Source organism: Patescibacteria group bacterium, from assembly GCA_040753135.1.
In the GTDB taxonomy this organism is placed as follows: Bacteria; Patescibacteriota; Minisyncoccia; order UBA6257; family Brennerbacteraceae; genus JBFMGR01.
Genome location: JBFMGR010000005.1, coordinates 1 through 53,732, shown reverse-complemented (window position 1 = coordinate 53,732; position 53,732 = coordinate 1). Strand labels below are relative to the sequence as shown.

Below are 53,732 nucleotides of genomic sequence, written 5' to 3'. Positions count from 1 at the left end.
GTTTTCCTGGCCTACGTTGTAGGCGAGGGAAAACTTGGGGGTTGGGCACCGAATACGGCAACGGCACCTTAGCCACAAAAACCCCCGCTCTTAGCGGGGGCGTTTTCTTTTATTTAACCACCATGCAATTAAAACCCCTCTGCCAGCTGGCAGAGGGGTTTTAATTTGTAAAAATGTTATGACATCGCAAGTTCAAAGGGTTTGCGATGTCGCGCATACTTATCTTGGCAAAACAACCAAAACTTGTTTAACTTTATCCCAATCATCCTGCTGGCTGAATTCCAACGCTGATTGCCAAGCTTTTAACTGGGATTCAAAAGCTGGGCGATTATCCTCATCTGCTTGGGCTAATTTCTGTTCAAACTCATTTATTTTGCGCTGATAAACATCAACCAAAAAAATCTTTTTCAGTTCCAGAATCGCTTCGTCAAGCACTTCCTCTAAATTCGGCAACCTGGTTTTATAAAAATCAATTACCTGTTCAGGGGTAATCTCTGGCTGTTCGGCTAATTTTTTCAGTTCGTCTGCATCTTCATCTTTAAAATAAGGGTTAAGTTTTTCTGCCACATAGCCCGACAAAGCCCGGGTAAAACCAATTACCACTTTGGCTTGCTCTGTTTCTGGCCAACTTTCTCCGGCAAGCAATTCAATTAAATCGTATTTAGCTAAATCTTGTTTCATAAATTTTTATACTTTATTTTATTTAAGGGGTTGGTATGGCGCTAATAAATTCGCTTTTGTCCGGAAAGCCCAAACCAAGCGGGTGGCCAAGAATCTTTTGGGCCCAGCCCGGATAGCCAACATACCGGACTAAAGTCAGCTGGTCTTGATGGCTTAAATTTGCCAAAGCGCCGGCATCCGGAGAAAAATCGCCAGTCGCGGCATCAACCCCGATTTTTTTCAAGATCTCGCCAATTTTACTGACTTCAGAAAGATTATCCAGATATCCGCCTTTAGCAAGACCGGCTAAATATCGCCAATATTCATGGTTGCCTGTATTAGCAGAAAAAAATTTATCTAAAACTGCTTCGCCATGAAAATCACTCCACAAATGATCTGCGCTTAAACCAGTTACTCTTTCAAAAACATGGCCAAAAGAATCACCGCCCGGGTTAACTGTTTCAGCAACAGGAACAGGCGGAATGCCTGGCCCGCTTGGAACCGGTCCGCTACTGGGAGGAGTTGAGGCTGGTCCGGCAGAAGAAATATTAGAAATCACTTCTTTTATTGAACCAATAATCGTGGCACCAACAAAAGCTTTAGCCGCGCCCAAACCAGCCATGGCGCTTATTTGCCAGCCGTACTTATTCTTTTCTTTTTGCTCAATTTCTTTAACCACTTCCTCTAAAAATTCAGCGGCATTATCTTGTCCAAGATTATATCCAGCTGACCTAAAAATTGTATCTGCGATCTCGCTCATTTTTAATGCCCTGGCATTCCAGTCTGTTCTTTCGTCTTCATGAAGATAACCGCCTGATTGCTGAACTGTATTTACCGCAGTGACATACCAAAGGGCTTCGGCAATATAATGTCTTAATTCTTCCGGGTTAGCTCTCAATCTTTGCATCACTGCGGTTGGCACAGCAGTATCAGCCCAATGTTCTAATTCCTGAATTTTTTTTGACCGACCTTCTAAGCCAATAATTTTTTTCATTGTCTGCCTTTCTAAACCGCGAGCAAAATATCTGAAAGCGGTTTTTATTCCACCCCAAATACCTTTTTCTTTTTCAACATGAGAATACCTTGCCCAAAGATTAAAAGAGTTTTCCCCTGCCATTCTTCTAATACCTGAACCGGCTAAAGAACCAAGTCCAACCGAAGCCGCGCCAATAATCGGACCAGACAACCCAGCCAAGCCCATTGCTGTGGAAAAAGTCATTCCGCCGCCAACTGCGCCGGCAATCGGCAGCACTCCGCCCCGGATCCTGCCTCGGCCGTCCTCTAGACTGTATTTATTAATAAGCTGTTCCAAGGCGCCGGCAACAGCAGAATCTTCAGGTTCAGCTGATTCAGCCTCTGGCTCTGGCGCTTGCTCTGATTCAACCGGCTGCTCTTCTGCAGCTTCTTCTGCTGGGGCTTCAGCCTCTTCACGGGGCTGTTGGCCTGATTCAAACGCTTGACCAACTCTTTGTTCTGCTTGCGGTAAACCACCAGCGCCATAGATATTACCGATATTAAAATCTCTTCCTGCTATTATATTTGAAATATTTGGTACAGGCGGATAACCAGCTGGAACCTGCGGCTGATAATCGACTGACAAAATTCTATCCATTAAGCCCCTGTAAACCAAATGAGCCAGCGAGGGATCATAATTGCCTCCATAAGCTGCTGACATTCTTGACCAAACCATATCAGGTAAACGCCAGATTAACGCGCCCCTATCCATAGTGGCAAAGCTGTATCCAGGCATTGCCAAACGACTGATTAAATAATCTGTGTTAATTAAATAATTAACCCAAAAATCAACAAAAGCGCGCGTCTCAACATTAGAACGCAATGTTTCTTTCTCTCGCAACGCTTTGTTTTCTTCTTGAAGTTTTTGGTTTTCTCGCTTTAACTCTTCAAGTTCTTGCTTTAATTGTTCGTTCTGCTTTTTTAATTCTTCAAGAGTCTGTATAAGAGTCTGCATCTGCTCAAGTTGGAGTACTGCCTCAATTTCCGGCCGTTTCTCCCCTTCAGGAAGTTCGCCCTTTTCTAACCTTCTTAATTTCTCGCCAGGTCCTTCTTTATTAATTGACTCCTTGTTTTTACCAAAAGATTTTGCCATAAATTATTGATTTAAATCTTTATTTTTTTATTTCGTTAATTTTCGCCTGAATTGCTTGTAAAGCTTGTTCTTGAATCTGATCAACAGCAATCAATTTTTGCTCAAGCTCTTGTTTATCCAGATCTTGGAGCCGGCTGACTGTTTTGCCAATCTCATTGGCGGCTTGATCATAAAGATTAGCCAGATTATTCTGATATTCAGCGTATTGCTCCAAAATATCAGCCAAGCTGTTAAGCAGTTGGGGGGTAATTTCTTGAGTATCGTTAATAATTTCCAAGACCATCTGCTCAAATTTGCTCTCCAGTTGAAGGTTTTTAATAAACTCAATAAGCTCTTGTTTGTTCATAATAATTAGATTTAATTTCAATCCCCAGCTGTTTCCAAGCTAACAGCTTGTTGCCTTAATTGAGTACCAGCGCCAAAAAGGCCGCCATCTGCCCTAACTGCTTGCTTTTTATGTCCCTCGGCTCGGGAACGCAGATCAACTACTTTTTCCCAAGCCTCCACATACTGCTCATAAGCTTTAACTGCTTCGCGCTCTTTTCGTTCAGCTAAGAATTCTTGGAGGCCAGCAATCGTTTGTTCAGATAGGTTTTTAACTGAACTCTGAATATCCTGAACCGCAAAACCCGGCAACTCAATTGCAGTGGTTGCCGCAATATCCAAAACTCCGACCGCATTTTCAACAACTCGCCTGGCCTTTTCAGTTTGGTCATCAACCCAATCTCGGCTCATTGCCGCATATTTATCCAGCTGCTCTTCTGCTTTTTCAGCGGCAAACCCGGGCAGTTCACGAACTGTGGTTTGAACAATTTTAAAAATATCTTCCAGATTATTATTTAAAGGCACTAAATGTTCCTGATCAAATGCCCTAAATTTCTCTTTGGCGCCCTCAACAACAGCTCTTTTTTTTATGTAAAAATCCTCGCCAAGGCTAAACATCTTATCAATAACAGCGTCTTGAGCTTTTTCAAGCTCTGCTGAAATCGCTTCTCGTAATACAACTCTTGTCTCGCGGCTTGTTAGCCCCAAACTGACTTCGCCGACTGTGCGCATTGCTGAACCGATTTTTTTAGCGTCTTGCCAAACTTTGTTAAATAAAGCTTTTGTTCTGTCTATACCAGCGGTTTTCATTTCTCTGCCTTTTTCTCGAGCTGTTTGCAAAGCTTCGCTTATTGTGGGTTTTTGTTCTGGTTTAAAATCAAGCATATTTTTATAAGATTTAATTATACTATAATTATACCATAAAAAGTTAAATTGTTCAAGGTGTTTTAGGCAAATCTTTTCTTAACAATTTTAGCACAAATCAAATCTGTAAAACAATAACTGTTGATAAATTATCATCCTTTACCCGATTCAGAGACGCCAAAATCAGACGGGTCTATTACTTGTTTATTTCTTGATTCAAATATATTTTTACCTTACTATTTATAGTTTTAGTAATCTCCTGCCAACTCACTGGCTTTATCAACTTTGGCATTGCCGTTGTTCCCGCGTCTTTAAAATAAGTCAAAGCTTTTAAAAGATGGGCTTCATTATAATTTAAACTGGCGAATTTCTTCCGGACAAACCCCAACAGCTCAGCCAAAGAGTAGTCTTCCAAAAGAAAATAAAGGTCAATAAAGTCCTTGTAAGAACCCCTTCTTGAAACCGCCTCAATCTTCATTGCCGCAATGTCCGGAATTCCGGCAAGATAGACATTTTTCTGAAATAGTTTTGTCGGCGCAATCAAGCGATAAGGATATTCAAAAAAACTCACCCTTACTCCGTTTAGGGCGCCATTAAAAGTATTTTCTGATTCGCTGTCTATTTCCAGTTCCCCAAGTTTTTCTAGTTTTTGGCGAAAAGACGCGGAAAGAGAAAATTTTGGGGCAAACCAGTCTAAATCTACAGAAAAGCGATGGCCAAGATAAAGCGCCAAAGCAGTCCCGCCAGCCAGATAAAAATCTTTAGCGATCCCGGATGCGGCTAAGATCTTTAGAACGCTTTGGGTATTTTTAGTGAGGGTCTCTTGATACATTTTAAATATTTTGCCGGCAGATTAAGAATCATTGCCCAAAAATTAACGCTCCGGTCATCAGCAAAGATGTGTTTTTGGGCCGCCTTTTTCACTCTTATCAAACCGTAAAAATTTTTTACCGCCTGCCACTCTCTTAAATTGCCAAAATCTAAAACCCGGCCAATAATAAAATCAGCGTTTTTTTCAAAATCAAGTTTAGCTGAATCAACATCCCAAAACAAACTCGGGCGTAGATTTTTGATTAAATCGCTTTTATTCGGCATTAAAGAATGATAACACAAAAAATATTAAATTATTTTTTGCCCGGTTCAGAGACGCCAAAATCAGACAGGTCAATCACCTCTTTACCCTGAACTTCGGTTTTTGGCACTGTTGGCGGCTTGGGAATCTCTACCGGCTTTTCTTCGGTTTTCGCCTGAATTTCCCGGGATAAATCTTGAGCAGGCTTGGACGCTTCAAACTTAACTGATTTTATTTCCGGCTCAGTTTTAACCGGCTCGGCTGGCGGCTCGGCTGTTTGCCTGGGAACAAAGTTTTTTAGCGCTTCAAAGCTGATTCTGGCGCTTTCCTGAAAGACCTTTGGTTTGGGCGATTCAGCCGAAGGTTCAATTTTTTCAGCTTGTCCAGCTTGAGGCGCAGTGATAATAATTTCTTCAGTTTTTGGCAATGCTTCTGTTCCCTGTTTAGCTTGCAATTCTGTCTCGGCTAAAACTGGCTCTGATTTTAAAGCCTGGCCGGCGCTTTGTTGAGCTGAAGCGGTTTCTGGCCCTGTTGTTGGTTGTAAATCATCTGTTGTTTGTTGAGTTTCTACCGGCCGGGGCGTTAATTTAACCAATTGCTTATAAACAATTCCGGCTTGATTCAAATAAACATCATAAGGCGACCAAAGTTTATCTTCCAGTTCTTGCAAAAACTGGAAAAAATATTTTTCCGGCACTAACTGGGCTAACTCGTCAGCAAACTCTTGATTAGAAATCAATCTAGTCAGGTATAGCGCCAAAAGCATCATTAACTCTGAAAAATATTCAAAATCAAAATCATACCGGGCTAAAATTGTTTCCATCAAGCTGCCGCCAATCTCGCCGTCAAGAATGTCTTTCAGAGCTGGATCAAGTTCAGCGATTTTCTTAATCACCTCTTGGCTGGAAAATTTTTCTAAAAAATCTGAAATAGGCATAATTTCAAGTTTTATTTTTTATTTTGTTTCTTTAGCTTTCTTTTTCTTCTCTGCGGCGGCAGTTCTAACCTGTTCGTGCAACCCTCTCGCCTTCTTGGCTTGTTCTATATATGTTTTAGCTTTTTCTCTATCTTTAGTTCTTTCTTGAGAAGCTCTCTTGGTTAATTCACGCACCTGTTGTTCTAAAACCCAAAGCGTTTCGCCGTCTTTGCCCAAATACTCTGCCATTGCTTGGCTGTCAGCCGCAGCTTGAGAAACATAATCCAACATCGCCGCGGATTTTTCTGTATCGTCAGCTGTTCGCCGCATCAAATCTTTCATTTTGCCGGCGCTTAAAGCCATTCCCTGTTTGGAAACCATTGACAAAGCTTCTTTAAGGGTTTCGGTTTTTAGCTTGGAAATCTCCTCTGATGACATACCGCTGACAAACTTGGCAATCTCTTTTTCTTCTTTCAAAAGCATTGGGTTGATTTTATAAACATCGTCAGCGCTGATTTCCGCTCCGTATGATTTACCCATAGCAATCAAATCGCCGATTGCTTTTTCAGGATCTTTGCTGCTGCTTACTTTCTGTTCAATCACCTGGGCCAATGCCTTTTTATCATTTTTTGCCAAAAAGCTAAACATTGCTCCAAACTCGTCTGGCCTTAGACCTTTCATCCCCGAAGTCAGCATAGCGTCTTTGGCTTTATTAATAATCGCTTCTTTTTCAGATTCAGTTCTGGCTCTGTCGTGCATTCTTTGATATAAACTAATCTGTTTTTGGGCTTTTTGTTTGACCAGCTCATCGCCTTTAGCAGAAAGATTGCTCAACCCGTGACTGACTGCAGACAAACCCGGTACATTAGCAAAAGCCCTCTGAATGCTTCGGCCAGCTTTAGAATCAGCTGCCCATTTACCAAACCGGGTCGCCCCTTGGCCAATAACTTTGCCTGGATATTTCAAACCGGTCTGGCCGGCCCACTTCCCAGCACCAGCAACCGCCTTATCAACAAAGCCCGGTGCCCAAGCAGAGCTCTCGTGAGCAAACTTATATCCTTTATAAAGAATAATCAGGGCGGCAATCACCCCCAAAGTCCTGCCCAACATATTCATTACCACGCCAACTTCAGCTTCTGGTTGGGCGGCGTAAAAATCATTCATATTGCCAAGAATCAAAAAAGTAAACCAAATTACTCCAGCCATAATTGGGCCAAAAGCGATCCACTTAACAAAATCATTCGTCCACTTATTAAAAAGTCCGCCCAGTTTGCCGCTGATACCCGGGATATTCAGACCGCCAAAAACCGTGTCACTGGCAATTGCTAATGGCACAGTCATCATTAAAACCCATAAAGCAACAACCCGGGCGAGCAAAGAAACAATCATTGCCGCCAAAATCATTACCAAGAACACGCTTAACAAAATTACTACTAGTAAAACGCTTAAGTTACCTGCTAAACTTTGGCTGGCATCGCCATAATCTGCTGCTAAACCAGAAAAAACCTCGGAAAACTGGTCCATAGTAGCAATCAAACGGGTGGCGTAATCAACTCCAGCGCCGCCAGCGGCGCCGGTTTCCGGCAAGGTAGCAAAATTTAAAAACCCGATGGTCAAAAAATTAGCGATACCGACTGCGTAAGAGGCAAAAACCAAAGAAAAATTAATCAGCAAAGCAGTGGCAACATACTTGGTTAAGTTTTTTAAATCGCCATAGCTTTCAATTCCCAAAATAAACCGATTGGCCAGAACTACCAAACCAATTGCCAGCAAGCCGTTGGCAATCTGTAAAGAAACATAAAACCCGGCCTGGACTGCCGGCGAAGTGGCATACTGAAAAGTGTCCGGACTCAAAAGAAAAGCCACAATCACAATTTCTTGAGTGACAATAAAACCTAAAATATCGCCAATAATCTCAAGCAAACGAGAGAAAATTCCTTCTAAACTAAGGTTGGTAATTTTTTCAAAGGTTTCAACCGCTTTTTCAACCAGATCCGTTGTTCCCTGGGATGCCATTAAGGCCGCGGCGCTGGCATAGCCAGCCAAACAAAGCGCCGCCCGGCCTTTCCAACCGCCATTGCCGCATTTTTCCTGAATTTCCTGCCAAGGAGTTTTTTCCTGCTCTGAAATTCCCCAAGTGGGGTTAGGTTCATCATTAGCCCAAACAACCCGATTAAAAATTATTGGCTGAAAAACGAAAAGGCCGACCAAAACGCCAACTAATGCTTTTTTAAGAAAATAGTTCATTCAAACTTAAACAAATTCAAAAACTCGTAAGAAATTTTCTTGGCTGACTCAAAAAGTCCGATTTTCCTTGGAGCAAAAACAGCACTGGTGGTTGCCTGGCAGATGTAGCCTCTGGCTTGACAGGCTAATTGCTGGTCAGCCGGAGCAGAATCATAACAATAAGCATTATAACCATCGCCATCTTTGTCGCCAATATCAACGCACCATTCAGTTATGGCATTTGAGCCCAAGGGGGTGCAGTCGTTATTCAAATCATCGTTTGGCGTGCCAACGCAGGTATAAACCGGTTCGTCCGGGTCATTATTAATCAACGGACTCTTGCATCTTTGGGAGTCACACAGATAGCGCTCGAATCCTAAAACTTCCAGATCAATGCTGGCAGTACAGTTATTGCCGCCGGCAGATTCTTTCAGTTCAGCTAAAATATTAATTTTGGTTGTGCCTCGCTGATTCGGACTGGAAACAACTTCAGTTAAGAATATTTCCGAAGAAGTGGCTCCGGTTGGCCGAAGCAAAGACGGGCTAGTAGTGGCAAAACTGCTGTTTGGCAAACTTATAATTATCTGCTCCAAATCAGAAACTAAACCGTCCAGGCCATTACTTAAACCAACATAAACTTTAAAATTAACTTTTCTCTGCTCGTCCAGCCCCATCACGATATCCGGATCGTAATTAGAAATCTCACAAAAAGAAACTGGCTCTTCTGGTTTGGGCTGAAATCCACCAGAAGGAGTGTAGCGGAAAAATCCCGGGCCGCCGCTAAAACTATTTAACAAATCCCGGTACCCGGGCCAGCCGCCATGGACTAAGCCGGTATAGGGATCCCTGCTTGGTAAAAGCTCATTAGCTATATCCTGGTTATAGTCTACCGTGTTAACAAAAACATCCAAAGATGCTTCGGTTAAAGTTTGAAGCAAGTGTTGAATGTCTCCGGATAAAGCATTGATCTCCATTTTGCCGCAGGATTTCTCTCCAGTCTGCTTGTTAGTTACTTCACTGGCACAGCGATATTTGCCAAAATAGCCGCCGCCAGACCGAAGCTCTTCCATTAAGCCAGATTCAGCCCGGTTAAACTCGCCCCCTAAATATTGCTGGGTTGACAAAACCAACCTTGCAGTTGACATCGGCCGGGTCAAGCGCCGGTTTAAAGCCAAAAATCCAGTGCCTGGCTCAACCCAGGTGCCGCCGATCGTGTCATAAAAAAACACTCCAGCTCGAAACTGCTCTGGCGCTTCTTGATAACGGTTAGCGCTATTAATTGTATTTTTGATTAAAAATTTTCTGGTAATTGCATCAATAAAATCAAGTCCCTCAAAAGCTTCAGCTATGCTCATCTTAACTGCCTTACTTCCACCAACAACAATATCAGCCCAGTTGTCAACCGCAATCCGACAAATTGATTCTTTAATATTATCAACCACGGCTGGGTCGCCGCCTTCTTCTTCCGGCTCGCCAACACCAGCGATCTTGGCATAGGTCGGACAATCAGTAGTAAATTCAGTCATTAAATCCTTCTTGACCGCATCATCAAGATTTTCAATCTGCGTCTGTTTGTCCTTTTCTTGCGTAGATAAACGAGTAAAGTAAGCGCAGATTGGATCCTGCGGATAACATCTAACAGTCAAGGGGTCGTCATGGGCGTTATAAACATAAACGCCAAAACCCGGACTTTTATCTGACCCCTCGCCGCCCGGGGACCAAACCCGAACGCTAAACTCTGGTTTACTAGGATTAGCGGTATAAACAGAAACAGCGTTGTCTTCTCCGCCAGAAGCCATGGTTGGTTTTTCAATATTTACTCCTATTGGGCCTTTGATACTTACCGTACAATTACAGGTTGTCTGGGCTTGAGCGGTTTTTTTCCAAGAAACAAAAAGTTTGGCTAAAACAAAGATATAAACAATAATCAAAATCAGCCAAAACGCTTTTTTAAGAAATCTTTCGTCTAATTTGAGCTTCATGGTTTATTGCCTTATCTTAAAATACTCTGCTTGTTTGACTTCAAAATCATTTTTAAAAGCATAAAACCGGTAAGCCAAATCATCGTAATTGCCATAAACTAACTTTGCTCGATAAGGATCATCATCAACCAGCAAAAATCCCAAAGCGGTGTACTGCATCTCTGAATAAAGATTCAACAAGCCAAGGTGATAAATTTTCCAAGATTGGGGCACTGGCACCTGGACAAAGCCATCTAGGGCCAGCTGGGTTTGGTTAATAAACTCGATTAATTTCTTTCTTGCTTCAGTATCATTCTGAGTTTCGGCCTGATAGGAAAGAGTTGCCAGGTCTTCTCCGTCAAACTGCATCAGATGTTCTTCAAATATCTTTTTTAAAGATAAGAGATAATTATCAGTTGCCTGCTGTGAATCTGGCACTAAGCTTAAATCGGTTTCTTGATAGATTTTTAATTCCTGATTTGCCCGGGCAGTAATTAAAAGATTGCCGGCGGTTCTTATTTTCAAACGATCTAAATCAGTTAGGGTAGAGGTAGAAACCGTCTCCGGCCCCTCTGGATTTTTTACCATTAAATAATTAAGTACGGTTTTAGACAGCATCAAAGTCATATTTTCACCAAAGATTTTTTCCGCGTCCAGCTCAATCACTGGCTCGGTAAACAAGCCGTCTTGCTGATATTTGCCTGTGCCAGTTTTGTTTTCTAAATCAAAGCTTAAGCTCCAGCCGGAAGAAAAAGAAAGCAAAGATAAAAATAAAGCCGCTGCTAAAATCAAAGCGCTTGCTTTCAAGACCTTAAGTAAAACCGATTTCATTAAAATAATTATACCCTGAAATTAATTTTCAACAATAATAATTTTAACAAAAACAAGCAGCTTTTTAAATCCTTTTAATCAATCAAGGACTTAAAAAGCTCAAGCCAGGTTTCTGGCGTTAACTCTCCTGCCCGCCTCGTTGGCTCTAAACCCAGCTGAAGAAATTTTTGCCCGATTAAATCTTTGTCTTTTCCCAACTTGTTTGCCAGAACCGAAATTAAATATTTTCTTGGCTGGGAAAAACCCAGTTTAATAAACTGCTTTAATTCCGGATGCTGGCGGAAAAGATTTTTTTGATAAGGAGTTATCTCAATTAAGCAAGAATCAACTTTGGGTTTTGGAAAAAATTCGGCTCTAGAAATAGAAAATAAAATTTTTATCTCTGCCAATAACTGGTTAATTGTTCCTAAAACAGACAGCTTGGACGGCCGGGCAGTTAATTTTTCCCCAACCTGTTTCTGAACGGTCAAAACAATTTTTTCCGGCCTGGGCCATTTTTCCAAAACCAGCTCTAAAATTTTCCCAGTTAAATAATAAGGGATATTGCCGATGATTTTGTATTGATTGGCTTTAACATATTTTTCCGGCTCAAACTTTAAAACATCGCCGCAAATAAGCTGAAAGTTTTCTTGGTCAGCAAATTTTTGTTCAAGCAGATAACAAAGGTTGGCGTCTTTTTCAACCGCGATTATTTTGACTCGGGCTTTCAAAAGCTCTTGAGTCAAGCTGCCCGAACCAGAGCCGATCTCTATCACCGTCTCGCCGGAGCGGAAATCTCCTGCAAAAACAATTTTTCTCAAGATCCGCTTGTTTTTTAAAAAATGCTGGCCTAAAGATTTTCTTGTTTTCATTGTCAGTCCAGATAAATCAATTCATCAAAACCATTGTTTGCCTCTAATCCGGTTTGGTCAACATAATTAATCTGATCTCCCGGCAGATCTTCCAAGAATTGGGAGGGTTGGTTGTTTTGATAATCGCCCCGGACAAATCTGATTTTTGCCCAGCTTAAATAAAGTTCTTTTTTAGATCTGGTCATGCCAACATAAAAGAGCCGGCGCTCTTCTTCCAAATCTTCCTGGTTATACAAAGACCGTTCATGCGGCAACAACCCTTGCTCCAAACCAACAATAAAAACCAGAGAAAACTCTAAGCCCTTAGCAGAATGCAGAGTCATTAAAGTGATTTTTTCCGCTTCGGCTTCATAGCTGTCAGCTTCTTGCAAAAGCCGAATGTTTTCTAAAAACATTTCCAGGCCTTTTGGCGGAGTTTCCAAATCAAAGTTTTTCGCCGCATTTATAAACTCCAAAACATTTTCCCAGCGCTCTTCTGAATTGTCCAGGTTCAAAATATAATTTTCATAGCCGATTTTTTTCAGCAATGTTTTTAAAACTGCAGATGGAGGCTGTTTTTTAGCTGATTGGCGAAGCTGATTTAAAAGACTGAAAAAATTATTTATTTCCGAGTGGTTTAAACTTTTGGGGTCAAAACCGGCTTGGCGCAGCTTAGCCAAGCTGACTTTGCCAATGCCTCTTTTGGGAACATTAATAATCCGTTCCAAAGCAACAAAATCTTTGGGATTAAGGATTGCTTGCAAATAGGAAATTAAGTCTTGAATTTCTTTTCTCTTGTAAAACTTAAACGCACCAATTAACTGGTAGGGCAGGCCTTGCTGCAAAAACACCTCTTCAAAGATGCGCGACTGAACATTGGTCCGGAATAAAATCGCCATCTCGGCCAACGAACAACCCTGGTTTAATTTTTCCAGCACTTTTTCCTTAACCCAAAGGGCTTCTTCCAACTCATCAGCAAACTTAGCCAAAAAAATCAGCTCGCCGTCTTGGTTTTCAGTAAAGAGCCTTTTTTCGGTCCGAAAAACATTCTTGGAGATTAGCTCTTGGCTGGCAGAAACAATGGTTTTGGTTGAACGATAGTTTTGTTCAAGAAAAAAGACCTTTGCCTTGGGCCAATCTTTCTCAAACCGCAGAACATTGCGAAAATCAGCGGCTCGGAACGAGTAAACCGATTGCCAATCGTCGCCAATCACACAAAGATTCTGGTGCTTCTGGGCAAGCAGTTTAATTAAAAGATATTGGGGCTTATTCGTGTCTTGGTATTCATCAACCAGAATCTGGTCCCATTTGCTTTGATATTTGCTTAAAATTTGAGGCTGGTTTTTAAACAGCTCAACCACTTTCAAAACCAAGTTGTCAAAATCAAAAGCGTTTCTCTGCTTTAAGAGTTTTTCATATTCTTCAAAACAAAGCTTTATCTTTTCCGGAATGTTTTCTGTTTCTTCCGGGTCTAAGAAATCGCCCCGATTTTTCAAAAAAGAAACTCTAGCCAAGATCTTGGCCGGCGAATCATTAAAACCGAGGTTTTTTAAAACCTGTTTCATTATCAGCAAGCTGTCAGTTTGGTCGTAAATAGAAAATCCCGAACTAAAACCCAAAAGCCGGGCTTGTTTTCTTAATATCTCAACCCCTAATTTATGAAAGGTCCCTAAAAAAGGCGGCCGGACCTGTTTGTCTTGGGACAAATCTAAAAGATTAAAAACTCTTTTTTTCATTTCCAGAGCGGCCTTGTTAGTAAAAGTCAAACCAAGAATTTTTTCCGGCTTAACGCCCCGACTAATCAAATAAGCAATCCGATGAGTCAGGGTTTTGGTTTTTCCCGAACCGGGCCCGGCGATAATCATCATCGGGCCGGACAGGTTTAAAACCGCGGCTCTTTGCTGGAGATTTAAAGACTCAAGAATCTTTTGTTCTGAACTAATCATTGATTTTCTAACTGTTTTATTTTATATTATAACTCTAACCAAGATGCAACAAGTTTTAGAAACAATTAAAAAACAAGTTGTCCCGGGTATCAACGATATCGTTGAGGGAGAACTCTTGAAAAAAGAGCGGCGAATGGCTTTTGTTGATTTGGGCGAGTTAGGCACCGGCATAATCTTAGGCCGGGAATTCTTGTCCTCGCAAGACAAAATCAAAAATCTCAATCCCGGAGATAAGGTTGCCGCTAAAATCATCGGTTTAGTTGATGAAAACGGATTTTGGGAACTCTCGCTTAATCAAGCGGATAAAGAAGCCGGCTGGAAAAAAGTCCAATCAGCCAAAAACAGCAAAGAAGATCTGGTTTTGCCGGTTTCGGGAGCCAATCAAGGCGGGCTGTTAATGCAGTATGAAGAGGTTGAGGGATTTTTGCCGGTATCACAACTTTCTATTGAACATTATCCAAGAGTTGAGGGCGGGGATAAAGCAAAAATTTTAGAAGAGCTTAAGTCTTTTGTTGGCAAAGAATTAAAAGTCAGGGTTTTGGATTTTAGCCCGGAAGAAGGAAAATTAATTTTTTCCGAAAAAGAAGCGGAGCAAGAGAGGCTCCAGAACTTAATTTCACGATACAAAATCAATGATATTGTTGAAGGCGAGATCACCGGCTTGGCTCCGTTCGGCGCTTTTATTAAGTTCGGCGAACCGACCCTGGAGGGCTTGATTCACATCTCTGAAATTGACCACAAATTAGTTGAAGATCCGGCTGAATATTTTCAGATCGGCGACAAAACCAAAGCCGAGATTATCAATATTGCCGATGACCGGGTTTTTCTTTCTCTAAAATCCCTTAAGCCGGACCCCTGGGAATCAATTGAAAAAAAATATTTAAAAGGAGAAACTTATCCGGGCAGGGTGGTTAAGTCAATCCAGCAAGGTGTTTTGGTTTCTTTAGATGAATATATCTACGGAATCTGCGAAACAGAAAAAGAGCTTAAGCCGGAAAAAACTTATCAATTTAAAATCAGCCAGATAAACAAAAAAGAAAAAAAGATTGATCTCGAGCTGACCGAATAACTCCGTTCAATCTTATTAGTATAATTAGTACTGATTAGTACATTGGTAAGAGGACATAGCAATGTAACAATGAGACAATGAAGCAATGAATCTACTACCGGGAAAATTAAAAAGCGCTTAAACTAAGCGCTTTTTAATTTCCAGCCCCAGCTGTTTTATTTAACCGCTTCTTTAAAGGCCTTGGCTGGCCTGAACTTCGGCACTCTGGTTGCCGAGATGTTAATTCTTTCTCCGGTCCGCGGGTTAATTCCTTTTCTTGCTCTGCGGTAAGCCAAAGAAAAAGAGCCAAATCCGGCAAGAGAGGCTTCGTTGCCAGACCTGACCGTGTTGATCAGATCGCCAAAAACAAAGTCAACGATCTCTCCGGCTTGCCTTTTGGATAAGCCAAACTGCTCCGCAACCTTGTCGGCCAGTTCTTTTTTGTTCATGTTTTTAAAAAAATTTAATTAAGACGACCAAGCCCAAAAAATAATAAAGCTGTCTAAATTATAAAGCGAAATTAAAAAGTTGTCCACCCCGTTAGAGATTCAGCGATAATCAGACGGAATAAGTTTTCAACCAAGGCGAAGCCGCGTTTGACGGGGCGAAGCCGACTATGGTCTTGGTATGATTGAATGAAGAATTAACCGACGCAAATCTCTAACGGGGCCCACCCGGCGCAGAACCCTACTAATTTATGAATTATTGCTAATAATCACCAATCAATCTTATTAGTATTATTAGTACAGATTAGTAAATTGGCAGGAGGACATAGCAATGAAACAATGAGACAATGAAGCAGTGAAACCCTGTTATTCGTTGATAAAGTATCATTATTCATAATTCATAGTTCCCATTTTATAATTCATAATTCATGATTCATGATTCATGATTCATTATTCAAACTAAGCTGATAAAGCTGATGTGGCAATGTAGCGATGAATTTCTACTACCGGGCATACTCAATTGCCCTGGTTTCACGAAACACGGCCACTTTAATCTCTCCGGGATATCTCAACTCTTTTTCAATTTTCTCTGCCACTTCTCTGGCTAATTTAGCCGCGTCATAATCATTAATTTCCTCCGGAGAAACAAAAACCCTTAATTCCCGACCAGCCTGAATCGCATAAGCTTTTTCTACACCTTTAAATTCCAAAGCGATTTTCTCCAGATCAGCCAAGCGCTTGACATAGCTCTCTAAAGACTCTTTTCTGGCGCCAGGTCGGGCCGCAGAGATGGCATCTCCAGTGTTAACCACATAGGCCTCAGGAATCGCTACTGGATAATCTTCATGGTGAGATCGCATCGCTAAAATTATCTGCTCGTCAAGTTTATATTTCCGCAAAATCTTAATCCCCAGCTCCAAATGATTGCCCTCAATTTCATGGTCAACTGCTTTACCAATATCATGCAAAAGCCCGGCTTTTTTGGCTATTTCAGAATTAAGCCCAAGTTCTTCAGCTAACATCTGGCAGAGATGAGCCACCTCAATCGAATGAACCAAAGCATTTTGACCATAACTGGTTCGGAAATGAAGCCGGCCCAAAAGATGGACAATCTCCGGAGGGAAATCAATAATTCCCAGCTCATAAACTGCTTGCTCGCCCGCTTCTTTGATTTTCTGGTTGACTTTTTTCTTGGCTGATTCAATCTTTTCTTCAATTCTGGCTGGCTGAATCCGGCCGTCCTGAATTAAATCTTCCAAAGCAATCTTGGCAATCTCGCGCCTGACCGGATCAAAACAAGAAAGCATAATTGAGTCCGGCGTATCATCAATTACCAACTCAACCCCGGTTAATTTTTCAAAATGGCGAATATTCCGACCCTCCTTGCCAATAATTTTTCCTTTAACGTCTTCATTGGGTAAAGAAACTATTGAAGTGGAAACCTCGCCAATATGGGATCGGGAATAACGTTGGACAACAGTGTTAACTAATTCATTAGCTTTTTTCTCCAGTTCTTCAGACCGCTCTTGTTCGAGTTTTTTTATCGTGTTGAAAAGATCGGCTTGATAAGCCCGCTCAACCTGTTCAATTAAGTTCTGCTTGGCTTGCTCTTTGCTCAAGCCGGCAATCTGTTCCAATTCTTTAATTTGCTTTTCTTGATGGGCTTCTAAATCTTGTTTTAAAGACTTCACCTTCTCAACCTGGGACAAAAGCTTTTCTTCTTTGGCGTCTAATTTTTTTGTCCGCTCATCTAAAAAAGCCTCTTTTGAAAGCAAACGTTCCTGGGTTTTTCTTAATTGCTTTTTCTCGTTTTTTATCTCCTCCTCGGTCTCGGCCATCAAACTGATAGCTTTGTTCTTTGCCTCTAGCAAGATCTGTTTGGCTTGCTCCTCGGCTTTAGAAATTCTCTCCCGGACAACTTTTTCCAGATTAGCTAATTTTTTCTGGACTAAATATTTTCTCAAAAAAAAGCCGGCGGTTCCGCCTAAAGCTAAACCGAAAACGCCGGCAATAAAAAAATTAATCGACATAAATTTGCCAGTTTTCTAACCTTGCCGGATTAAAAAGTTTAACTAAGCTTTTCCAAGCCGAATAAAACAGTTTTAAAAATTGGAAGATAAAGAATCACGAAAAAGAATTAATCTGGCTGGCAAAACCGAAACTGGGGCAGGGTCAGAAAAACTTAAAAATTAATTAATAATCAAAACCTTGATTATTATAAAACTAAAAAAAGGGGAAATCAACCCCAAAAATTATAATAATGAATTATGAATAAGGTTTTTCTAAAATCTATAATCTGAAGCTATTGGCAGATATTAGCAATAATTCGTAAATTAGTAGGGTTTTATTAGTAATTTAGAGTTGCCGCTTTTGGCCCAACCCCGCCCAACCAGATAGATTTTTGTCTAAAACTTAAATCTAAATCTTTTTTGCCACAATCACTATCCGATGCCGAGAAAGCTTAATCCCTTTGTCTGTTTTGTATTTTTCTGCGTAGGTTTTTAAGAATTTCTTGTCTTTTTCCGAATCGAAATCTTCAAATATCGGCACTCCTTGCAAAAATAAATCAAGATCTTCATAGCTTAGGTAATACTCATCGTGAAAATACTCCTGGCCAAAAACGATCTCAAAACCAATTCGGTTTAATGCTTCTCTATCTTCTCTTAACCTAGAAATTTTTTCCTGGCCAAAATTCTGGCCCCGGCCAAAAATTTTTTTAATCGCTTGGGCATCTTTCTCGCCAATGTTTATAGTCAAAAAATAACCATCTGGTTTTAATAATCTTTGAAGTTCAGAAAAAGGCGTTGGCCCGCGGCGGCTATAAGCCAAGTCAAAACTATTATCTGGATAGATCGTCCTGAAAGCGTTTTGTTTCTCAAAACTAACATTTTTTATTTTTTTTGATTTTGGAATTTTTTTGCTGCCTTTAACATACCCCGAGATAAATCTATGGCAACAATCTTCTGAAAATAAGGCGCAACTGAAAGGGTAAAACGCCCATCAGCGCAGCCCAGATCTAGGGCAACCGCATTTTTATTGCTTAACTCTAACAACTTTTCTTTAAAAACTTTTTCCGGATCTTTGTTCGGATAATCTGAAACATACCTGGCATCAGAATGGTAGTCGCCAAACTTTTTAGCAATTTTATCGTAAAAACTCATATAGCCAATTATAATCGTTTCTTAATCTTAATGCCAACAAGATTTGTTATAATTTAGCTAAGATGAAACTGCCAAGAGAAAATGTTAAATACCTGATTGTCCACCAGAGCGCTACGCCCAAAGCTGAAACCAGTTTTGAAAAAATAAAAAAATTCCATTTAAAACAGGGCATGGGCAATATTGCTTATCATTATTTTATTGAAGCTAATGGCAAACTGCGCAAGGGCAGGAATGAGTCCACTGCCGGCACTCATACTAAAGCCAGCCAGATGAATCTAAAAAGCTTGGGCGTCTGCTTGGCCGGGGATTTTAATTATGAAGACCCGAATTCAGAACAATTAGAAGCCTTAGCTAAAATCTTGGATTTTTTAGCTTCAAAATACCAGATTCCTAAAAACAATATTCTTGGCCATAATGAAGTAATTGGTTCAGTGACTGAATGCCCGGGTATAAGTTTAAATGAATGGATAGTTAAATACAGAGATTCTAAAGCATAAATATTATACTCACTTTTGTGAAACATTTTGACAAGATGTTTCACAAAACCATTCGGTTAAGCTTGTGAAACATGTTTCACAGAAAAATGTTTCACGTGAAACATCCTAATCTTGTGAAACAATTTGGATAAAATGTTTCACAAAGACTTAAAAATAGTGTTAATTATGCTTGTGAAACATGTTTCACGCGAAAATGTTTCACGTGAAACATCTATTTCCCAAAGATTTTAAGTTATAAAATGTTTCACGTGAAACAAAAGCCTGTGAAACATGTTTCACGGGCTTAAAATTATCGAAAATCTATGAAAATCGTTTACTCTAAAAAATTTACAGAGCTTTCCGACCCAGATCGTCCAGAGTCTGCTGAAAGAATTCTGGTTATTTATCAAGCACTAAAAAACCTGCCAAAAATCAAGTTCATTGAACCAAAACCAGCTTCTGAAAAAGATTTATTAATTGCTCACACAAAAGCCCAGATTCAAACAGTTAAAAATAACCGATTTTTTGACCCAGACACGCCAAATCTTGAAAATATTTATCCCTATGCTGTCTTATCAGCAGGAAGCGCAATTACAGCTTCAGAAATTGCCCTGAGGGGCGAACCAGCTTTTTCCTTAGCCCGGCCGCCCGGCCATCATGCAGGCAAAAACTCAATAGCTGGATTTTGTTATTTTAACAACCTGGCAATTGCCTCATTAAAATTAGCCCAAAAGAGGAATAAAGCCAGTATTCTTGATTTAGATGCTCATCATGGCAACGGCACTCAAGAAATTGTCCTAGATCAACCTAATATTTTATTTTGTTCAATTCATCAATCACCGCTTTATCCTGGCACTGGCTTAAAATCAATAAAAAACTGTTATAACTTTCCAATAACTCCCGGCTCGGACTTTTACATCTATAAACAAAAATTAGAAAAGGCGCTTGATTTAACCATAAAATTCAAACCAAAGATTATTGCCGTTTCTCTTGGTTTTGATACTTACAAAGCAGACCCCCTGGCTGACCTAAATCTTGATTTAAAAAACTATTTTGAAATCGGAAAGATGTTAGCTAGTTTAAACCTGCCAATGTTTTTTGTTTTAGAAGGCGGTTATTCAAACAAAATCGGAGAAGGCGCGAAAAATTTTTTCAAAGGATTTTTAGATATTGCTTAAAAAGTTGCAAAATAAGTTTTTAAAAACTATAATTATTTTAATGATTAATCTTGTTCAGGTTATCCAACAAGCCGGTATCTCTCCGGCTGAAACAATTGCTGATTTTGGCGCTGGTTCGGGATTTATTGCTATGGAGCTGGCTAAAGCAGTTGGCCCTAATGGCAAGGTCTACGCAATTGATATTTTAGAAGATCCGTTAGACGCGCTTGAATCCAGAGCCAAAACAGAAAAGTTTTTCCAGATAGAAACCATCAAGTCTGACTTAGAAAAAACCAATGGCTCAACTTTAGAACCAAACTCCTGCGATTGGGTTTTAGTGGCTAACCTCTTGTTCCAGATTGAAAACCCAGAAACAATCATTAAAGAAGCAAACAGAATCTTGAAGCCAGGCGGAAAAATCTTGGCGATTGAGTGGCTGCCGGAAAAACTAATCTCCCAACAAGGGCATTTTTTTCATCAGCCAGATGAGATAAAAAAAATCCTAACTGCAAACAACTTTATTCCGGTTAAAGAATTAAAACCAAGTCAAAGCCATTATGGCTTAATCTTTCAAAAACAAGCTTAATTATGGGTAATCTAAGCCGAAGGCAATTATTAATCATTGGCGGAATCGCCGGAGCAGCGCTGGTTCTGCTTTTAATTATTTTTGTTGGCTTAAAGCCAAGCAAAAGCGGCGCGGCTAAATTAATTATCTGGGGAACATTTGAAAATCCAGAGCTTTTTTCTGATTTAATCAAACCCTTTACCCAGCAAACCAAAGCTGAAATTACCTATGTGCCAAAGGACCCAAAAACTTATGAGCAGGAATTGATTAATGCTCTGGCAGCCGGCGCCGGACCGGATATTTTCTTTTTTGAAAACACCTGGCTGTTAAAACACTATAATAAAATTCAGCCGGCGCCAAAATCTCTTTTTACTGTCTCGGCAGTTGAGCAGAGTTATCCCCAAGTGGTTGTCAGAGATTTCACTTCAGCTGACAATGTTTACGCTATTCCGCTTTTTCTTGACAGTTTGGCTCTTTTTTACAACCAAGATTTGTTAGACCAAGCGGCAATTCCTTTCCCGCCGAAAACCCTGGAAGAGTTGGTTGAGATGGCGCCAAAATTAACCAAATTTAATGAACGAAGAGACATTCTGTATTCTGGCTTTGCTTTAGGCTCAGCCGCCAATGTCAGCCACGCGACTGACATCTTATCTTTATTAATGCTCCAAGCCGGCTCAAACATTATCAGCAACGACTTTACAATTACGCTTCATCAAACTAATGCCGGCGCCCAAGCTCTGAATTTTTACACCCAGTTCGCTAAATCAAAAAATCAAGTTTATTCTTGGGACGAAAAAATGGGTAACTCAATTGAAGAATTTGCCCGAGGCAAAGCGGCAATAGCAATTGGCTACGCTAGCGATATTCCGATTATCCGCTCAATTTCCCCTTATTTTAACTTCAAAATCGCTTTAATGCCCCAGCCTGAAACAAGCCAGTTAAGAAAAGATTATGCTTCTTATTACGGCTTGGCTGTTAATAAACAGTCAAGATACAAGCAAGCAGCTTGGGAGTTAATCTCTTTTTTGTCTCAAAACGAAACCGCAGAAAGTTTTGCCAGAAAAGTCAATCTGCCGCCAGCCAAGAGAATTCTTTTGGACAGATTTAAAAACCAGCCGATTATGGATATTTTTTCCCGACAAGCTTATACCGCCCTGTCTTGGCCCCAGGCTGACCCAATAATAATTGACCAGATATTTAAAAGCGCGATTTCCCAATCGCTTGCAGAAACCCAGCCGCTTGATATGATTATCTCAAGCGTTGCCAATCAATTAGACAAGCTTTACAAACAATTATGAAGTTAAAAGTTTTATTGGGCCTGGTTTTTTTTCTTGGCCAGATAAAGATTGCTTCTGCCGGCCTGGTTCAGTGTTTCGTTTCACCCGAGAACGCCTTGTGCGATTTTTGCTCTTTTCTAGCCACGATTCAAGCAGTAATTAACTTTATTATTGGCTTGGCTTTTATGGGCGCAGTGATTTTATTGGCCAAATACGGCTTTGATATGTTTTTCACCGGCGGAGATCCGGGAAAAGTCCAAGGGGCGATGAAAGGAATTTTAAAAGTAGTCGTGGGCATTATTATTGTTTTAGCTGCTTGGGCAATTGTTAATACAATTATCTGGTTTTTGGCCAGTCCGGGTTCGCCGCCGACTTTCTGGAACCAAATAAACTGTTAAAATTAATACCGACGATGGGCAGTAAATTATGATAAAATAAATAGAAAAATGAAAAAGTTATTAACTCTTTATTCGTTATTCATAATTCTTTATTCTGCTTTAATTACGCCGGCTTCTGCGATTACAATCCAAAATCCAATTAAATACGGCACCATCCCCGAAGTGATTGACGCGATTATCACTTTTTTAATGATTATCTCTTTCCCTCTGTTAACCGGAGCGGTAATTTACGGAGGTTTTATTGTTATTACCGCAGCCGGGGATCCGGCTAAGTTTAACAAGGGTTGGCAAACAATTGTCTATGCGGTTTTAGGCTTTGTCATTGTCCTTTTAGCCAAAGGAATTGTTATGGCGATTGGAAATTTCTTTCGCTAAACTAAATTAGGATAAAAGCTTAAAAAATCAAGGTTTGACAATTTGATGATTAATGTTATATTTACTTAAGTCCTTTCCGCCAATCTGGCGGAAATTTTAATTAACAATCCTGCTAATATACTAATTTGTACGAATAGATACTAATAATATCCCATTGATATTATTAGTAAATTCGCAGCCATTAGTAAATTAGTGGGAATTAGCAAATTATCAGGAGTATGTTTGATTTAAAAACCATTATCCAATCGATCCAGCAAATTGCTGAAGAAAGAGAGATTCCGGAAGCAAGAGTCAAAGAAATCATTGAAACCGCTTTGGCTCATGCTTATAAAAAAGAATACCGGAATAAAAGCGAGATTATCAAAGCTGATTTTAACCCGAAAACCGGCCTGGTTGAGTTTTTTCAAATCAAGCAGGTGGTTGACCCATCAATGCTTTTAGAAGAAGATGAAGAGCCAAAAGAAGATGAAAAAAAGATTCGGTTTAATGAAGACCGGCACATTCTGCTTGACCAGGCCCGAGAAATTAAACCGGAGATTTTCACCGGCGAAGAGCTTGAGTTCCCCTTAGAGGCAAAGTTAGAGTTCGGCCGAATTGCCGCCCAGACGGCCAAACAAGTAATTCTGCAAAAACTCCACGAAGCAGAAAAAGAAACCTTGTTTGATTTTTACAAAACTAAAGAAAATGAAATTGTCAGCGGGATTATCCAAAGAATTGATAAAGGCAATGTTTTTGTTGATTTGGGCAAAAACGTTGGGGTAATGTTCAGCGATGAAACTATCCCCGGGGAAAGATACCGGCCTGGCGAAAGATTAAAATTTTATGTTCTGTCAGTTGAACAAGGCAGCCGCGGGCTTTCAATCCTGCTTTCCCGATCCCATCCAAAATTCCTGGCTAAACTTTTTGCCAGCGAAGTGCCGGAAATCGCTGAAGGCATTGTTGAGATAAAATCAATCGCCCGGGAACCGGGTGAAAGAACCAAAATCGCGGTCAGCTCGAATAACGAATCAATTGACCCGATCGGCGCTTGCGTTGGCCAGAAGGGAACCCGAGTGACAACAATTATGAATGAGCTGGGCAATGAAAAGATTGATATTATTCTCTGGTCTGATGATCCGGCGACTTTTATCAGCAATGCTTTGGCGCCGGCAAAGATCGCCGAAGTCCAGATTCGGCCCAATAAAGAGGCCCGAGTTTTTGTCCCGGCTGACCAGCAATCTTTAGCAATCGGCAGAAACGGCCAAAATGTTCGGTTAGCCCACAAGCTGACTAACTGGCGAATCGAGGTTCGCTCAAGCGCTAAACCAGAAGAAATAATTGACCAGGGCCAGCCAGAAATTTACGAACAAGAACCGGATTACCAAGAACAATCTGAAGCTGACCAACCAATAAAACCAGAGCAAGAGCAAGAAACGAGCAAAGATTCTAACAGCGAATAAAACTCGTCAGCGTGGTAAAATAAAACCATATGCAGCCGCTTTCTGAACAAACAAAACAGCTTCTGGAAGACCTAAAAAAAATCGGTTCAAGAAAAGAACCAGAACAATATTCTGCTAATACTATTTCTGTCAGCAACTTAACCAGCGGGATTGAGTTCTTATACGAAAAAATCCGCAATGCTTTAGAATACCGAGAAGAGCATCTTTGGCTTAAAGATGCGGTTTTGCGCATCCTTAAACGCAGATTTTTTGAGATCTTAGCTAAAGAAAAAATCGGCCGGGAAGTGGTTGAAGAGCTAATCCGGGGCCGATATTTAGAAAACAGTTATTATCCGGAAAGCAAAGCTTTTGAGATAAATGAGATTCTGGACAAATATTGCCGAGCTTTTGAATTGTTTGAAACCAGCCAAAATCTGGCGGAAAAACAACTGAACAAGCTGGAGGAATGGTTCTTGGGCTTTGCCGCTTTAGAGATAGTTGATCTTTTTCCCAAAAGCCAAACCGACCGCCTATTTATCAATTATTTCTGGCAAACAGCCAAACAAGCCACCTTGGCTTCTCCGGAAACACTTGGCCAAGAGTTTGACCAACAGCTTTATCTGGGAATCTTCCGAAATTTTTTCAAAGCTGATACTCAAATGGAGCAGTATGAAATCTTCCGTCTTAAATACTCGGATTGGTTTGAAAATCCGCCTAACCAAGCCATCGCCGAAATCAGCCAGCAACTGCCAAAAATAAAACAAGAGCTGGAAACCGCGCTTAAATATCCTTTAAGGCAGGAGCTAGACCGAATTATGAAACGGAGAAGTTTGTTTGTCTTTATGCTTCAAGACTTGATTAACCAAGAAAAAGAAAATGCTTCGGCGGTCCTTAATGATCCGGAACTGCTTGAGGGAAAACTAAGAACAATCTATGAGACCCATTATCAAAAAAGCCGGCAAAAGCTCCAAACTTCAGCGATCCGGGCCGTAGTTTTTATTATCCTGACCAAAATGCTGTTTTTGTTTGCTCTTGAAGTGCCTTATCAGATTTTGACCGAGACGGTTAATTACTTAGTTTTAGGCATCAACACAATCATTCCGCCATTACTACTAATCATCTCTTCTCTAATTATTAAAATGCCTGGCGAAGAGCAGAACTTTATCAGAATTGTTTCTGAGTTTGAACGGATGATTCGCTATCATCAAGAAATGCCTGCTTTAGATATTGTTAAAAACAAAAGGCAAAGGTCTTGGCCAATGAGGATTGCTTTGGGCTCAATCTATGTTTTGAATATCAGCTTTACTGCCTGGCTTTTAAATTTGCTCTTCAAGGCATTTGATTTTAACTTAGCTGATGCTTTTATCTTTGTTTTATTTTTGAGCTTAATCAGTTTTTTTGCCATCCGGCTAAGAAAAACTGCCAATCAGTTAGCCGCGGTTGAGGAGAAAGAGCATTTAATCACCGCTGTAGTTGAATTTTTCTTCTTCCCAATTATTGAGGTGGGCAAATGGATCTCCAGGGGCGTTGCCTCAATCAACCTAACCGCATTTATTTTTGACTTTTTAATTGAAACCCCGTTCAAAACCGTTATCCAGATCTTAGAAGAATGGTTTGGTTTTATCCGGGAGAAAAAACAAAACCTGTAAGGCTGCTAACGTGCGAATAATCGCCAATATACAAATAAAAATCAGTCGGCCGCTATTAAGTCCAAAAAAATAATTCGTAAATTTGTAATTATTTGTATTTTTGTAACTTTATGAGTTTTCCTAAATCTTTTCTCTGGGGTTCAGCCACTTCAGCTTATCAAGTTGAAGGCAATAACCGATTTTCTGATTGGTGGCATTGGGAAATAAAAAATAAAAAAGAGCAATCAGGCCGAGCTTGCGATTTCTGGAACCAATACCCGATCTACATTGATTATTTAAAACAAGGCAGACAAAACGCTTTCCGCCTGTCTTTAGAATGGGCCAGAATTAATCCGGAAAAAAATATCTGGAATGAAAAAGCTTTGAGGCATTATTTAAAAATCATTGAAGAACTGAAAAAAAACAAGATTGAGCCGATTATTACTTTGTGGCATTTTACTTTACCTGAATGGCTAGCCCAAAAAGACGGTTGGCTGAACAAAGATTCGTTAAAACACTGGCAAGATTATATTGAAAAAATTAAAGAATATTTTGGCCAAGAAATCCGCTACTGGCTAACGCTTAATGAGCCGAGTATTTATCTTTATAAAGGCTATCTTGAAGGCAACTGGCCGCCAGGAAAAAAAATCGCTTTATTTAAAGCCTTAAGAATCAGGAGAAAATTGATTCAAGCTCATCAATTGGCTTATCAAATCCTAAAAACCAAACAGAACCAAATCAGTTTGGCGTTAAATCTTTCTTTTGACGAACCGGGTTTTAAGTTTTATCCTTTAGGGAATCTGCTGGTAAAGATATTTCAAAACTATACTGATTGGGGCGTGCTAGCAGAGCTTAAAAACAAAGAGCTGCTTGACTTTATTGGAATTAATTATTATTTTCACAATTTAATTAAGATTAACCCGTTAATTTCGAGGAAAAAGAACAAAATTTTTTCTGATCTTGGTTGGGAGATCTATCCCCAAGGCATTGCCAAAGTGGCTGAACAAGTTTATCGGCTGGCAAAAAAACCGATTTTAATCACTGAAAACGGCTTGGCTGATAAAAAAGACGAAAAAAGACCAAAGTTTATTCAAGACCATATTTTGGGGCTTGACCAAGCAATGAAACAAGGCGTGCCAATCATTGGTTATCTTCACTGGTCTTTAATAGACAACTTTGAATGGGCTTTGGGCAAAGAGCCGCGCTTTGGACTCTTAGAAATGGATTATGAAAAAATAACTGCCAAACCAAGGCAAAGCTTTTGGTTCTACAAAAAAATCGTTGAGAGCTACACTGAAAGGGTTTAAATAAAAAGTGGTAAGTAATAAAGTAAGTAAAACCAACCCGATAACCGATCTCCTGATTTTGCTTGGAACCAACAGCTGGCAGTCTGCTTCTAATGCTTTTACTTTTGTTTTCTGTTTTCAGGGTTTTTGAGGCTTCTTGACAATGTTAACAAAAAGTTCGCGGCCGCGAACTTTTTGTTAACATTTGTTTTGATTTGGCTTCAGTTATTTTAGTTTTAGGAAAAATAAACTCTATTTAAAAATCGAGTAAATACAAAAATCAGAAGAAGTTTACAAAAAAACTATTGCTTCAGTATACTGAAGCAATAGTTTTTTACTTTATTAGCAACAAGAGCTATTTTTTCTTTTTTGTTGTCTTTGGCGGTTCTTTTAAAACATTGTCAATCACGCCGTAGGTTTTCGCTTCGTCCGGGGTCATAAAAAAATCCCTGTCTGTATCTTTTTCAATTTTAGCTAAAGACTGGCCGGTATGGTTAGCTAAAATCTGGTTCAACTGTTTTTTTGTTTTTGAGATATGTTTGGTATAAATCTCGACATCGCTGGCTTGGCCGCCAACTCCAGGCACCCAAAGCTGGTGAAGCATTACTACGGCATTGGGCAAAGCATATCTTTTGCCTTTACTGCCAGCGGCTAACAAAACGGCGGCGCCAGAAGCAGCCGTGCCAATACAGATAGTTTCCACATCCGGCTTAACCAACTGCATGACATCATAAATTGCCAAACTGGCCGGCACTTCGCCGCCGGGAGAGTTGATATAAAAACGAATATCTTTTTCTGGATCTTGACTTTCTAAAAACAGGAATTCGGCAATAATCGTATTTGCCACCGCATCATTAATCGGCCCGCCAAGAAAAATGATTCGGTCCTCTAATAAACGGGAATAAATATCATAAGCCCTTTCGCCAAAGGGGGTTTTATCCACCACCATCGGAATCAGCTGGTTGTATTGCTTTTTGCCTGATTCAGGATAGGGCGATCCGTTCAAGTAATTGTAAAGTTTTTTCATTTTTAAGCTTTTCTTTAGTATAAGCAATCAGCTTATAAACGTCAATTGATTTTTCCGCCTGTCCGGTGGTTTTAAACCTGGCTAAAAACTTGTCTGCTTCCTGTTCAACTTCCTGTTTGTCCGGCTCAACTGATTCTTTTTCCGCCACCTTTGCCAAAATCAAAGCATAGATTAATCTTTTTTCTGCTTCTGATTTAAATTCTTTTTTCAGATCCGCTTCTGATTTTTTCAGCTGGCCTAAATAATCCTGCCAAGCCAAACCAGAATTGGCAATTGAAGATTTTAGCTCTTCAAGCATAATCTCTTCCTCCCGGTCAATCAATGCTTCGGGCAGCTCAAGTTCAACCATCTCGCTCAAATGATTGAGCAAAACCAAACGGAATCTTTGGATTTCTTTTTCTTCCGCCTCATGCTTCAATCCGTGAGCAATGCTCTGCCTTAATTCAGCCAAAGAATTAAACTTGCCCAGAGTTTTGGCAAACTCATCATTAAGTTCGGGCAGAATCTCTTGCTCAATTTTTTTAATCAAAACCTTAAAATCAAGCTTTTTGCCGGCCAAGTCTTTTTGCCAATAATCTTTTGGCGCTGATAAAGAAAAATTCAGCTGGTCGCCCTTTTTTTGGTTCAAAACCTGCTCAAAAAATCCGGGCATTAGAGCGTCCTTTTCTAAAACAAACCGAAAATCATTCTGCTCTCCGGCTTCAACCGCTTGATTGTTCTGTTTGATTAACAGATCAATGGTCAGCCAATCTTTTTCTTCAGCCGGACGATCAACTTCCTTAAAGCTGCTCCGGGACCGCTGAAGCCATAAAAGCGATGACTGAATCTCTTTATCTTGAACCTCAACCGGCTTTTTTTCTTTTTTAAGAGATTTTAAAGAATCTTTATAGTTATCCGGCAAATTCAGTTCAGGAACAATAGCAAATACTGCTTCAAACTCCAAAGGATTATTTGGCGCTAACTTGGTAATAGCAATCTCCGGTTTAGTAATCGCTTCCCAGTTGTTTTTCTCAACTTCCTGCCAATAAAGCTTTTCGATTGCTTTTTCAGCGGCTTTTTGGTAAATCGCAAACTCGCCGAGTTTTTGCTGAACTAACTCTTTTGGCGCTTTGCCCTTCCGATAACCCGGCAGTTCAGTTTCCGCTGCCAACTCTGTTAAAGCTTGGTCAACAAAAACCTTAAATTCTTCTTGAGGAAGAGTAATTTTTAAACTGATTTTTGAACCGGGTAAATTTTTAAATTCAGATTTCATAAAACTGCAGCAGTGGCAACCCTGTCCTTCTCCGCTAAGTTGATCAGTTTTACCCCTTGGGTTGCCCGGCTTAAAACCGGAATTGACTCAAGCTGAATTCTCAACGCTTGGCCAGAATGAGAAAGTATAATCAATTCTTCTTCATTGTCAATCGCTTTGCCCAAAATCAAACGGCCAACTTTTTCGTTAAGTTTCGCGGTTTTGATTCCTGAACCGGCCCGGGTTTGAAGCCGATAATCTTTTAAAGCTGAAAATTTGCCAAAGCCCTTTTCAGTAATTACTAAAATTTTCTGGGTTTTGGCTTTATTTTTTTCAATCACATTCAAACTAATAGCTTTGTCGTCTTTTTTTAAGCCCATGCCCCTGACTCCCTGAGAGGCTTTACCTTGGGCCCGGATATTAGTTTCAGCGAACCTAATTGACTGGCCTGATTGGCTAATTAAAATTACCTGGTCTTGTCCGGAAGAAAAATCTGCCCCAATTAAAGAATCGTTCTTTTTTAAACTAATCACCCGGGAGCCATTGCGCCGCCGGCCCAAAACTTGGTCTATTTTCAGTTTTTTAACCACACCCTTTTCGGTTGCCAAAATTAAATATTTGGCTTGGCTGGATTTTTCCTGATAAGAGATTAAGGCGACAACCTTTTCATCTGCAGAGATATTGAGAAAATTGTTTACTGGCTTGCCGCGGCTTAACCGGCTTGATTCTGGAATCTCATAAGCTTTGGTAAAGAAAACTTTGCCGGTATTGGTGAAGAACAAAAGCAAATCATGAGTTTGGCAAACTTTGGCCAACAGAGGAATATCCTGCTTTTCTTTGGTCTCAAATCCGGTTACGCCTTTGCCGCCCCGCTTCTGGACTCGAAAAGATTCCGGATTAAGGCGGCGGATATAATCCTCCTGAGACAAAGTAATAATCACTGATTCTTGCTTGATTAAATCCTCGTCTTTAAACTCTTTAATTTGGCCCGAATCGATCTGGGTTTTTCTGGAGTCGCCAAATTTTTCTTTAACCTCAGCCAGCTCGGCATCAATCACTTGGATAACTTTTTTCGGATCATCAAGAATTGCTTGCAGCTCCTTGGCTAATTTTTTCTTTTCTCTTAATTCAGCATAAATCTTTTCACTCTCCAGCTTAGCCAAGCTTTCTAAACGAATCGCCAAGATTGCTTCGGCCTGCTTCTCTGAAAGCTTGAATTTTTTCATCAGATTCTCTCTTGCCTGGAGCTTGTCTTTTGATTTTTTAATCAGTTCAATAATCTCGTCAATATGGTCCAGCGCCGTGGCTAAACCTTCAAGAATATGGATTCGGTCTTTGGTTCTAGCCAAATCGTATTCGGTTCTGCGGGTAACCACAATTTTCCGGTGGTTTAAAAACTCTTCTAAAAACTCTTTCAAAGACAAAATTTTCGGCTGGATTCCGTTTACCAAAGCAACCATATTAAAATGATAAGCTTTTTGAAGATCCGTATATTTATAAAGCAGGTTCAGGATTCTCTGGGGCTGAACATCGGTTTTAAGCTCAACGACAACCCGAATCCCGTCTTTGTTTGATTCGTCGCGAATATCCCGAATTCCGTCAACTTTTTTACTCTCAACCAAATCAGCAATCTTGGCAATTAGGCTGGCCTTGTTAACCTCATAGGGAATTTCCGAGATAACAATGTCCCAGCCGGAAACGGTTTTTTTCTTTGCCTGCCTTTGTTCAATCTCCGCCTTGCCCCGGATTAAAACCGAACCCTTGCCGGTGCTGTAAGCAGAAAGCATCTGGCCTTGGTCAAAAACCGTTCCGCCGGTAGGGAAATCCGGACCCTTAATAAACTTCAGCAAGTCTTCGGTTTTGGCTTTTTCATTTTTCAATAGATGCTGCATTGCTTCAACAACTTCGGAAAGATTATGAGGCGGAATATTAGTTGCCATACCAACCGCAATTCCCATTGAACCATTAATCAAAAGATTGGGCAGTTTTGCCGGCAGAACTGCTGGCTCTTCTAAGCTATTATCATAGTTAGGCCTAAACTCAACGGTGTTTTTTTCAATATCCTGAAGCATCTCTTCAGCCAAAGCAGAGGGTTTGGCTTCAGTGTATCGCTGGGCCGCAGGCGGGTCATTGTCAATTGAGCCAAAATTGCCCTGGCCAACAATTAAAGGATAACGTAAACTGAACGGCTGGGCCATTCTAACCAAAGCATCGTAGATCGCGGCATCGCCATGCGGATGAAATCTCCCCATAGTATTACCAACAATCCTGGCTGACTTAACTGTTTTTGAATTATGGCGCAAACCAGAATCGTACATTGAATACAAAATCCGGCGCTGAACCGGTTTCAAACCGTCCCGAACATCAGGCAAAGCCCGGGAAACAATCACTGACATCGCGTAAGCCAAATAAGACTCGCGCATCTCGCTAATAATGCCTTGTTCTTTGATTTTTTCTCTTATCTCTGGTTTTTGCTCTTTTGCCATTTTACCTTCTAACTGCTAATTGGCAGATCAATCGGCTGCCCCGGCTCTAAAAATTCAACTCTTGGCTTGCCCAAGATTAACCGGCCAAGATTTTTCAGGAAGCTTAACCAATCAACCCTGCTGATAAGCTCGGTCAACCGCGAATAAAGCAAAACAAATCCCTGGCTAACATAACTAAAAAACAGCTTGATTAACTCAATGATTTTCTCGCCAAAAAATTCTTGTTCTCCGGACAAAGAGACTCGTTCCAAATTCGATTTCAAGCCAATAAACCAAAAAAATATTATTATTGGCACGATTAAAACCAAAATCAAAAAAGAAAGGTTTTGCTTAACTGATTTTGGCTTTTTTTTCAACTCTTTTAATTTTTCTTTTAACCTTGGCATTTTTTAGATTAAAAATTCTGCGGCTCCAAACTGATAAATTTTAATTCTTCAGCAGGAGCGATTTTTTTAATTGAAAGCCTATCCAGACTCTCCGGTTTTAAGTTTATTTCTTTGGCAAAATCTTCTAATGGGCCCAGCTTTATTTTCAAACCTTTGAGCTGATAGTGCATCGGGATAACAATCTTCGGCTCAATCTGGCTAACCAAACTGACTGCCTGTTCAGAATCGCAAACTTCGCCGCCGCCGATCGGTAAAATCAATAAATCAACATCACCCAAGCTCTCCAAAACGCCTTCAGAGATATTACTGCCGCTAAAGCCGCCTAAATAAGCTAAGGTTAGGCCTTCGGATTTAATCATAAAAATTGTACTCTGCTTGGTTTTTGCCTTGGCAAACTTTGGCTGGCCGGAAAAGCCGTAAATAAACACGCCGCCGACCTCATACTCGCCCGGAGAATCAAAAGTTAACTGTTCGCCTTCAATTGAACCAGTATAGTTATAAAGCTCGCTGGCTGGTTGGGAAATTAATACCACTTGGGCTTTGAACCGCGGCGCCCGAGGAGTGCCTAATTTTTCATTCTTGGCAAACGGACTTAGACCAATCACCAAATCATTGGTCTCTATTTTAAAACAAGATAAACCGTAATAAGTAATAACCATCTGATGAAAATCCTAATTCCTAATGCCTAATTTCTAAATAAACTCTAAATCCGAAAATAAAAAATCCAAAACCTGTTTCTGAGTTTCAAAGCAAAAAATTCTAAGAATCTGTCTTATTTTATCACGAAAGCGAACTCAAAACAATTATTAACTAGCCCAAAAACAAAGCAGCGGATTTAAATCCGCTGCTTGAGAAGGTTAAGGAATTAACCTGATGATAAAGAACAGGACTCCGCCAATTCCGATATTAATCCACTTTTCTTGATGGTTAATAAAAGACCAATAGTCAAGACCACCGTGCCAAGCCCATCTCCCAAGCGTTTTCTCAACTCGCTCTGGGTCAGAAGCCTGCAAAACCAGCTCGCCATTAATCTCAGATTCTTGTTCGACTGTTGTCAGTATCACTGTCCTTCCGAACAAAAATCTTGATGGATGGTGAAAAACTCGCCTGCCTTGAATCTCGTCTCCTTGACGCTTATATTTCAACTCTTCGAAACCGAGAATTTCCATCAAGGTAGTGGCAGCAATCAAATGCCCTTTAATTACCCGAAAATTGCCCCCTTTGACTATTTTGACTTTCCCAATCTTTTCCCGCCAATCCTGAATAGAATTCATATCAACCTCCTTGTTTATAATCTGGACAAAGTTCTGGATAAATTTTATAATTAAGTATAAAAACTATTAAATTGTTGTCCAGATGGAGGACAGAAATATTAAAATCAACCGATTTTTTCTTAATCTTGACTTAAACCAAGACGAGGCTTCAGTTTATCTATCTCTTTTAGAACAGGAAGTTTTGTCTGTTCTGGAACTTGCCAGAAAAACAAACATACCCAGAACTAACATTTACCGGATTTTAGAACGATTAAAAAACCTGGGATTAGTCGAAGAGATAATTGACCAAAAAAGGACTTTAGCTAAAGCAAGTAATTTTTCTCATTTAGAATGGTTGATTGCCGAACGAAAACAAAAAGCTAAAAATCTGGAATTAGCACTGCCTGAGATTAAAAACATTCTAAAAAAGCAAAGATCAGTTAAACAAGGAGAAACAAAAGTTGTTTTTTATCGGGGCAAAAACGGAATTAAACAGCTTTTATGGAACTCACTTAAAACAAAAGAGGTAGCTGGCTATGCTTTTTTAAGCTATGAAGATAGTACAGATAAAAAATTTGCCCAGCAGTTCAGAGAAGAAAGGTGGCGCCGAAAAATCAAGATCCGCGACTTAATCTCTGACAATGATAAGTACCTTTCAAGAAAAAACCTGTTATTAATCAAACAATCGCCGGTTTTTCAGTATTATCAAGCCAGATATCTGCCAGCCAGCAGAATAAACATTAACCACGACCTGATTATCTATAGTGATACGATTGCTTTTTATCAATGGCTGGACGAAGAAATCTTCGGGGTTGAGATCCGCAACCAATCAATTACCAAACTCCAAAAACAGATTTTTGAAATGCTTTGGCCAATGGCTAAAACCCCGGAGCAGGCTTTAAAAAATCGGGAAAATGAAAAATAACTAATTCTCAATCACAAAATCAATCAGCTCGGAAAATGAGATGCCCGCGGCCTTAGCTTCTTGGGGCAAAAGCGAGGTCTGGGTCATTCCGGGCAAGGTGTTGGTCTCCAAATAAACCACTTGCTCTCCTTGAACTAAAAAATCTGACCGGGAATAGGTTTTACAACGTAAAACTTGATGAATTTGGCAAGCTAATTTTGAAACTCTATCTGACAACTCTTTAGAAATACTCTGGGGCGGGGTAATCTCTTTTGACCCGCCAACTTGATATTTGGCTGAATAGTCAAAAAAGCTTGAGACTTTGGGGATAATCTCAATTGGCGGCAGTTGAATAAACTCGCCATTAGTTTTCTCCAAACAGCCGCAAGAAATCTCTAAAGCGTTGGTAATATATTCCTGAATCAGCCAGTAATCAAACTTAAACTCGGTTTTTATCTGTTCAAGCGCTTGTTCAAGCTCATTCTTTGATTTAATAATCCTGACACCCACGCTTGAGCCAGCGTTATTTGGTTTTAAAACTAAAGGAAATTCAAAACCGCTAAGATCAACAGGATTTTGGGAATTAAAAATAATTGTTTTGGGCATTTTTATCCCAACCAGCTTTTCTGCTAAATTCATCGAATCGTATTTATCCATTGCCAAAACACTGGCCTCCATTCCTGAACCAGTATATTTAATCCCAAAAAAATCTAAGATATTTTGCAGCCGGCCGTCTTCAACAAACTCGCCATGGATTCCCATTAGCACTGCTTTATCGCATTGAGTTAAATTTTTCTGAATCCCGTCTAAAAATGGTAGATACAAAGATCTGTCTTGAGGAATGACTAAATCTTGACCAGCTTTAACTTCAAAAAAACAGCTGTTTAACTGCTTATCCAAATAAAAAACAAAGATCTCGTATTTGTCCGAGTTTATGTTTTTTAAAATTGCGGCAGTGCTTTTAAGCGAGACTTCGTGTTCTGATGATGGTCCGCCGCAAACTAGAGCAATTTTTTGCTTAGCCATAAGAATATTATAGCGGAGTTTTAATTAAATTGATTCCGGAATAATCCCAATCGAAATTCCCCAATTTGAGCGGGTGAAGGGAGTCGAACTCCCATCTCAACCTTGTCCCGCAAAAATCCAAATTTAGTAAATCTTGCTAGCATCACCTATGACTGGAGCGGCGGACGGGTCTCGAACCCGCGACCTGCTGCTTGGAAGGCAGCCGCTCTACCAACTGAGCTACCACCGCAAAAAGATAATGTTTTGTTTCAAAAAATACACTGTCCGCCAAAGGCGGATCCGCCCCTGGCGGAAACTACACCCGCAGTAAATCCATTTTAATTGATTTAAAAACGTTTGACAATTGATAAAATAATTTTAATGGCAAATATCGGTCAATTGGGCGAGCAGATCGCGGCTGATTATCTGAAAAAACAAGGTTATAAAATCCTGGCTCGCAACTTTAAAACCAAATTAAGCGAACTGGATCTTGTCGCAAAAAAAGGCCGGGTTTTAGTTTTTGTTGAGGTTAAAGCGGGCGCAACTAACCAAAACTTCTTCCCAGAAGAGCATTTTAACAAAGCGAAAATTAAAAAGCTGAAAAAAGCGATCGAGATTTATCTAATCTCTGAAAAAATCAAGCTGGAAAAACAGGCAATCAGATTAGATTTAGTCGCGATTGAACTGGATAATGGTTCATTAAAAGCTCTCCGGCATTATCAAAATATAGAAACCAAGTAAAGTTTCTAATTTCCAATTTCCAATTTTCAATAATTCGTCAACGAATAATGCAGCAATGAAACAAAGTGGAAATTTTATTTCTTTCGTGTTAGAATGGTTTAATGCTGAAAAAATCTGTCAAAGAGAAAATCATTATCAAGGCCAGAACTCACACCAAAGACACTGGCTCTCCAGAGGTTCAGGTTTCTCTGCTCACCAAGAAAATCAATGAGCTTTCTGACCATTTAAAAGACCATAAAAAAGACTTTTCTTCAAGAAGGGGGCTATTGAAAATGGTGATTAAAAGAAAACGGCTTTTAACCTGGCTTAAAGCCAATAACCCTAAAAGGCATAAAAAGCTGACCCAATCTCTTGGGCTTTAAAAACAAACATTGTGAGACCAAATTTTTCCCATCAAGCCCAGCGAGTGGCAATCTTTATTGATGTCCAGAACCTTTATCACTCGGCAAAAAATCTTTTCAAAGCAAAAGTCAATTTTGAGAACGCGATCAAATACGCCATAAAAAACCGGGCTCTTTTGCGCATCTTTGCCTATGTGGTCAAAACCGAAGACACGCCGGGAGAAACGGCTTTTTTTGACGCCCTAAAAAGCTTTGGTATTGAATTGAGAATCAAAGACCTTCAAATCTTCCCCGGGGGAATGAAAAAAGGCGACTGGGATGTGGGTATGACCGTTGACGCGATTCGCTTGGCGCCGTCAGTTGATGCGGTAGTCTTGGCTACCGGCGACGGCGACTTTACTCCGCTGGTTGAATACTTACAAGCCCAAGGAAAATTCGTTGAAGTAATGGCTTTTTCTAAAAGCGCTTCTTCAAAATTAAAAGAGCAAGCTGACAGTTTTATCGATTTAGGCGAAAAACCAAAGACTTTTTTACTGCCTGGTTCAAAAAATTAAATAAATTAAATTATTGCTTAAGCAATAACAAAAGTCGAAAAAAATAATCTATTAATAAAAGATACTAATATACAAATGGGTACTAATGATACTAATAAATAAATTCGTATCATTCGCATTCATTGGTATATTGGTATCTGACATTTAATTATGGATAAAAAAACATTTAAAAAGGAATTTGCCGGCAAGACCATTGAGATTGAGTTCTCGCCTTTGGCTGAACAAGCAGATGCTTCTTGTTTAATTAAGTACGGAGAAACCGTCGCTTTGGTTACTTTTGTTTCCGGCAAGCAAGACAGGCAGGAAATTGATTTCTTTCCTTTAACCGTTGATTATGAAGAAAAATACTATGCCGCGGGGAAGATCTATGGCTCGCGGTTTATCCGCAGAGAAACTCGGCCAACCGAAGCGGCCATCTTAACCGGCCGGATGATTGACCGGACTCTAAGACCCTTATTTGACAAAAACACTAGGCGGGAAGTCCAGATTGTCATTACCGTTCTTTCAATTGACGGAGAAAACGACCCGGAGTTTGTCGGACTCTTAGGCGCGTCTTTGGTTTCCTGCTTATCGCCAATTCCGTTCCAAGGACCGGTCTCCGGAGTGAGAATTGCCCAAACCAATGGCCAAACAATTGTCTCTCCAGCTTATGAACAAAGAGAAACAGCTAAAATTGACAGCTTCTGGGGCGGCACTAAAAACAAGATCAATATGATTGAGGTTTCCGGCCAAGAAGCTCAAGAAAACGAGATTGCTGAACTTAGTCTTCTGGGTCACAAACAGATCCAGGAATTAATTGCTTGGCAAGAAGAAATTATTAAAGAGCTCTCCGCCGATCCCTCAACCAAACTCGGAACAAACAAAATTGAAGTCAAGGCGCCGGCAGAAAAACTGACTTCAGAAGAAGAAAAATTAATCAAAGAGTTTATTAACCAAAGATTAGAGCCGGCAATTTTCAGCAAGCAGGAAAAAAACAGCTCTGAAAAACCGGCCGGTTTAGAGGCTCTTCAAATAGAGTTAAAAGAAATGCTGGAAAACCAAGAAAAACCGGAACTAGAACCGATTGCCCTAAGAATCTTGGACAAAATGATTGACAGATTGGTCCACGAAAAAGTTTTAACCGAAGAAAAGCGGGTTGACAGCAGAAAATTAGACGAAATTAGGCCGATTGAGGCTTTTATTGGCGTCTTGCCAAGAACCCATGGTTCAGGCCTGTTTATGCGCGGCTCAACCCATGCTTTGTCAGTGCTGACTTTAGGCGCGCCCGGAGACATCCTGTTAATGCAGGGCATGGAAATTACCGGAGAAAAGCGGTTTATGCACCACTATAATTTCCCGCCTTACTCAACCGGAGAAACCAAGCCATTAAGGGGCCCGGGCCGGCGCGAGATCGGCCATGGCGCTCTGGCGGAAAAAGCCCTTGCTCCGCTAATCCCAAGCCAAGAAGAGTTCCCTTATACAATTAGAATTGTAACCGAAATCCTTTCTTCTAATGGCTCAACTTCAATGGCTTCGGTCTGCGGCAGTTCTCTGGCCTTAATGAACGCAGGTGTGCCAATCAAAACTCACATTGCCGGCATTGCTCTAGGCTTGATTGTTGATGAAAAAGGCAACTATAAAATCCTGACTGACATTCAGGGTCCGGAAGACCATTATGGCGATATGGACTGCAAAGTCGCCGGGACAAAAAACGGCATCACCGCAATCCAGATGGATGTAAAAATTGAAGGGATTGACTCAAAGATTTTAACCGAGATTCTGGATAGAGCTAAGCAAGCCCGGCTTCAGATTATTGAAAAAATGGAGCGGGCAATTGACAAGCCGAGTCCGGAATTATCCCAATACGCGCCTCGGGTGTTAATCGTCTCAATTCCTAAAGAAAAAATCGGCGGGCTGATTGGCACCGGCGGCAAAACCATTCACGCCATTACTGACCAAACTGGCGCTGTCATTGACATTGAAGAAGACGGCACGGTTTACATTACCGCTGAAACCAAAGAAGCGGCTGAAAAAACAGTTAAGTTAGTCGAGCAGATTACCAAAGAATATGAGGTTGGTGAAGTAGTTGAAGGCAAAATATCAAAAATACTTGATTTTGGCGCAATTGTTGAGTTGGGTCCGAACCAAGAAGGCATGATTCATATCTCTGAATTAGCTCCGCGCCGAGTTGAAAGCGTGGACGAAGTAGTTAAGATCGGCCAGGTTTTGCCAGTCAAGATAATTGAGGTCTTGCCTGACGGAAAAATCAGGTTATCATTAAAACAGGTAACTCATCCGGAAAACCATCAAAACCATGGCCCAAGAAAACAATAAAATCCGCCAATACTTTCCCAACATCAAGATCAGAACAATGAGCTCTGACCTTAAAGAGTTAAAAGAAGGCGGCGGAACATTTCAGTCAAAACCGGAAGAAAAGCTCAAAGATAAAACTGATTTTTTGTTTGAAGAGCAAAAACCGGCTGAAGCAGAGATAAAACCGCCTGAGCTTGATCTTCAAGCTCAGCCGATACCGGAGCCAAAATCAACCGCGCCCCAAGAGCAAGCGCCGGTCTCTCCAGGAGATAAAACCAATCTCATTTTAATTATTGCCGGTTCTGTTTTAGGCGCGATCTTTATCGGCAGCTTGGTTTTCTGGGTCATTTACCCAGAGATCAGCAAAAAACTGGTTGGAATAAAGCAGCCGTCTCCAAGCCCAGTTATTACCGAACAGCCAAGCCCCAGCCCAAGCCCAAGCCCGATCAGCCCGTCAATCAAACTAACCGAAGCGGAAAAAGTCAATTTAGTCCTGCAAAAACAGACTTCATCAGAGTTGCTGGAAAAACTAAAAATAGAAACTCTTTTACCCAAAGAATCGGGCAGTTTAGTAACTTATGACTTTTTAAACAGCCAGGGGAAATACCTAGACTCTTTAAGCTTAATTGAACTGATTGCGCCTGATGCTTTATCAAGCTTTAAATCTGCTCCGGATAAAGATTACTTAATTTTTACCTATTGGTTAGAAACAGGCGAATCAAAAACCGGTTTAGTTTTATCTCTTCGGCCGGAAACCTTAGCCTCGGTTAAGTCAATTCTGAAAAGCTGGGAAACGGCCAATGTAGAAGAATATTTCCCGCTTGTTTTCTTGCCTGAATCTCCCCAAAAAAGAGGGCAAGAAACCTTTAAAGATGTTATAATAAATTCAGTCTCGGCCAGAAAGATAAAACTTGGTTTTTCTGAATTCATTTATGGCTTTTTGGATAATTATTTAATTATCAGCTCGAATGAGCAAGTTTTTAAAACAATTATTCCGTTAATAAACCGGTAAAATGATTACCCAAGCGCAAAAACAAGAGTTAAAAAAACTTTTGTTAGACGAAAAACAAAGGATCGAGAAAGAACTCCATTCTTTTACGATTGAAAACCCCTCTTCCCCGGGCGGGCACGAGACAGTGTTTTTCCAAAAAGAAAAAGAAATCAACCCTGAAGACCAGGCAGCTCAAGAAGAGCGTTATCTAAGAATGAGGTCTCTGGAACAGATCTTTGAACAACGTTTGGAAGAAATCAATCAAGCTTTAGAAAGACTTGATTCAGATGATTTTGGCGTCTGTCAAAACTGCCGGAAACAAATCCCCTGGGAACGATTAAAACTCAATCCCGCCGCTACCGCTTGCATTGACTGCGCCAGTTAAACTAATGGCAAATTTTGATTTTTGACTTTTATTGTGCCTATCAAAGTTCGTTCAGCGTCAACCTTTGGAATCGAGGCTTTGCCCATAGAGGTTGAAGTTGATTTCTCGTCAGGACTCCACTCTTTCCAGATTATTGGTTTGGCTGACAAAGCAATTGAAGAATCAAGAGAAAGAATCTCTTTGGCTTTAAAAAATAGCGGCATCAAGCCGCCTTTATCTTTTCATAAAAAGCTAATTATCAACTTGGCGCCGGCAGACATCAAAAAAGAAGGCGCCGGTTATGACCTGGCTATGGCAATTGGTTTTGCTTTAGCCAGCGAGCAGATCCAAAAATTTGAAGCAAAAAATAAAGTCTTTGTCGGCGAGCTGGCGCTTGACGGCAGCACCAGAAAAACCCCGGGGATTTTACCGATTGTGGAAATGGCGGCAAAAAACAAGTTTGAAGCGGTTTTTATTCCAGAAGAAAATGCCCCAGAAGCGTCTCTACTGGCTAATCAAATTAAAATTATTCCGATAAAAACCTTAGAGCAATTAATTCTTCATTTAGAAAATACTAAATTGGTTGAGCCGGTTAAGCATAGTTTTTCAACAGATTTCTTTGAGCCTGAATTTGAAATTCATGAAATTGCCGGATTAGATTCAGTTAAAAGGGTGCTGGAGATTGCCGCAGCCGGAGGCCACAATCTTCTGCTCAAGGGCACGCCAGGGACAGGTAAAACTTTATTAGCCAAAGCTCTGCCTTCGCTTTTGCCGCCTTTGACTATCCAGGAAGCAACCGAGATCACCAAAATCTACAGCGTTGCCGGACTTTTAAACAAAAACCAACCCCTAATCAAAACCAGGCCATTCAGAAACCCGCATCATACCGCTTCTGCTGTAGCTATTGTTGGCGGCGGACAAAATCCAAAACCGGGCGAGATCAGTTTAGCTCATCGGGGGGTTTTGTTTCTGGACGAGATTTTAGAGTTTAACCGGCCAGTTTTAGAAAGCCTGCGCCAGCCTTTAGAAGAAGGGATGATCTCTGTTTCCCGGGCAAGAAAAAATCTTATTTTCCCGGCTAAATTCAGTCTAGTCGCGGCAATGAATCCTTGCCCTTGCGGCTGGTTCGGCGACCCAAGACACGATTGTTCCTGCTCAATGTCTTCAATCCAAAAATACCAAAAAAAGCTTTCCGGCCCGCTTTTAGACCGGATTGATTTAATTGTCAAGGTGCCGAGAATAAACTTTGCCCAGTTAAAAGCGGAAAAAGACAGCCGGGCAACAGAAAAAATAAAGCAAAAAGTCCGGAGGGCAAGAGAACAGCAAAAACAAAGATTTGAAAATGAGAAAATTTTAACTAACTCCGAAATGAAATTAAAGCAGATTGAAAAATTCTGCCAGCTTGATTCAAGCTCCGAACAATTAATTGAAAAAGCGGAAAAACAATTTATCTTATCGCCTCGGGCAATCCACCGAATCTTAAAAGTCAGCCGGACAATCGCTGATTTAGATGGTTCAGAAAATATAAAAATGCCTCATCTCGCTGAGGCATTGCAATACCGAGAAGAATAAAAAATCAACGAATAACGAATTTTTACGAATAAACGAATATACAAATTCGCTTATTCGTAAATTCGTATTAATTCGCTGGCTATCTCGCAAACGGATTAGCCGCGCCGTGGACTTCAAAATGCAGATGGCAGCCGGTATAACCATCAACTTTACCAGTATTGCCAATCGCGCCGATCAAATCACCCTGGCTGACATAAGCTCCCGGAGAAACAAAAATGGCTGATAAATGGGCGTACAGAGTTTCTAAATTATTTCTGTGGCTAATTAAAATATAATTGCCATAACCATTATTCCAGCCAACAGAATCTGCTTGTTCAATATAACCATCAGCAGAAGCATAAACCGGCGTGCCGCAAGAATTGGCAATATCAACCGCGTTATCACTATGCAGCCGGCCCCAGTTCCAGCCGGTTGTCGGCATCCGGAAAAACCCTTGAAAAGAGCCGGTTGTCTGATTTAAGCTCAATTTCTGTTTTTTCAAACCTCCGGGGATGATTAATTTTTCTCCGGGCATAACCTGTTCCTGGTCAAATAGATTATTAGCCAAAACGATTCTTTCTTCGGCAACATTATAATATTCAGCCAAGCCCGCTAAGGTTTCACCCTGATCAACCTCGTGCAAAACACCGGAAATCGGCAAAATAATCAAATAATCTCCGGACTGAATTTCCGAATCTTTTAAATTATTCGCCCAGATAATCGTATCTTTATCAATTGAAAATTTGGCGGCCAGAGATTCTAAAGTATCTCCTTCTTGAACCAAATAACTGAATAAAACCCGATTAGCAAAAGACTCGTTCTCAACCTCGTCTTCGCTGTCTTTAATTAAAGGCTGAGACCAGCCTAAAACCGCGCCCCGGTAAAACTGGATTGAAAAAGAAAAAGGCAGAGAAAAATCCGCCTGGCCAGCAGCAAAAGCTGAGTCTATCTGTTTAACTTGAGCCAAGTCAAAACCGGAATCAGCCGGTCCGCCAAAAACCCTGTTTGAACCAAGGCTGAAAAGTTTTTCTGACCCAAATAAGTTAATTATTACTGCCAGACCAACAAAAACAAGCGGTTTGGCTAAAAAATCCATTGCCAAAGCTCTTGCCGGATAAAACCTTAAAATAAAGTTAAGTTTTTCAACCCGCTTTAAAATAAAAATCCGCGCTTGATTACCAAGCTTTGTCTTTTTTATTAGGTTTTTAGGCCGATTTTTAAGTTGAGATTTAAAAGCTCTGATTTTTTCAAGAAAAAAGGCCTTTATCTGCGTACACAAATCAGTACCGAGTATCTTAGCACAAAACCGATAAAAATCAACCTTAATGTCATTGTCTCATCGCCACATTGTTTCATTGTTGTATCCTGCTAATTTAGTAATTGGTACCAATTATACTAATAAGATTGATTGATAAATATCGGTAATAATTCGTAAATTAGCAGGGTTTTGTTGGAATTTGTAACTGGTAAATTTGTAAATATTTGTCTACCCGTAATCCTAAAGAGGCCGAATTACTACGCGCCTATCTCTGCCTTCGCCTTCGCTTTCTGTTGCGACGCCCGGGTGCAGAGCCAATTCAGTATGAATTACCCTCCTTTCATAACTTGACATTGGCTGAAGCTTGACTAAATTTTTACTCAAAACAACTTGGCGGGCGGATTTTTTTGCCAACTCTCTTAACCTTTGTTCGTGCTGCCAGCGGTAATTATTAATATCAACAATCACCCTGATTTCTTGATCAAACTGCTGCCTGGCCCATTGACTCAAAACAGCCTCCCAATAAAACAGATTTTCTCCATTTTCGCCGATTACTAGACCGGCGTTTTCTATAAAAATGTCAAGCTTAACCGTTTGGTCCTCTTCCCGGGCCTCAATGCTTTTTAAGGTAAAACCGGCAACTGATAAAAGAGAAGAAGAAAAATTTTTTATTTTGTCAACTAACTCGTTCATTGGCTTTTTTAATTAAACGTTCAGTAATTAATTGCTGGAAAATTGAGATAATGGTTGTGACTGACCAGTAAAGGGCAATCACCGAAGGCAAGCGGGAAACAACTGCAAAGGTAATCAAAGGAGAAAGCAAAAGCATTGTAATCTCAGTCAAACCTTGCTTCTGGGTTTTAGAAAGCAAAAAAGAATAGCCGCCTTGAAGCAAAGCCGCGATTAGGGAAAAAATTAGATTTGCTTGGGTCAATTCAAACGCTCCCAAAAATAGGGTTTGGAGTTCTCCTAACCGGGGCACGCCCGGATAAAGCAAAGACAGCTCAACTCCGTTAGTTGTTCTTAAGAAAACCTGATATAAAGCAATCAAAACCGGCAGCTGAATCAAAAGGCCAAGAAAACTTGAGAAAGGATTAAAATTATTTTTTTTATACAAAGCCAACAGCTCTTTTGTCTGGGCAACCTGGTCATTTTTATAAACTTTTCTAATCCTTTCAACTTCGGGCTGGATTTTTTTAATCACTGCCTGGGAGACAATCGCTTTATGGAAAAACGGCCAAAGAAGTAGGCGCAAAAAAATTACTAAAACAATCACGCTGACACCAAGATTCGGTTGAGACAGGTTAGCCGCAATCAAAACTAAAATATTATAAATTGGTTGGATAAAAAATTTTTCAAACATTGCTTTCAACTAATAAGCCGGCTTTTCTGAAAAGCGGGAGCAAGAATTGGTCGAAAAAATCTTTTTTCGGACTTAAAGCGAAAAAATTTTCTCTAACTAAAACGACTACATCAAACCCGGTTTTCAACATCGGCAAGTTTTTTCTGATTGCCTCGCGAATCAAACGTTTGCACCGGTTGCGCAAAACCGCAGTCGGAAAGACTTTTCTCGCCAAAACAATGCCGAACCGAGAATAAGCCAGTTGATTTTCAAGCCAAAAAATCTTGATTTCGTTTCCGGGCAAATTTTTTCCTTTTGAAATGACCCTTTGAAAATCGGCCTTTTTTATCAGGCGATTTTTCTTAAAAATCATAAAATTAAGGAATCAGCTTTTTTCTTTTTTTAAGCCGCCTCTTTTTAAGGATTGCCTGCCCGGATTTGGTTTTTTGGCGCTTTAAAAATCCGTGCTTTTTCGCTCTTCTCCGTTTTTTCGGTTGATAAGTCGTTGACATCTTTTCAGAAAAAAGACAAAATAATTATTGAATTAATCTATCATTAATTTTAGATTTGGTCAATTTAACTAAAACTTATTTCACAGGTTATCAACAGCTTAGCCACAGAGTTAGTTGTTTTAAATTGCCCTTCCTTTACTCGTTAAGGATATAATATAAAAATAAAATGAATGATTTAGAATTAAAACAAATCTGGCAAACCGCTTTAGCTGAAATTGAGCTCAATATTTCCAGGGCAAATTTTATTACTTGGTTTAAAAGCTCTGCTTTGATTAAAAAAGAAAATGGCAAAGCGGTAATCGCTTGCCACAACAGCTTTACCAAAGAATGGCTGGAAAATAAATACAACAAACTGGTCTTAAAAACTCTCCGGCAAATAGACAATGAAATTAAAACAATTGAATACGTAATAAAAGCCGGTCCGGCTAAGACCGCTCCCCGAGCTCCGGCTAAAACCTTTACTGTTGCCGAGGCGATTCCGCTTGAACTCGGCGGTTATGTAATTGACAAAGAGACAAATCTCAATCTCCGTTATACTTTTGACAACTTTATTGTCGGTTCAAGCAATGAAATTGCCCATGCGGCCAGTTTGGTTGCCGCCCAAGATCCGGGAATCAAATACAATCCTTTATTTATTTACGGCGGCGTTGGTTTGGGCAAAACCCATCTTTTACACGCCATCGGCAACGCTCTAAGGCAAAAATACAAGAACAAGAAAAAAATTCAGTATATTACCTCGGAAAAATTTGTCAGCGATATTGTTACCGCAATCAGGAAAAACACTATCAGCGAGTTAAAAAATATGTTCAGAAACCTGGACGCGCTTTTAATTGACGACATTCAATTTATTGCCGGCAAAGAAAAGACCCAAGAAGAACTTTTCCATATCTTTAACACCCTTTACACAAAAAATAAGCAGATTGTCTTTACTTCTGATCGTCCGCCAAAGGCAATCGCTTCAATTGAAGAACGGGTTCGCTCCAGATTTGAAGGCGGAATGATTGCTGATGTCGGCATTCCTGATTTTGAAACCAGAATGGCAATTCTAAAAGCGAAAAGCCGAGGAGAGAAAGCGATTTTAGATGAGGAAATTTTGGAGTTAATTGCCCGAACAATCCAAAGAAACATTCGCGAATTAGAGGGGGCTTTCAACCGAGTTCTGGCCTATACCAAAGTCAAACAAAAACAGCCCGGCTTAAAAGAAATAGAAGCTCTTTTGGCTGATCTTGCCCGGCCGGTTCACAAAACCTTAAATCCTAAACAGGTAATCAAAGTTGTTTCAAGTTTTTATGATTTAACCGAAGACAGACTGTTTAAAAAATCAAGGTCCCAAGAACTGGTTCGTCCCCGGCAGATTGCCATGTATCTGATGAGAGAAGTTTTAAAGATGTCTTATCCAAACATTGGCGAAAAGTTCGGCGGCAAAGACCATACCACCGTAATCCACGCTTGCTCAAAAATAGAAAAGGAGCTTCGCTTTGACACTCAATTATCCCAAGAAATCAACTCAATCAAAGAAAAAATCTTTGTTGAAAACGCCTGAATTAGTTGGGTAAAAAAAGTTGATAAAAAAATTATTAAATTTTCATCCTAAGTAATCCCCAAATTTATTAACCAAAGCTGTTAATAAAAAAACCAATAACAAAAGCAAAAATTAAAGATATCAACAAAATTCAATCACTAATAATAGTAATAAATAATTAAAATTTATATAATTTATAATAACTATGCGTTTTACTGCTTTATTGGAAAACATAAAAAAAGCTTTTTTGATTGCTGAAAAGGGTTTAGGCAAAAGCAATAATTTGCCGGTTTTAAGTTCTTTTTTAATTGAAGTAAATAAAAGCGAAATTAATATTTCTTCAACTAATTTAGAGCTGGGAATAAAAACCTCGTTTTCAGGAAAAGTTGAGAAAGAGGGTAAAATTGTTGTTGCTGCCCGGCCTTTAATTGCCTTTTTAAGTCAGTTAAACGAACCTAAAATTGAGGTTATTTCAGATGAAAAAAAATTAAAGATTTCAACCGAATCTTACCAAGCTGAATTTCAAAGCTATGAAACAGAAGAATTTCCAATAATTCCTGAAGTAAAAGACAACAAAATTTTAAAGATGGAAAGTCCGCTTTTAGCCGCGGCTTTGGAACAAGTAATCATTGCTTCAAGCCGATCTGATTTTCGGCCTGAACTGGCAAGTCTTTTTTTGTTCTTGGATCAAAGCTTAGGTTTAAAATTAACTGCCACTGACACTTTTCGTTTGGCAGAAAAAACCTTAAATTTTGAAGATTTTCAACCCTTGACTAAAAATGATTTTAAATGTTTGATCCCCTTAAAGACTGCCGAAGAAATAATCCGGATTGCCAAAGAAAAGCTTGAGCCAGTGGAGATCTCGGTTGACCCGAATCAGATTCAGTTTTCTTGGAAAGAAACTAAATTAGTTTCTCGACTTTTGGAAGGCGAGTTTCCTGATTATGATTCAGTGGTGCCAAAATCTTTTGAAGCCCAGGCAATTGTCAGTTATGGGAAATTGCTTGAGTCTTTGAAGATTACCGGAATCTTTGCTTCCAAATTAAACGATGTCAAGCTCAATCTTGATATTAAAGCAAAGAAAATCAGCCTTTCTGCTTCAGACAGTTTTATTGGCCAAAATCAGGGCAAGATTGAATTAGATTCAGCTAAAGGCCAGGATCGGGAAATAATTTTCAACTATCGCTATTTGCTTGACAGCTTGGCGGTTTTAGACCCAAAGGATAAAATTTTTATTGGCTTTACCACCGCGGAAAAACCGGCTTTAATCCGCCAGGAAAACGACAGTTCTTATTTCTATATCTTGATGCCGCTAAGAATTTGAACAAAAATTTTAGAGTTTAGATTATAGATTTTTAGGCAAGGCTGGCAGCTTGCTATTCGCTAAAAAGTTCTTTTTCCAGTTCTGAAACATCTCCGGATTTGGTTATGGCTTTGATCAGGATTTTGTTTGTCTGGTTAAGCTCTGAAGGGACAAAAAACACTGAATAAAGATTCTGTTCATTCGGCTGGAAAACTACCACCAAGCTTTGGTTAAAGTAAAGCTCAACTTTTTCCAGCAAAATATTCGGATTCAATTTAAAGCTGATTTTTAATGACTGATTCGGTTTGATTTTGGTATTTTCTTTTGGTTCGAGCAAGATGATTGAGGGATTGGAGCTGTCCGGAGTTTGATTAATTAAACCAGGGTTCTGGCTAAGCCATTTTTGCAAACCAAATTCCCAATAATTATATTGGGGATCTGTTTGGGGGTTGATCGGTTGGGGCCCTAAAGGGTTATTTTTATCAAGCCAGTGAAGAATATTATGGATCTCTGAATTGATTAGATATTGTCCGCTTAAGATTGGTTTTGGCGCAGGTAAGGGTTCTGCCGGAGGAAAATTTTCTTTAGGGAAATGAGTTAAAGCTTGTTTCATAAAGTCGTTCCAGATCGGCGCCGCGGCCATGCCGCCAGCCGCATCTCTTTGCATTGGCTTGTATTCGTTATTGCCAACCCAAACGCCGGCAACCAAATTAGGACTATAACCAAAAGTCCAGGCGTCAATATAATCTTGGGAGGTGCCGGTTTTAGCCGCAACTTGATAGCCGGGCACAGTTAAAGGTCCATTAAGTTGAAAAGTCGGCGTCCGGGACAGATCATCGGACAGAACATTGTTTAGCACCCGGATATATTTGCCCTCAAAAACCTGTTTTTGTTCAGGCTTGTTTTCGTATAAAACATTACCTTGGCTGTCAGTGATTTTCAGAATCGCGGTTTGTTTGCGCCAAAGGCCATCATTAGCAAAGACGCTGTAAGCTTGGACCATATCAATTAATCGGACCCCGCCGCCGCCCAAGATTAAGGATAAACCGTAATAATTCGGGTTTTCAGTTAAGGTGGTAATGCCAAAGCTTTTTGCGGTTTCAATCGCGTCTTTAATTCCAACCAAATAAAGCAGTTTAACCGACGGGACGTTAAGAGATTGAGCTAAGGCTTTTCTTAAACTGACTGGGCCGCGGAATTGATTGTCATAGTTTTGCGGATGATAACAAGAACTTGGATTTAAGGCGGGATCTAAATTGCAGCCGGTGTTAAATTCAGTCCAGGCATCAAATAAAATTGTTTCCGGAGTATAGCCTTTCTCAAACGCTTTTAAATAAACAAACGGTTTAAATGCCGAACCCGGTTGTCTTGTTAATAAAGCGACATTAGCTTGACCGTTTTTTTCTAAATTGTACCAATCGCGTGAACCAACCATGGCTAAAATTTCTCCGGTTTTTGGGTCTTGAGCTAAAAGAGCGGCATTATCAGCGTGCCAGTTTTGATCATTGCGTAAAGCGCCGTCATAAACTGCTTGTTCAGCAATTTGCTGGAGCTCCCAATCCAGAGTGGTTTGAACATTCAAGCCGCCGGTTTCAATTAACTGCGGGTCGTACATCTCTTCTAACAGCGATCGGACATAAAAAACAAAATGCGGCGCTTTGATCGGAAATCTTTGCTTTGGAAAGTTTAATTTTTCTTGCTTGGCTTGGTCTGCTTGCTCTTGAGCAATCCAATTAAGTTCAGTCATTCGGTCTAAAATATATTCTTGCCGTTGTTTTAATTTGTCTGTGTGGCTGCCGTATGGTGAGTAAAGACTCGGCGCTTTAGGCAAAGAAGCAAGTAAAGCGGCTTCAGCCAAATTAAGTTCAGCAACAGGTTTGTTAAAAAAAGTCTGGCTGGCAGATTCAATTCCATAAGCATTTGAACCGTAAGGAATCTGGTTCAGATAAAACTCTAAAATCTGGTCCTTGGAATATTTTTTCTCTAATTTAATTGCCAAGATTAATTCTTTAATTTTTCTGGCGACAGTTCTTTCCGGAGTCAAAAAAACATTTTTGACCAGCTGTTGGGTAATGGTTGAACCGCCCTGGACGCTGGTGCCTCGGAAAATCGGATTGATGAATAAGCCCCGGAACATGCTTTTAATGTCAAAAGCTGGATGGGAATAAAACTCGGCGTCTTCAGCCGCCAAAGTTGCTTGTTTCATTATTTCCGGGATTTGGTCAAAACTGACAACTGTTCTTTTCTCTTCGCCATGAACTTCATAAAGGATTGTTTTTCCGGTCCGGTCAAGAATCTTGGTTGATTGGTTGATGATTCTCTGGTCAAAGCCTTCTGGCGAGGGCAGGTTATAGGTCAGGGCTAAAAGCCAAACAGAAAACAAGCCGGCGCCGATTAGAATGGCTAAACCGAGATTTTTTACCCAGTTTTGTTTAAGGTTGTTGATTAACTCTTTCATTGTTTGTTCATTATAACGTGTAAAACAATCAGTGCCAAATATCGATATTGACATTTTTCAATTCTCTGCTATACTAACAATGTCTTCAGGCGAAAGGCTTCGGCCCAGAACCCGAAGACACTGGAAAACTCCGCTTTTGCGGAGTTTTCCATTTTAATTGGTTTTTATTGGTTTAACTTTAATCCCTAATCTTTTTGCTTGCTAAAACTTGATTTGTCTACTATCTGTCCGATCGGACAGATAGTAGACAATAGGCAATCTTTAACAGGTAAAATAAGTAAAAAATAAGCAAAAAGCTAAACAAAGAAGGTAAACAAATAAAGTAAATAAAAACCCAACCAAACTCTCGGTCAAGAACTGAGAGTTGATGAATGACCGAAGGATAGGAGATTTTATCGGGCAGAATGTCACTAAAAAGAAAGTAGAATCGTACAAGTTCTTGACAAAAATAATTATTAAATTTATACTAAATCATTGACAATTAATATAAAGCGTTTCGTGGGAACACGAATAAGCGGAGTCACGATCCGCGAGGCTGCCTCGTCAAACGAGGACGGAAGCTGAACCGTAACCCTTCTTAGGCAGAAGCGTTTAAGAAGGCAGAAAATCCAGCAATCAGTGTCGCTTAGGCGGAGCTGATCTAAAATTATAAAGCAACAGCTTTATAAGCAAAGATTAGGCCGCCAAGGTCTTTTTTAATTTATGGTGGCTGTAGCTCAGTCCGGCCCAGAGCGTCAGGTTGTGGCCCTGAAGGTCGGGGGTTCAAATCCCCTCAGCCACCCAAGAAAAAAGCAAACTGCTTTGCTTTTTTCAGGGATTTGAAAACCGGAGCTTGTCCCGAGCCATAGGCGAGGGACGCGAGGCGGGATCGCGAGCCGCGGAGCCGTGTTTGATACGGCGGAGCGGACTTGTGGCCAAATCTCCTTAGTCGCCTCAGATTTATTTAAAACAGAGGCTATCTTTGTAAAAATAAATATGAACAAGCAAAAACCGCAAACATTAAAAGGGTTTCGGGATTTTCTGCCCGAACAGATGAAAATCAGAAATCAGGTGATTAAAACATTTGTCAGCGTGTTCGAGGATTTTGGTTTTGAGCCGCTGGAAACTCCGGCCTTGGAATACGCTGAGGTTTTGTTAGGTAAATACGGCGCAGAAGCAGATAAGCTGGTCTATACTTTTAAAGACAAAGGCAAGCGCCAGGTTGGCTTAAGGTATGATCTAACTGTGCCGACCAGCCGGGTTTTGGCGCAGTATCAGAATGAGCTGAAACTGCCGTTTAAACGCTACCAGATTCAGCCGGTCTGGCGAGCGGAAAAACCCCAGAAAAGCCGGTATCGCGAGTTTACCCAATGCGATGTTGACACTTTTGGGGTTAACTCGGTTTTGGCTGATGCCGAGATTATTGCCGTGATTTATCAGGCGTTGAAAAAGCTTGGCTTTGAGAAGTTTACTATTAAGATTAACTCCCGGCAGGTACTGTTTTCTTTGCTGGAAAAATTAGGAGTTAAAAATCAAGGACAGCAGTTCTTAATTTTACAGATAATTGATAAGCTGGAAAAAATTGGTAAAACCGGAGCAGAGCAAGAGCTTTTGACTAAAGGTTTTGATAAAGATTTTATCAGCAGAGCCTTTAAAGTTTTGGCTGAAGCTGGGCCGGATAAAGATTTAAGCCAGCTCTTTGGTTTTTTAAATGATTTTGAGGTGGATAAGAATTATTATCAATTTACTCCGTTTTTGGTTCGGGGCTTGGATTATTATACCGGCCCGATCTTTGAAACTTATGTGGAAAAGCCAAAGATTGGTTCAATTACTGGCGGCGGCCGGTATGATAATTTAATCAACCAGTTGGGCGGACCAGAGATCCCAGCGACCGGAACCACGATTGGTTTAGACCGGATCTGTGATGTGATTGAGGAAACCGGACTATGGAAACAAAAAATCAAAGAACAAAGTAAGGTTTTAATCACGATTTTTGATAATAATTTTGTTAATGAATCAATAAAATTATTTTCTTGGCTGAAGCAGAAAAAAATCAATGTTTTGTTATACCCAAATCCAGAAGACTCTTTAGCTAAACAGATAAAATATGCTGATAATAAAAAAATTCCAGCAATAGTTATTCTCGGTTCAGAAGAAATAAAAGATAATTGTGTTTCAGTCCGCTGGCTTGAATCCGGAAAACAGGAAAAAGTTAAGAAAAACGACCTAATCAAAAAGTTTACCCCGCACTGAATTTTCAGCAAATTATTGTTTCTGAATGATTAAGTTGAAAAGGCAGACTAAAAACTTTGTTAAACCTAAACTTATAATTATTCCTAATAAACGCAATAGTTGAAAGAACGCTGAAAATCTAGTGCGGGATTGACAACCCCAAAAAATAGCTTAAAATAATTATATCTTCAATGAATAGCTTACTAAACCAATTAAAGATTAAAGATATTAGAAACCTCGTTTGCCGATGGGATCATGCTTATCGTTTCCCAGCGCTTGAGAGGTCTTTTGATTTCAGCTGATTTTTAGGCGAATAATTTATTTAACTAAACCAAAAACCTCTCAAGCAACGAGAGGATTTTTATTTATTTTTAAGCGCAATTAGAGGATTTTTCACAGCAGATTATTAATGATTAACTATTCTAATGTTCTTAAGAACATTAGAATAGGCGAAAGAGTCATTAATAACCTGTTGCGAAACCAACAGGCATTCTTAAAAGAAAGGAGGTAAAAATCATGTGCGATTTTGATCGCTATGAGAAATGGGATCATCGTTGATGTTGATCCTGACCGGATCAGAGAACTAACCGGTATATAAATTAGTTCTTATAAAAGGACACAGGCAGGCCAAATACCCTAAGGCGCCTGCCTGTGTCCTCCTTATTCTACCATAAAGGAGGCAGTGATGGACTTTAATGCCCATGGCGCCCTGGATCTGGACGAGCCGGATTTCTGGATTTGTTCAAAATGCGGAGCAAAGAACCAAAACGCAAATCCGGTCTGGTGCTGTACTAGCTGCGGTGGAGAAAAACCAGCAGGATCAGCTAGCCCTCAAGCTCCTAGTGAGCCAGGAATAGTTGGTTCGGTTCACCAGTCAAAGTCTTGGGGGTTGAACTGGTTGCGATTCTCAAGGCCATAGGAGGTTAAGATGTGTCACTACGAGCCGGATGGTCCCCAGCGAGTAACAAAGAAGGGTTGGGTCTGCGAGTTGTGCGGAACTCATAATCCAGATCCAGAAAAGATTGTTT

At 40.2% G+C, this 53,732-nt stretch carries 50 protein-coding genes and 2 tRNA genes; 22 read left to right on the top strand and 30 right to left on the bottom strand.

Annotation, left to right across the window (positions count from 1 at the left end; all coding sequences use genetic code 11):
• Positions 1 to 219: 219 nt before the first annotated feature.
• From AB1721_02040 to AB1721_01985, 12 genes are all read right to left on the bottom strand, one after another.
• A complete protein-coding gene (locus AB1721_02040) occupies positions 220 to 681 on the bottom strand; it encodes a hypothetical protein (protein ID MEW5805485.1) in 462 nt (153 codons plus the stop codon).
• A gap of 22 nt (positions 682 to 703) precedes the next feature.
• Entirely contained in the window at positions 704 to 2,767 is a 2,064-nt protein-coding gene (locus AB1721_02035; GenBank protein MEW5805484.1) for a cell division protein ZapB, read from the bottom strand.
• A 19-nt stretch (positions 2,768 to 2,786) separates the two neighbouring features.
• Positions 2,787 to 3,113, bottom strand: coding sequence for a hypothetical protein (locus tag AB1721_02030; protein ID MEW5805483.1), 327 nt, complete (start codon positions 3,111 to 3,113; stop codon positions 2,787 to 2,789).
• Positions 3,114 to 3,130: 17 nt separating this feature from the next.
• Positions 3,131 to 3,976: a hypothetical protein gene (locus AB1721_02025; protein ID MEW5805482.1), complete on the bottom strand. Its 846-nt coding sequence runs from the start codon at positions 3,974 to 3,976 to the stop codon at positions 3,131 to 3,133.
• 175 nt (positions 3,977 to 4,151) lie between these two features.
• The gene (locus AB1721_02020; protein MEW5805481.1) at positions 4,152 to 4,787 is read right to left on the bottom strand and encodes a nucleotidyl transferase AbiEii/AbiGii toxin family protein; all 636 of its coding nucleotides are present in this window, start codon (positions 4,785 to 4,787) and stop codon (positions 4,152 to 4,154) included.
• The gene (locus AB1721_02015) at positions 4,745 to 5,050 is read right to left on the bottom strand and encodes a hypothetical protein (protein MEW5805480.1); all 306 of its coding nucleotides are present in this window, start codon (positions 5,048 to 5,050) and stop codon (positions 4,745 to 4,747) included. The genes AB1721_02020 and AB1721_02015 overlap by 43 nt, the downstream gene beginning before the upstream one ends.
• A 29-nt stretch (positions 5,051 to 5,079) precedes the next feature.
• The gene (locus AB1721_02010) at positions 5,080 to 5,964 is read right to left on the bottom strand and encodes a hypothetical protein (protein MEW5805479.1); all 885 of its coding nucleotides are present in this window, start codon (positions 5,962 to 5,964) and stop codon (positions 5,080 to 5,082) included.
• 18 nt (positions 5,965 to 5,982) lie between these two features.
• On the bottom strand, positions 5,983 to 8,190 hold the full coding sequence (locus AB1721_02005; GenBank protein MEW5805478.1) for a hypothetical protein: 2,208 nt from the start codon (positions 8,188 to 8,190) through the stop codon (positions 5,983 to 5,985).
• Positions 8,187 to 10,151 carry a hypothetical protein gene (locus tag AB1721_02000; protein MEW5805477.1) on the bottom strand — a complete coding sequence of 655 codons (1,965 nt, stop codon included), beginning with the start codon at positions 10,149 to 10,151 and terminating at the stop codon, positions 8,187 to 8,189. The genes AB1721_02005 and AB1721_02000 overlap by 4 nt, the downstream gene beginning before the upstream one ends.
• A 3-nt stretch (positions 10,152 to 10,154) precedes the next feature.
• Positions 10,155 to 10,961, bottom strand: a complete 807-nt coding sequence (locus tag AB1721_01995; protein MEW5805476.1) for a hypothetical protein — start codon at positions 10,959 to 10,961, stop codon at positions 10,155 to 10,157.
• A gap of 74 nt (positions 10,962 to 11,035) precedes the next feature.
• A complete protein-coding gene (rsmA, locus tag AB1721_01990) occupies positions 11,036 to 11,812 on the bottom strand; it encodes a 16S rRNA (adenine(1518)-N(6)/adenine(1519)-N(6))-dimethyltransferase RsmA (protein MEW5805475.1) in 777 nt (258 codons plus the stop codon).
• A gap of 2 nt (positions 11,813 to 11,814) precedes the next feature.
• Positions 11,815 to 13,737 (bottom strand): UvrD-helicase domain-containing protein, encoded by a 1,923-nt coding sequence (locus tag AB1721_01985; protein ID MEW5805474.1) that lies wholly within the window; start codon positions 13,735 to 13,737, stop codon positions 11,815 to 11,817.
• A 43-nt stretch (positions 13,738 to 13,780) separates the two neighbouring features.
• On the opposite strand from AB1721_01985, the gene AB1721_01980 reads away from it, so the two are divergent.
• Positions 13,781 to 14,806, top strand: a complete 1,026-nt coding sequence (locus AB1721_01980; GenBank protein ID MEW5805473.1) for a S1 RNA-binding domain-containing protein — start codon at positions 13,781 to 13,783, stop codon at positions 14,804 to 14,806.
• Positions 14,807 to 14,961: 155 nt separating this feature from the next.
• Here the strand turns inward: AB1721_01980 and AB1721_01975 are convergent, their stop codons facing one another.
• From AB1721_01975 to AB1721_01960, 4 genes are all read right to left on the bottom strand, one after another.
• A complete protein-coding gene (locus AB1721_01975) occupies positions 14,962 to 15,234 on the bottom strand; it encodes an HU family DNA-binding protein (protein MEW5805472.1) in 273 nt (90 codons plus the stop codon).
• A gap of 500 nt (positions 15,235 to 15,734) precedes the next feature.
• Positions 15,735 to 17,261, bottom strand: a complete 1,527-nt coding sequence (gene rny / locus AB1721_01970; protein ID MEW5805471.1) for a ribonuclease Y — start codon at positions 17,259 to 17,261, stop codon at positions 15,735 to 15,737.
• Positions 17,262 to 17,649: 388 nt separating this feature from the next.
• Entirely contained in the window at positions 17,650 to 17,988 is a 339-nt protein-coding gene (locus AB1721_01965) for a hypothetical protein (GenBank protein MEW5805470.1), read from the bottom strand.
• A 134-nt stretch (positions 17,989 to 18,122) separates the two neighbouring features.
• The gene (locus AB1721_01960; protein MEW5805469.1) at positions 18,123 to 18,392 is read right to left on the bottom strand and encodes a class I SAM-dependent methyltransferase; all 270 of its coding nucleotides are present in this window, start codon (positions 18,390 to 18,392) and stop codon (positions 18,123 to 18,125) included.
• Between the two features lie 62 nt (positions 18,393 to 18,454).
• Between AB1721_01960 and AB1721_01955 the strand changes: the two genes are divergently transcribed.
• The 9 genes from AB1721_01955 to AB1721_01915 all read left to right on the top strand — a co-directional run bounded on the left by AB1721_01955 (position 18,455) and on the right by AB1721_01915 (position 26,993).
• Positions 18,455 to 18,889, top strand: a complete 435-nt coding sequence (locus AB1721_01955) for a peptidoglycan recognition family protein (protein ID MEW5805468.1) — start codon at positions 18,455 to 18,457, stop codon at positions 18,887 to 18,889.
• Positions 18,890 to 19,191: 302 nt separating this feature from the next.
• The gene (locus tag AB1721_01950) at positions 19,192 to 20,046 is read left to right on the top strand and encodes a histone deacetylase (protein MEW5805467.1); all 855 of its coding nucleotides are present in this window, start codon (positions 19,192 to 19,194) and stop codon (positions 20,044 to 20,046) included.
• 40 nt (positions 20,047 to 20,086) lie between these two features.
• Positions 20,087 to 20,611, top strand: a complete 525-nt coding sequence (locus AB1721_01945) for a class I SAM-dependent methyltransferase (protein ID MEW5805466.1) — start codon at positions 20,087 to 20,089, stop codon at positions 20,609 to 20,611.
• Positions 20,612 to 20,613: 2 nt separating this feature from the next.
• On the top strand, positions 20,614 to 21,888 hold the full coding sequence (locus tag AB1721_01940; protein ID MEW5805465.1) for an extracellular solute-binding protein: 1,275 nt from the start codon (positions 20,614 to 20,616) through the stop codon (positions 21,886 to 21,888).
• Entirely contained in the window at positions 21,885 to 22,265 is a 381-nt protein-coding gene (locus AB1721_01935; GenBank protein MEW5805464.1) for a hypothetical protein, read from the top strand. Before AB1721_01940 ends, AB1721_01935 begins: the two co-directional genes overlap by 4 nt.
• 48 nt (positions 22,266 to 22,313) lie before the next feature.
• Positions 22,314 to 22,640: a hypothetical protein gene (locus tag AB1721_01930; GenBank protein ID MEW5805463.1), complete on the top strand. Its 327-nt coding sequence runs from the start codon at positions 22,314 to 22,316 to the stop codon at positions 22,638 to 22,640.
• A 218-nt stretch (positions 22,641 to 22,858) separates the two neighbouring features.
• Entirely contained in the window at positions 22,859 to 24,079 is a 1,221-nt protein-coding gene (gene nusA, locus AB1721_01925; GenBank protein MEW5805462.1) for a transcription termination factor NusA, read from the top strand.
• 29 nt (positions 24,080 to 24,108) lie between these two features.
• On the top strand, positions 24,109 to 25,707 hold the full coding sequence (locus AB1721_01920; GenBank protein MEW5805461.1) for a hypothetical protein: 1,599 nt from the start codon (positions 24,109 to 24,111) through the stop codon (positions 25,705 to 25,707).
• Between the two features lie 110 nt (positions 25,708 to 25,817).
• The gene (locus AB1721_01915) at positions 25,818 to 26,993 is read left to right on the top strand and encodes a family 1 glycosylhydrolase (protein MEW5805460.1); all 1,176 of its coding nucleotides are present in this window, start codon (positions 25,818 to 25,820) and stop codon (positions 26,991 to 26,993) included.
• 334 nt (positions 26,994 to 27,327) lie between these two features.
• On the opposite strand, the gene AB1721_01910 is transcribed toward AB1721_01915, so the two are convergent.
• The 6 genes from AB1721_01910 to AB1721_01885 form a co-directional block, all read right to left on the bottom strand.
• A complete protein-coding gene (locus AB1721_01910) occupies positions 27,328 to 27,999 on the bottom strand; it encodes an ATP-dependent Clp protease proteolytic subunit (protein MEW5805459.1) in 672 nt (223 codons plus the stop codon).
• Positions 27,956 to 29,251 (bottom strand): trigger factor, encoded by a 1,296-nt coding sequence (tig, locus tag AB1721_01905; GenBank protein ID MEW5805458.1) that lies wholly within the window; start codon positions 29,249 to 29,251, stop codon positions 27,956 to 27,958. Before tig ends, AB1721_01910 begins: the two co-directional genes overlap by 44 nt.
• Positions 29,248 to 31,716: a DNA gyrase subunit A gene (gene gyrA / locus AB1721_01900; protein ID MEW5805457.1), complete on the bottom strand. Its 2,469-nt coding sequence runs from the start codon at positions 31,714 to 31,716 to the stop codon at positions 29,248 to 29,250. Before gyrA ends, tig begins: the two co-directional genes overlap by 4 nt.
• Positions 31,717 to 31,724: 8 nt before the next feature.
• Entirely contained in the window at positions 31,725 to 32,102 is a 378-nt protein-coding gene (locus AB1721_01895; protein MEW5805456.1) for a hypothetical protein, read from the bottom strand.
• An 8-nt stretch (positions 32,103 to 32,110) separates the two neighbouring features.
• The gene (locus AB1721_01890) at positions 32,111 to 32,761 is read right to left on the bottom strand and encodes an MBL fold metallo-hydrolase (protein ID MEW5805455.1); all 651 of its coding nucleotides are present in this window, start codon (positions 32,759 to 32,761) and stop codon (positions 32,111 to 32,113) included.
• 198 nt (positions 32,762 to 32,959) lie between these two features.
• The gene (locus tag AB1721_01885) at positions 32,960 to 33,376 is read right to left on the bottom strand and encodes a hypothetical protein (GenBank protein MEW5805454.1); all 417 of its coding nucleotides are present in this window, start codon (positions 33,374 to 33,376) and stop codon (positions 32,960 to 32,962) included.
• An 82-nt stretch (positions 33,377 to 33,458) separates the two neighbouring features.
• Between AB1721_01885 and AB1721_01880 the strand changes: the two genes are divergently transcribed.
• Positions 33,459 to 34,280 carry a helix-turn-helix domain-containing protein gene (locus AB1721_01880; protein ID MEW5805453.1) on the top strand — a complete coding sequence of 274 codons (822 nt, stop codon included), beginning with the start codon at positions 33,459 to 33,461 and terminating at the stop codon, positions 34,278 to 34,280.
• On the opposite strand, the gene AB1721_01875 is transcribed toward AB1721_01880, so the two are convergent.
• A complete protein-coding gene (locus tag AB1721_01875; GenBank protein ID MEW5805452.1) occupies positions 34,281 to 35,285 on the bottom strand; it encodes an ATP-grasp domain-containing protein in 1,005 nt (334 codons plus the stop codon).
• A gap of 153 nt (positions 35,286 to 35,438) precedes the next feature.
• Positions 35,439 to 35,514 (bottom strand) — tRNA-Gly (locus tag AB1721_01870).
• A gap of 131 nt (positions 35,515 to 35,645) precedes the next feature.
• On the opposite strand from AB1721_01870, the gene AB1721_01865 reads away from it, so the two are divergent.
• The 7 genes from AB1721_01865 (at position 35,646) to AB1721_01835 (ending at position 42,119) form a co-directional block, all read left to right on the top strand.
• Positions 35,646 to 36,005 carry a YraN family protein gene (locus AB1721_01865; GenBank protein MEW5805451.1) on the top strand — a complete coding sequence of 120 codons (360 nt, stop codon included), beginning with the start codon at positions 35,646 to 35,648 and terminating at the stop codon, positions 36,003 to 36,005.
• Between the two features lie 101 nt (positions 36,006 to 36,106).
• On the top strand, positions 36,107 to 36,367 hold the full coding sequence (gene rpsO, locus AB1721_01860; protein MEW5805450.1) for a 30S ribosomal protein S15: 261 nt from the start codon (positions 36,107 to 36,109) through the stop codon (positions 36,365 to 36,367).
• A gap of 11 nt (positions 36,368 to 36,378) precedes the next feature.
• Entirely contained in the window at positions 36,379 to 36,900 is a 522-nt protein-coding gene (locus tag AB1721_01855) for an NYN domain-containing protein (GenBank protein MEW5805449.1), read from the top strand.
• A 150-nt stretch (positions 36,901 to 37,050) separates the two neighbouring features.
• Positions 37,051 to 39,213: a polyribonucleotide nucleotidyltransferase gene (locus AB1721_01850; protein MEW5805448.1), complete on the top strand. Its 2,163-nt coding sequence runs from the start codon at positions 37,051 to 37,053 to the stop codon at positions 39,211 to 39,213.
• Entirely contained in the window at positions 39,194 to 40,204 is a 1,011-nt protein-coding gene (locus AB1721_01845; protein ID MEW5805447.1) for a hypothetical protein, read from the top strand. Before AB1721_01850 ends, AB1721_01845 begins: the two co-directional genes overlap by 20 nt.
• A 1-nt stretch (position 40,205) precedes the next feature.
• Positions 40,206 to 40,568, top strand: a complete 363-nt coding sequence (locus AB1721_01840) for a TraR/DksA C4-type zinc finger protein (GenBank protein MEW5805446.1) — start codon at positions 40,206 to 40,208, stop codon at positions 40,566 to 40,568.
• Between the two features lie 33 nt (positions 40,569 to 40,601).
• Positions 40,602 to 42,119 carry a YifB family Mg chelatase-like AAA ATPase gene (locus AB1721_01835; GenBank protein MEW5805445.1) on the top strand — a complete coding sequence of 506 codons (1,518 nt, stop codon included), beginning with the start codon at positions 40,602 to 40,604 and terminating at the stop codon, positions 42,117 to 42,119.
• Positions 42,120 to 42,198: 79 nt separating this feature from the next.
• Here the strand turns inward: AB1721_01835 and AB1721_01830 are convergent, their stop codons facing one another.
• From AB1721_01830 to rpmH, 5 genes are all read right to left on the bottom strand, one after another.
• Positions 42,199 to 43,377 carry a peptidoglycan DD-metalloendopeptidase family protein gene (locus tag AB1721_01830; GenBank protein MEW5805444.1) on the bottom strand — a complete coding sequence of 393 codons (1,179 nt, stop codon included), beginning with the start codon at positions 43,375 to 43,377 and terminating at the stop codon, positions 42,199 to 42,201.
• A gap of 219 nt (positions 43,378 to 43,596) precedes the next feature.
• Positions 43,597 to 44,049 (bottom strand): R3H domain-containing nucleic acid-binding protein, encoded by a 453-nt coding sequence (locus AB1721_01825; GenBank protein MEW5805443.1) that lies wholly within the window; start codon positions 44,047 to 44,049, stop codon positions 43,597 to 43,599.
• Positions 44,033 to 44,719: a YidC/Oxa1 family membrane protein insertase gene (locus AB1721_01820; GenBank protein MEW5805442.1), complete on the bottom strand. Its 687-nt coding sequence runs from the start codon at positions 44,717 to 44,719 to the stop codon at positions 44,033 to 44,035. Before AB1721_01820 ends, AB1721_01825 begins: the two co-directional genes overlap by 17 nt.
• On the bottom strand, positions 44,712 to 45,071 hold the full coding sequence (gene rnpA / locus AB1721_01815) for a ribonuclease P protein component (protein ID MEW5805441.1): 360 nt from the start codon (positions 45,069 to 45,071) through the stop codon (positions 44,712 to 44,714). The genes AB1721_01820 and rnpA overlap by 8 nt, the downstream gene beginning before the upstream one ends.
• A 4-nt stretch (positions 45,072 to 45,075) precedes the next feature.
• Positions 45,076 to 45,210, bottom strand: a complete 135-nt coding sequence (gene rpmH / locus AB1721_01810) for a 50S ribosomal protein L34 (GenBank protein ID MEW5805440.1) — start codon at positions 45,208 to 45,210, stop codon at positions 45,076 to 45,078.
• A gap of 166 nt (positions 45,211 to 45,376) precedes the next feature.
• Here rpmH and dnaA point away from each other — a divergent pair, with 166 nt between their 5' ends.
• Positions 45,377 to 46,753, top strand: a complete 1,377-nt coding sequence (dnaA, locus tag AB1721_01805) for a chromosomal replication initiator protein DnaA (protein MEW5805439.1) — start codon at positions 45,377 to 45,379, stop codon at positions 46,751 to 46,753.
• Positions 46,754 to 46,937: 184 nt separating this feature from the next.
• A complete protein-coding gene (gene dnaN / locus AB1721_01800) occupies positions 46,938 to 48,056 on the top strand; it encodes a DNA polymerase III subunit beta (protein MEW5805438.1) in 1,119 nt (372 codons plus the stop codon).
• Positions 48,057 to 48,108: 52 nt separating this feature from the next.
• Here the strand turns inward: dnaN and AB1721_01795 are convergent, their stop codons facing one another.
• Complete coding sequence (locus AB1721_01795) at positions 48,109 to 50,547, bottom strand: PBP1A family penicillin-binding protein (GenBank protein ID MEW5805437.1); 2,439 nt, start codon at positions 50,545 to 50,547, stop codon at positions 48,109 to 48,111.
• A 651-nt stretch (positions 50,548 to 51,198) separates the two neighbouring features.
• Here AB1721_01795 and AB1721_01790 point away from each other — a divergent pair.
• A tRNA-His gene (locus tag AB1721_01790) sits at positions 51,199 to 51,274 on the top strand.
• 194 nt (positions 51,275 to 51,468) lie between these two features.
• Positions 51,469 to 52,725 (top strand): histidine--tRNA ligase, encoded by a 1,257-nt coding sequence (gene hisS / locus AB1721_01785; GenBank protein MEW5805436.1) that lies wholly within the window; start codon positions 51,469 to 51,471, stop codon positions 52,723 to 52,725.
• The last annotated feature ends 1,007 nt before the right edge of the window (positions 52,726 to 53,732 follow it).

Coding starts and splice junctions, on each gene's coding strand:
- AB1721_02040 (MEW5805485.1), bottom strand. CDS start 681: ATGAAACAAGATTTAGCTAAATACGATTTAATTGAATTGCTTGCCGGA.
- AB1721_02035 (MEW5805484.1), bottom strand. CDS start 2,767: ATGGCAAAATCTTTTGGTAAAAACAAGGAGTCAATTAATAAAGAAGGA.
- AB1721_02030 (MEW5805483.1), bottom strand. CDS start 3,113: ATGAACAAACAAGAGCTTATTGAGTTTATTAAAAACCTTCAACTGGAG.
- AB1721_02025 (MEW5805482.1), bottom strand. CDS start 3,976: ATGCTTGATTTTAAACCAGAACAAAAACCCACAATAAGCGAAGCTTTG.
- AB1721_02020 (MEW5805481.1), bottom strand. CDS start 4,787: ATGTATCAAGAGACCCTCACTAAAAATACCCAAAGCGTTCTAAAGATC.
- AB1721_02015 (MEW5805480.1), bottom strand. CDS start 5,050: ATGCCGAATAAAAGCGATTTAATCAAAAATCTACGCCCGAGTTTGTTT.
- AB1721_02010 (MEW5805479.1), bottom strand. CDS start 5,964: ATGCCTATTTCAGATTTTTTAGAAAAATTTTCCAGCCAAGAGGTGATT.
- AB1721_02005 (MEW5805478.1), bottom strand. CDS start 8,190: ATGAACTATTTTCTTAAAAAAGCATTAGTTGGCGTTTTGGTCGGCCTT.
- AB1721_02000 (MEW5805477.1), bottom strand. CDS start 10,151: ATGAAGCTCAAATTAGACGAAAGATTTCTTAAAAAAGCGTTTTGGCTG.
- AB1721_01995 (MEW5805476.1), bottom strand. CDS start 10,961: ATGAAATCGGTTTTACTTAAGGTCTTGAAAGCAAGCGCTTTGATTTTA.
- rsmA (MEW5805475.1), bottom strand. CDS start 11,812: ATGAAAACAAGAAAATCTTTAGGCCAGCATTTTTTAAAAAACAAGCGG.
- AB1721_01985 (MEW5805474.1), bottom strand. CDS start 13,737: ATGATTAGTTCAGAACAAAAGATTCTTGAGTCTTTAAATCTCCAGCAA.
- AB1721_01980 (MEW5805473.1), top strand. CDS start 13,781: ATGCAACAAGTTTTAGAAACAATTAAAAAACAAGTTGTCCCGGGTATC.
- AB1721_01975 (MEW5805472.1), bottom strand. CDS start 15,234: ATGAACAAAAAAGAACTGGCCGACAAGGTTGCGGAGCAGTTTGGCTTA.
- rny (MEW5805471.1), bottom strand. CDS start 17,261: ATGTCGATTAATTTTTTTATTGCCGGCGTTTTCGGTTTAGCTTTAGGC.
- AB1721_01960 (MEW5805469.1), bottom strand. CDS start 18,392: ATGAGTTTTTACGATAAAATTGCTAAAAAGTTTGGCGACTACCATTCT.
- AB1721_01955 (MEW5805468.1), top strand. CDS start 18,455: ATGAAACTGCCAAGAGAAAATGTTAAATACCTGATTGTCCACCAGAGC.
- AB1721_01950 (MEW5805467.1), top strand. CDS start 19,192: ATGAAAATCGTTTACTCTAAAAAATTTACAGAGCTTTCCGACCCAGAT.
- AB1721_01945 (MEW5805466.1), top strand. CDS start 20,087: ATGATTAATCTTGTTCAGGTTATCCAACAAGCCGGTATCTCTCCGGCT.
- AB1721_01940 (MEW5805465.1), top strand. CDS start 20,614: ATGGGTAATCTAAGCCGAAGGCAATTATTAATCATTGGCGGAATCGCC.
- AB1721_01935 (MEW5805464.1), top strand. CDS start 21,885: ATGAAGTTAAAAGTTTTATTGGGCCTGGTTTTTTTTCTTGGCCAGATA.
- AB1721_01930 (MEW5805463.1), top strand. CDS start 22,314: ATGAAAAAGTTATTAACTCTTTATTCGTTATTCATAATTCTTTATTCT.
- nusA (MEW5805462.1), top strand. CDS start 22,859: ATGTTTGATTTAAAAACCATTATCCAATCGATCCAGCAAATTGCTGAA.
- AB1721_01920 (MEW5805461.1), top strand. CDS start 24,109: ATGCAGCCGCTTTCTGAACAAACAAAACAGCTTCTGGAAGACCTAAAA.
- AB1721_01915 (MEW5805460.1), top strand. CDS start 25,818: ATGAGTTTTCCTAAATCTTTTCTCTGGGGTTCAGCCACTTCAGCTTAT.
- AB1721_01910 (MEW5805459.1), bottom strand. CDS start 27,999: ATGAAAAAACTTTACAATTACTTGAACGGATCGCCCTATCCTGAATCA.
- tig (MEW5805458.1), bottom strand. CDS start 29,251: ATGAAATCTGAATTTAAAAATTTACCCGGTTCAAAAATCAGTTTAAAA.
- gyrA (MEW5805457.1), bottom strand. CDS start 31,716: ATGGCAAAAGAGCAAAAACCAGAGATAAGAGAAAAAATCAAAGAACAA.
- AB1721_01895 (MEW5805456.1), bottom strand. CDS start 32,102: ATGCCAAGGTTAAAAGAAAAATTAAAAGAGTTGAAAAAAAAGCCAAAA.
- AB1721_01890 (MEW5805455.1), bottom strand. CDS start 32,761: ATGGTTATTACTTATTACGGTTTATCTTGTTTTAAAATAGAGACCAAT.
- AB1721_01885 (MEW5805454.1), bottom strand. CDS start 33,376: ATGAATTCTATTCAGGATTGGCGGGAAAAGATTGGGAAAGTCAAAATA.
- AB1721_01880 (MEW5805453.1), top strand. CDS start 33,459: ATGGAGGACAGAAATATTAAAATCAACCGATTTTTTCTTAATCTTGAC.
- AB1721_01875 (MEW5805452.1), bottom strand. CDS start 35,285: ATGGCTAAGCAAAAAATTGCTCTAGTTTGCGGCGGACCATCATCAGAA.
- AB1721_01865 (MEW5805451.1), top strand. CDS start 35,646: ATGGCAAATATCGGTCAATTGGGCGAGCAGATCGCGGCTGATTATCTG.
- rpsO (MEW5805450.1), top strand. CDS start 36,107: ATGCTGAAAAAATCTGTCAAAGAGAAAATCATTATCAAGGCCAGAACT.
- AB1721_01850 (MEW5805448.1), top strand. CDS start 37,051: ATGGATAAAAAAACATTTAAAAAGGAATTTGCCGGCAAGACCATTGAG.
- AB1721_01845 (MEW5805447.1), top strand. CDS start 39,194: ATGGCCCAAGAAAACAATAAAATCCGCCAATACTTTCCCAACATCAAG.
- AB1721_01840 (MEW5805446.1), top strand. CDS start 40,206: ATGATTACCCAAGCGCAAAAACAAGAGTTAAAAAAACTTTTGTTAGAC.
- AB1721_01825 (MEW5805443.1), bottom strand. CDS start 44,049: ATGAACGAGTTAGTTGACAAAATAAAAAATTTTTCTTCTTCTCTTTTA.
- AB1721_01820 (MEW5805442.1), bottom strand. CDS start 44,719: ATGTTTGAAAAATTTTTTATCCAACCAATTTATAATATTTTAGTTTTG.
- rnpA (MEW5805441.1), bottom strand. CDS start 45,071: ATGATTTTTAAGAAAAATCGCCTGATAAAAAAGGCCGATTTTCAAAGG.
- rpmH (MEW5805440.1), bottom strand. CDS start 45,210: ATGTCAACGACTTATCAACCGAAAAAACGGAGAAGAGCGAAAAAGCAC.
- dnaA (MEW5805439.1), top strand. CDS start 45,377: ATGAATGATTTAGAATTAAAACAAATCTGGCAAACCGCTTTAGCTGAA.
- dnaN (MEW5805438.1), top strand. CDS start 46,938: ATGCGTTTTACTGCTTTATTGGAAAACATAAAAAAAGCTTTTTTGATT.
- AB1721_01795 (MEW5805437.1), bottom strand. CDS start 50,547: ATGTCAATATCGATATTTGGCACTGATTGTTTTACACGTTATAATGAA.
- hisS (MEW5805436.1), top strand. CDS start 51,469: ATGAACAAGCAAAAACCGCAAACATTAAAAGGGTTTCGGGATTTTCTG.